At 45.1% G+C, this 57,671-nt stretch carries 54 protein-coding genes, 1 tRNA gene, 1 other RNA gene, 1 riboswitch and 1 other annotated feature (2 of these 58 running past the window's edge); of the genes, 43 read left to right on the forward strand and 13 right to left on the reverse strand.

The window, feature by feature from the left end:
• The 18 genes from Q7J41_RS09350 to Q7J41_RS09435 form a co-directional block, all read left to right on the forward strand.
• Positions 1-156, forward strand: the end of a protein-coding gene (locus tag Q7J41_RS09350) for a response regulator (protein WP_304887420.1). It extends 2,847 nt beyond the left edge of the window; only the last 156 of its 3,003 coding nucleotides appear in the window; its start codon lies beyond the left edge, outside the window; its stop codon occupies positions 154-156.
• Positions 149-2,047 (forward strand): HD domain-containing protein, encoded by a 1,899-nt coding sequence (locus Q7J41_RS09355; protein ID WP_304887422.1) that lies wholly within the window; start codon positions 149-151, stop codon positions 2,045-2,047. The genes Q7J41_RS09350 and Q7J41_RS09355 overlap by 8 nt, the downstream gene beginning before the upstream one ends.
• A gap of 70 nt (positions 2,048-2,117) precedes the next feature.
• Positions 2,118-2,687 (forward strand): carbonic anhydrase, encoded by a 570-nt coding sequence (locus Q7J41_RS09360; protein WP_304887424.1) that lies wholly within the window; start codon positions 2,118-2,120, stop codon positions 2,685-2,687.
• 84 nt (positions 2,688-2,771) lie between these two features.
• Complete coding sequence (locus Q7J41_RS09365) at positions 2,772-4,028, forward strand: serpin family protein (protein ID WP_304887426.1); 1,257 nt, start codon at positions 2,772-2,774, stop codon at positions 4,026-4,028.
• A 200-nt stretch (positions 4,029-4,228) separates the two neighbouring features.
• On the forward strand, positions 4,229-4,777 hold the full coding sequence (locus Q7J41_RS09370) for a TetR/AcrR family transcriptional regulator (RefSeq protein WP_304887428.1): 549 nt from the start codon (positions 4,229-4,231) through the stop codon (positions 4,775-4,777).
• An 11-nt stretch (positions 4,778-4,788) separates the two neighbouring features.
• Entirely contained in the window at positions 4,789-6,849 is a 2,061-nt protein-coding gene (locus Q7J41_RS09375) for a proton-conducting transporter membrane subunit (protein WP_304887430.1), read from the forward strand.
• A 14-nt stretch (positions 6,850-6,863) separates the two neighbouring features.
• Positions 6,864-7,814, forward strand: a complete 951-nt coding sequence (locus Q7J41_RS09380) for a respiratory chain complex I subunit 1 family protein (RefSeq protein ID WP_304887432.1) — start codon at positions 6,864-6,866, stop codon at positions 7,812-7,814.
• A gap of 2 nt (positions 7,815-7,816) precedes the next feature.
• Entirely contained in the window at positions 7,817-8,473 is a 657-nt protein-coding gene (locus tag Q7J41_RS09385; RefSeq protein ID WP_304887434.1) for a hydrogenase, read from the forward strand.
• A 4-nt stretch (positions 8,474-8,477) separates the two neighbouring features.
• Positions 8,478-9,950, forward strand: coding sequence for a hydrogenase 4 subunit F (locus tag Q7J41_RS09390; RefSeq protein WP_304887435.1), 1,473 nt, complete (start codon positions 8,478-8,480; stop codon positions 9,948-9,950).
• A gap of 4 nt (positions 9,951-9,954) precedes the next feature.
• Positions 9,955-11,538 carry an NADH-quinone oxidoreductase subunit C gene (locus tag Q7J41_RS09395; RefSeq protein ID WP_304887437.1) on the forward strand — a complete coding sequence of 528 codons (1,584 nt, stop codon included), beginning with the start codon at positions 9,955-9,957 and terminating at the stop codon, positions 11,536-11,538.
• A gap of 9 nt (positions 11,539-11,547) precedes the next feature.
• Positions 11,548-12,336, forward strand: coding sequence for an NADH-quinone oxidoreductase subunit NuoB (nuoB, locus tag Q7J41_RS09400; RefSeq protein WP_304887439.1), 789 nt, complete (start codon positions 11,548-11,550; stop codon positions 12,334-12,336).
• A gap of 188 nt (positions 12,337-12,524) precedes the next feature.
• Positions 12,525-13,355 carry an undecaprenyl-diphosphate phosphatase gene (locus Q7J41_RS09405; RefSeq protein ID WP_304887440.1) on the forward strand — a complete coding sequence of 277 codons (831 nt, stop codon included), beginning with the start codon at positions 12,525-12,527 and terminating at the stop codon, positions 13,353-13,355.
• A 39-nt stretch (positions 13,356-13,394) separates the two neighbouring features.
• Positions 13,395-14,216, forward strand: a complete 822-nt coding sequence (locus Q7J41_RS09410) for a nitroreductase family protein (RefSeq protein ID WP_304887442.1) — start codon at positions 13,395-13,397, stop codon at positions 14,214-14,216.
• 43 nt (positions 14,217-14,259) lie between these two features.
• Entirely contained in the window at positions 14,260-14,877 is a 618-nt protein-coding gene (locus tag Q7J41_RS09415) for an ATP-binding cassette domain-containing protein (protein ID WP_304887443.1), read from the forward strand.
• A gap of 41 nt (positions 14,878-14,918) precedes the next feature.
• Positions 14,919-15,650 carry an ABC transporter permease gene (locus Q7J41_RS09420; protein ID WP_304887560.1) on the forward strand — a complete coding sequence of 244 codons (732 nt, stop codon included), beginning with the start codon at positions 14,919-14,921 and terminating at the stop codon, positions 15,648-15,650.
• Between the two features lie 120 nt (positions 15,651-15,770).
• Positions 15,771-17,051: an S-methyl-5-thioribose kinase gene (gene mtnK, locus Q7J41_RS09425; protein WP_304887444.1), complete on the forward strand. Its 1,281-nt coding sequence runs from the start codon at positions 15,771-15,773 to the stop codon at positions 17,049-17,051.
• A 332-nt stretch (positions 17,052-17,383) separates the two neighbouring features.
• The gene (locus Q7J41_RS09430) at positions 17,384-17,803 is read left to right on the forward strand and encodes a hypothetical protein (protein WP_304887446.1); all 420 of its coding nucleotides are present in this window, start codon (positions 17,384-17,386) and stop codon (positions 17,801-17,803) included.
• Positions 17,804-17,833: 30 nt separating this feature from the next.
• Positions 17,834-18,262: a hypothetical protein gene (locus Q7J41_RS09435; protein WP_304887448.1), complete on the forward strand. Its 429-nt coding sequence runs from the start codon at positions 17,834-17,836 to the stop codon at positions 18,260-18,262.
• Positions 18,263-18,317: 55 nt separating this feature from the next.
• Here Q7J41_RS09435 and metA read toward each other — a convergent pair whose 3' ends face one another.
• Positions 18,318-19,238 (reverse strand): homoserine O-succinyltransferase, encoded by a 921-nt coding sequence (metA, locus tag Q7J41_RS09440; protein ID WP_304887450.1) that lies wholly within the window; start codon positions 19,236-19,238, stop codon positions 18,318-18,320.
• A gap of 29 nt (positions 19,239-19,267) precedes the next feature.
• On the reverse strand, positions 19,268-20,551 hold the full coding sequence (locus Q7J41_RS09445) for an O-acetylhomoserine aminocarboxypropyltransferase/cysteine synthase family protein (protein ID WP_304887452.1): 1,284 nt from the start codon (positions 20,549-20,551) through the stop codon (positions 19,268-19,270).
• A 591-nt stretch (positions 20,552-21,142) separates the two neighbouring features.
• Between Q7J41_RS09445 and aroF the strand changes: the two genes are divergently transcribed.
• From aroF to Q7J41_RS09460, 3 genes are all read left to right on the forward strand, one after another.
• The gene (gene aroF / locus Q7J41_RS09450; RefSeq protein ID WP_304887454.1) at positions 21,143-22,153 is read left to right on the forward strand and encodes a 3-deoxy-7-phosphoheptulonate synthase; all 1,011 of its coding nucleotides are present in this window, start codon (positions 21,143-21,145) and stop codon (positions 22,151-22,153) included.
• The gene (locus Q7J41_RS09455; RefSeq protein ID WP_304887456.1) at positions 22,153-23,046 is read left to right on the forward strand and encodes a prephenate dehydrogenase; all 894 of its coding nucleotides are present in this window, start codon (positions 22,153-22,155) and stop codon (positions 23,044-23,046) included. The genes aroF and Q7J41_RS09455 overlap by 1 nt, the downstream gene beginning before the upstream one ends.
• Before the next feature lie 175 nt (positions 23,047-23,221).
• Positions 23,222-23,833, forward strand: a complete 612-nt coding sequence (locus Q7J41_RS09460; RefSeq protein ID WP_304887457.1) for an aromatic acid exporter family protein — start codon at positions 23,222-23,224, stop codon at positions 23,831-23,833.
• Positions 23,834-23,948: 115 nt separating this feature from the next.
• On the opposite strand, the gene Q7J41_RS09465 is transcribed toward Q7J41_RS09460, so the two are convergent.
• Both Q7J41_RS09465 and Q7J41_RS09470 read right to left on the reverse strand, forming a co-directional pair.
• The gene (locus tag Q7J41_RS09465) at positions 23,949-24,680 is read right to left on the reverse strand and encodes an alpha-ribazole-5-phosphate synthase (protein WP_304887459.1); all 732 of its coding nucleotides are present in this window, start codon (positions 24,678-24,680) and stop codon (positions 23,949-23,951) included.
• Between the two features lie 85 nt (positions 24,681-24,765).
• Positions 24,766-25,314 (reverse strand): ECF transporter S component, encoded by a 549-nt coding sequence (locus tag Q7J41_RS09470; protein WP_304887461.1) that lies wholly within the window; start codon positions 25,312-25,314, stop codon positions 24,766-24,768.
• 115 nt (positions 25,315-25,429) lie between these two features.
• A riboswitch (cobalamin riboswitch) is annotated at positions 25,430-25,598 on the reverse strand.
• Between the two features lie 255 nt (positions 25,599-25,853).
• Between Q7J41_RS09470 and Q7J41_RS09475 the strand changes: the two genes are divergently transcribed.
• The 14 genes from Q7J41_RS09475 (at position 25,854) to Q7J41_RS09540 (ending at position 38,254) form a co-directional block, all read left to right on the forward strand.
• On the forward strand, positions 25,854-26,441 hold the full coding sequence (locus Q7J41_RS09475; RefSeq protein ID WP_304887463.1) for an aminodeoxychorismate/anthranilate synthase component II: 588 nt from the start codon (positions 25,854-25,856) through the stop codon (positions 26,439-26,441).
• Complete coding sequence (gene pabB, locus Q7J41_RS09480) at positions 26,435-27,805, forward strand: aminodeoxychorismate synthase component I (RefSeq protein WP_304887465.1); 1,371 nt, start codon at positions 26,435-26,437, stop codon at positions 27,803-27,805. Before Q7J41_RS09475 ends, pabB begins: the two co-directional genes overlap by 7 nt.
• A gap of 47 nt (positions 27,806-27,852) precedes the next feature.
• Positions 27,853-28,617, forward strand: a complete 765-nt coding sequence (locus tag Q7J41_RS09485; RefSeq protein ID WP_304887466.1) for an aminotransferase class IV — start codon at positions 27,853-27,855, stop codon at positions 28,615-28,617.
• 184 nt (positions 28,618-28,801) lie between these two features.
• Complete coding sequence (locus Q7J41_RS09490) at positions 28,802-29,380, forward strand: HDIG domain-containing metalloprotein (RefSeq protein WP_304887468.1); 579 nt, start codon at positions 28,802-28,804, stop codon at positions 29,378-29,380.
• The gene (locus tag Q7J41_RS09495) at positions 29,370-30,704 is read left to right on the forward strand and encodes a CCA tRNA nucleotidyltransferase (RefSeq protein ID WP_304887470.1); all 1,335 of its coding nucleotides are present in this window, start codon (positions 29,370-29,372) and stop codon (positions 30,702-30,704) included. The genes Q7J41_RS09490 and Q7J41_RS09495 overlap by 11 nt, the downstream gene beginning before the upstream one ends.
• Positions 30,698-31,486 (forward strand): TatD family hydrolase, encoded by a 789-nt coding sequence (locus Q7J41_RS09500; RefSeq protein ID WP_304887472.1) that lies wholly within the window; start codon positions 30,698-30,700, stop codon positions 31,484-31,486. The genes Q7J41_RS09495 and Q7J41_RS09500 overlap by 7 nt, the downstream gene beginning before the upstream one ends.
• Before the next feature lie 98 nt (positions 31,487-31,584).
• Positions 31,585-31,659 (forward strand) — tRNA-Gln (locus tag Q7J41_RS09505).
• Between the two features lie 105 nt (positions 31,660-31,764).
• Positions 31,765-31,974 carry a (Fe-S)-binding protein gene (locus tag Q7J41_RS09510; protein ID WP_304887474.1) on the forward strand — a complete coding sequence of 70 codons (210 nt, stop codon included), beginning with the start codon at positions 31,765-31,767 and terminating at the stop codon, positions 31,972-31,974.
• A 136-nt stretch (positions 31,975-32,110) separates the two neighbouring features.
• Positions 32,111-32,797, forward strand: coding sequence for a 4'-phosphopantetheinyl transferase superfamily protein (locus tag Q7J41_RS09515; RefSeq protein ID WP_304887475.1), 687 nt, complete (start codon positions 32,111-32,113; stop codon positions 32,795-32,797).
• A gap of 10 nt (positions 32,798-32,807) precedes the next feature.
• Entirely contained in the window at positions 32,808-33,401 is a 594-nt protein-coding gene (locus tag Q7J41_RS09520; RefSeq protein WP_304887476.1) for a chromate transporter, read from the forward strand.
• Positions 33,401-33,982 (forward strand): chromate transporter, encoded by a 582-nt coding sequence (locus tag Q7J41_RS09525; RefSeq protein WP_370651003.1) that lies wholly within the window; start codon positions 33,401-33,403, stop codon positions 33,980-33,982. The genes Q7J41_RS09520 and Q7J41_RS09525 overlap by 1 nt, the downstream gene beginning before the upstream one ends.
• Positions 33,983-34,190: 208 nt before the next feature.
• Entirely contained in the window at positions 34,191-35,099 is a 909-nt protein-coding gene (locus Q7J41_RS09530; RefSeq protein WP_304887478.1) for an FMN-binding protein, read from the forward strand.
• 258 nt (positions 35,100-35,357) lie between these two features.
• Positions 35,358-37,583: a PTS transporter subunit IIABC gene (locus Q7J41_RS09535; protein WP_304887480.1), complete on the forward strand. Its 2,226-nt coding sequence runs from the start codon at positions 35,358-35,360 to the stop codon at positions 37,581-37,583.
• A gap of 167 nt (positions 37,584-37,750) precedes the next feature.
• Complete coding sequence (locus Q7J41_RS09540) at positions 37,751-38,254, forward strand: GNAT family N-acetyltransferase (protein WP_304887481.1); 504 nt, start codon at positions 37,751-37,753, stop codon at positions 38,252-38,254.
• An 80-nt stretch (positions 38,255-38,334) separates the two neighbouring features.
• Here the strand turns inward: Q7J41_RS09540 and Q7J41_RS09545 are convergent, their stop codons facing one another.
• The 7 genes from Q7J41_RS09545 to Q7J41_RS09575 all read right to left on the reverse strand — a co-directional run bounded on the left by Q7J41_RS09545 (position 38,335) and on the right by Q7J41_RS09575 (position 45,539).
• A complete protein-coding gene (locus Q7J41_RS09545) occupies positions 38,335-38,547 on the reverse strand; it encodes a 4Fe-4S binding protein (protein ID WP_304887482.1) in 213 nt (70 codons plus the stop codon).
• Positions 38,540-40,540, reverse strand: a complete 2,001-nt coding sequence (locus tag Q7J41_RS09550; protein WP_304887483.1) for an aldehyde ferredoxin oxidoreductase family protein — start codon at positions 40,538-40,540, stop codon at positions 38,540-38,542. The genes Q7J41_RS09545 and Q7J41_RS09550 overlap by 8 nt, the downstream gene beginning before the upstream one ends.
• Before the next feature lie 11 nt (positions 40,541-40,551).
• Entirely contained in the window at positions 40,552-40,785 is a 234-nt protein-coding gene (locus Q7J41_RS09555) for a MoaD/ThiS family protein (protein ID WP_304887485.1), read from the reverse strand.
• Positions 40,785-42,020, reverse strand: coding sequence for an iron-containing alcohol dehydrogenase (locus Q7J41_RS09560; protein ID WP_304887487.1), 1,236 nt, complete (start codon positions 42,018-42,020; stop codon positions 40,785-40,787). The genes Q7J41_RS09555 and Q7J41_RS09560 overlap by 1 nt, the downstream gene beginning before the upstream one ends.
• A 76-nt stretch (positions 42,021-42,096) precedes the next feature.
• Positions 42,097-42,864 carry a tetratricopeptide repeat protein gene (locus tag Q7J41_RS09565; RefSeq protein ID WP_304887489.1) on the reverse strand — a complete coding sequence of 256 codons (768 nt, stop codon included), beginning with the start codon at positions 42,862-42,864 and terminating at the stop codon, positions 42,097-42,099.
• A 145-nt stretch (positions 42,865-43,009) separates the two neighbouring features.
• Positions 43,010-43,861 (reverse strand): 2-oxoacid:ferredoxin oxidoreductase subunit beta, encoded by an 852-nt coding sequence (locus Q7J41_RS09570; protein ID WP_304887491.1) that lies wholly within the window; start codon positions 43,859-43,861, stop codon positions 43,010-43,012.
• A gap of 1 nt (position 43,862) precedes the next feature.
• Positions 43,863-45,539 carry a 2-oxoacid:acceptor oxidoreductase subunit alpha gene (locus tag Q7J41_RS09575; RefSeq protein WP_304887492.1) on the reverse strand — a complete coding sequence of 559 codons (1,677 nt, stop codon included), beginning with the start codon at positions 45,537-45,539 and terminating at the stop codon, positions 43,863-43,865.
• Positions 45,540-45,679: 140 nt separating this feature from the next.
• Here Q7J41_RS09575 and ffs point away from each other — a divergent pair.
• Positions 45,680-45,945: signal recognition particle sRNA large type (ffs, locus tag Q7J41_RS09580), an RNA gene on the forward strand.
• A 212-nt stretch (positions 45,946-46,157) separates the two neighbouring features.
• On the forward strand, positions 46,158-47,297 hold the full coding sequence (locus tag Q7J41_RS09585; protein ID WP_304887494.1) for a 1-propanol dehydrogenase PduQ: 1,140 nt from the start codon (positions 46,158-46,160) through the stop codon (positions 47,295-47,297).
• Between the two features lie 105 nt (positions 47,298-47,402).
• Here Q7J41_RS09585 and Q7J41_RS09590 read toward each other — a convergent pair whose 3' ends face one another.
• A complete protein-coding gene (locus tag Q7J41_RS09590) occupies positions 47,403-48,263 on the reverse strand; it encodes a LysR family transcriptional regulator (protein ID WP_304887496.1) in 861 nt (286 codons plus the stop codon).
• Between the two features lie 122 nt (positions 48,264-48,385).
• Between Q7J41_RS09590 and Q7J41_RS09595 the strand changes: the two genes are divergently transcribed.
• From Q7J41_RS09595 to Q7J41_RS09605, 3 genes are all read left to right on the forward strand, one after another.
• Positions 48,386-49,156, forward strand: coding sequence for a methyltransferase domain-containing protein (locus Q7J41_RS09595; RefSeq protein ID WP_304887498.1), 771 nt, complete (start codon positions 48,386-48,388; stop codon positions 49,154-49,156).
• A gap of 143 nt (positions 49,157-49,299) precedes the next feature.
• Entirely contained in the window at positions 49,300-49,776 is a 477-nt protein-coding gene (locus tag Q7J41_RS09600; RefSeq protein WP_370651006.1) for a permease, read from the forward strand.
• Entirely contained in the window at positions 49,773-50,327 is a 555-nt protein-coding gene (locus Q7J41_RS09605; protein ID WP_370651004.1) for a permease, read from the forward strand. Before Q7J41_RS09600 ends, Q7J41_RS09605 begins: the two co-directional genes overlap by 4 nt.
• Positions 50,328-50,420: 93 nt before the next feature.
• On the opposite strand, the gene Q7J41_RS09610 is transcribed toward Q7J41_RS09605, so the two are convergent.
• Positions 50,421-50,726: a hypothetical protein gene (locus tag Q7J41_RS09610; protein WP_304887502.1), complete on the reverse strand. Its 306-nt coding sequence runs from the start codon at positions 50,724-50,726 to the stop codon at positions 50,421-50,423.
• Positions 50,727-50,838: 112 nt separating this feature from the next.
• Here Q7J41_RS09610 and Q7J41_RS09615 point away from each other — a divergent pair, with 112 nt between their 5' ends.
• From Q7J41_RS09615 to adhE, 3 genes are all read left to right on the forward strand, one after another.
• Positions 50,839-53,115 carry an ATP-dependent helicase gene (locus Q7J41_RS09615; RefSeq protein ID WP_304887503.1) on the forward strand — a complete coding sequence of 759 codons (2,277 nt, stop codon included), beginning with the start codon at positions 50,839-50,841 and terminating at the stop codon, positions 53,113-53,115.
• A 167-nt stretch (positions 53,116-53,282) separates the two neighbouring features.
• Positions 53,283-54,218, forward strand: a complete 936-nt coding sequence (locus Q7J41_RS09620) for a LysR family transcriptional regulator (RefSeq protein ID WP_304887504.1) — start codon at positions 53,283-53,285, stop codon at positions 54,216-54,218.
• A gap of 480 nt (positions 54,219-54,698) precedes the next feature.
• Positions 54,699-57,350, forward strand: coding sequence for a bifunctional acetaldehyde-CoA/alcohol dehydrogenase (adhE, locus tag Q7J41_RS09625; RefSeq protein WP_304887506.1), 2,652 nt, complete (start codon positions 54,699-54,701; stop codon positions 57,348-57,350).
• Positions 57,351-57,491: 141 nt separating this feature from the next.
• Positions 57,492-57,671, forward strand: a binding site (T-box leader) (it continues 73 nt past the right edge of the window).

Here is a 57,671-nt window from a genome sequence, read left to right on the forward strand (position 1 = left end):
CCGGGGTTGGAAAATATCCCCGTCATCGCATTAACAGCCAGCGCTATGACCCAGGACCGTGAAGGAATTTTGGCTCAGGGGTTTGATGCCTTTATCCCCAAACCGATCATTGAAAGGGAATTCTTAAAAGTAATACGAGAGGTGCTCTATGATTGATAGACGATTGAAATTTTTAGCAATTGATGATAATCAGGACAATCTGATCACCATGCGAGCACTGATCCGGGAAGCCTTTCCAGCCGCCCAGGTGCTGACTGCCACCACTGGGATGAAGGGAATTGCGATTGCCAGCGAAGAAGATCCGGATGTAATTCTGCTGGATATTGTGATGCCGGGAATGGATGGCTTTGAGGTCTGTCAAAAATTGAAGACTGAACAGCGCACCAAAGAAATCCCGGTTGTCTTTGTAACCGCCATTAAAGGGGATCGGGAGCATCGCATCCTGGCGCTTGAATCGGGAGCTGAGGCATTTTTAGCCAAGCCCATCGACGAATCCGAACTCACTGCCCAGATTAGGGCGATGGTAAAGATAAAAACAGCCAACCGGCTAAAGCAAGATGAACAAGGCCGGCTGGCGCAGATGGTGGAAGAAAAAACAGCCGCCTTGAAAGCGGCTCATACCCAAACAATGGAGCTGCTGGAAAGCTTAAAAGAAAGCGAAGAAAAAAACCGCCGGCTGATCACCCAGATGGAACAGGGATTAGCGGTGCATGAGGTTCTGGTTGACAGTGATGGAAAACCCGAGGACTGTAACTTTTTATATGTGAATGCCAGCTTTGAACGGCTTACCGGCTTTAAAAGCCAGGATATTCTTGGCAAAACCCTGACTGAAATGATGCCGGATTCAAAAGATTTTCTGGTTGAAAAATACGCACAATTAATAAAAACAAGAGAATCGATCCGCTATGAAAAGTACTTTCCGCAATTTGAAAAATTCTTTGAAGTGGTGGCTTATTCCCTTGAATCGCAGCAGGTGGCGGTGATTATTTCTGACATTACCGAACGAAAACGGACCGAAGAAAAGATTCGCTATTTAAGCAATCACGATTACCTCACCGGCGTTTATAATCGGCGCTATTACGAAGAAGCCTTGGCCAGTATTGATACGGAAGAAAACCTGCCCTTGAGCCTGGTTATTTCCGATGTGAATGGGTTAAAACTGATTAATGAATCATTTGGTCATGGACTAGGTGATGAACTGCTTAAAAAGGTGGCCGATGTGATCCTGAAAGAGTGTCGGGATCAGGATGTGGTGGCTCGGCTCAGCGGCGATGAATTCATTATTCTGTTGCCGAACACAGATGAAAGTCAGACCTCAAAAATAGTCAAACGGATGAGAGCTGCCGCCCAGGAACAATCAGTTGGCGCCATCAATTTCTCTATTTCTTTTGGATATGAAACCAAAACCAATGGCGATCAAAACATCCAGGAAATATTGAAGAATGCTGAAGACAATATGTACCGTCATAAGCTTTACGAAAGCGCCAGCATCAAAAACAAGACCATCGATTTAATCATGAGCACTCTTTATGAAAAAAGTAGCCGGGAAATGCTACACTCACAACGGGTCAGTGAAATCTGCGAGAAGATTGCTTTGAAAATGAATTTCGACCAGGACGATATCAGTCAGGTCAAGGCCGCCGGGTTAATTCATGATATCGGAAAAATGGGCATCGATGAAAAAATACTCAATAAGCCGGGTGGATTGGATCTGGATGAATGGAAAAAGATTCAGCGGCATCCGGAGATTGGGTACCGGATTTTAAGCTCGTCCAGTGAATTTTCGGAATTGGCCAGATATGTGCTGGAGCATCAGGAACGATGGGATGGAAAAGGCTACCCGAAACAGCTGGTTGGCGAAGAAATATCAATCCAGGCCCGTATCATTGGAGTGGCGGATGCCTTCGATGCGATGACCTGTGATCGGGCATATCGCAAAGGACTGAGTGTGGCTGAGGCAGTGGCTGAAATAAAAAAATGCGCCGGCACCCAGTTTGATCCGGAGGTAGCAATCGTGTTTATTGAAAAAGTGCTGACAACGGACTGATGAATAATAAAAAACCATGAGGAAAATCTTTTTTCTGAATTAATAGTTTGATGGGAGAGTAAGCTTAAATATGCGTAAAATAGCGATCAATACGATAGAAGAGGCTTTACAGGCCTTGATTCAGGGAAACAAAGCTTTTGTAGCGGCTCAAAAAAGCGGCAGTGTTTTAAAAGAAATAAAACCAATCTTTGCAGTAGACGGACAGCAGCCTTATGCGGTGGTGGTAACCTGTTCCGATTCCCGAGTACCGGCTGAGTACATATTTTCCGCCGGAATTGGGGATCTATTTGTGATTCGGACAGCAGGCCATGTGATTGGTGAATTTGAATTGGGAAGCATTGAGTACGGGGTAAAATACCTTGGCGCAAAAGTTGTACTGGTGCTTGGTCATAATCATTGCGGAGCGGTCAGAGCCGCCATGGGTAGCCATGGACATGATTATGTAAAAAAAATATTGGACGAGATCATTCCGGTTATTACCGGTGAAGAGGATGTCGAAATATGCGAAAAGCTGAACATTGAAAACAGCGTCCGTCGCATCATGGCTAGCGATCTGATTAAGAATGAGGCTGATGCCGGCCGCTTACACATTGCGGCGGCAAAATATGATATAGAAAGCGGCACGGTGGAATTTTTTTAAGAAAACAGCATGCATAATGACTGGCGCGACCGTAAGGTGGGTATCAAAACAATAGAATTAGAATCAATTCAAAGGGGGTTCGATATGAAATTGAAACGAACAATTCTGGCGGGATTATTAATTTCATCGTTAACACTGACGGGATGTCAATATTTGGGTAATCAGGGAAAGACCTTACCCAAGCCTGATGACAGCATTTTAGAGGCGTTTCAGGTTTCCATTGTCGAGCAGGGTAATGATTTTGGATTCCAGACATATAAGATGTTGGCAAATAACCAGGAAAACATGATGATTTCGCCAGTGAGTATTGGGATGGCACTGGATATGACCTACAACGGTGCAATCGGAGAAACCCAGGAGGCGATGGCTGAGGCGCTAAAAATTCAGGGGATCGAACTCAAAACGCTGAATCAGAATAATCAAGCCTTGTTATACATGTTAAGTAATGCAGATTCTAAAGTGACTCTGGACATTGCTAATTCGCTTTGGTTGCAGAAGGGTTTTGAATTGAACCCGGATTTCAGTGACCGGATTGAAGTCCATTATCTGGCAACGCTTCAGAGCCTTAATTTCAGTGATCCGAAGTCATCAGTGGTGATCAACAATTGGGTAGCAGAAAATACCCAGGGGATGATCAAAGAGATCGTTACGCCGCCGATTGATCCGGCAACCGTAATGTTTCTGATCAATGCGGTGTCCTTTAAAGGCGAGTGGACCAGTCCTTTCGATAAGGATCAGACCAGCGATCAGAGTTTTAAAATCGCCGATGATCAGATGGTGTCGGTGCCGATGATGTTTCAGAGCGGCTCCTTTGATTATTTAAAAACCGCTGACTTTCAAGCATTGCGGATGCCCTATGGAGAAAAAGACCGGCTTGCGATGTACCTGTTCCTGCCGAATGCCGACACGAATCTTGAACAATTTCAGATGCAGTTAAATCAAGCCAACTGGAAAAACTGGTTGACGCTTTTTGAAACCGGTGAAGGTAGCGTGATGCTACCCCGTTTTACCATGGAATATGAAAAATCGCTGAATCAGGTATTGTCTGATTTGGGGATGGGCATTGCTTTTGAAGCCGGTAAGGCTGATTTTTCTGATCTGGCGGCGGCTGAATCCGTTGGTCACGAACTCTATATCAGTGAGGTGAAACATAAGACCTATATTCAGGTCGACGAGGTGGGCACCGAAGCCGCCGCCGCAACCTCGGTGGAAATCGGGCTGACAAGTATGCCGGTTAATGATTTTGAATTAAAATTTGATCGTCCGTTTTTCTATGCCATTTCGGATAAAGAGACGGGAGCGATCCTTTTCATGGGTTCGGTCTGGGATCCGAGTAAATAGAAAAGCCGAAAAATTTGGCTGACAAGCACCAACAGGATTAAGATTAATTTCTTGATTCTGTTTTTTTTATGGTCGCAATTGTAATTTCTGTAATCGTATAAACAACGAAATTTGGCCAGATGCCTTGACAAAAAATATAATTGAACTATGATAAATAGGGACTACCTAACGATAGGTAGGTAAAAGAAGGAGTTAGCGAAATGGAAACAAAGCAAAAAATTATGAACTCAGCCTTCAGACTGTTTGCTGAAAAAGGAAATGAATTTTCACTGACGGAGGTGGCCAATGAAGTTGGTATCAAAAAAGCATCGATCTATGCTCACTTTGCCAGCAAAGAGGTGCTGCTTTATGAAGTGATCGATCAGGAGATTTATGAGTATTTTTTTGAGATCGACGAGAAGCGCCGAGATCTGAAAAGTACCTTTGATATGATATTGAATTATTACAGCCGCTCCAAAACGAAGCGATATTTTTGGAAACGGCTGCTGCTTTTTCCGCCAGCAGCTTTTGAAAAAACATTGATGCAAAAAATAAACAAGCTGACCGAGCGACGTTATGAAATTATCAGAAATCTGATCGAAGCGGACATGGAAGATGGAATCATCCGGCATCAGGCCACGGAAACCATTTTATATTCGTTTCTGGCAATGATTCATGGTTTGGTATCCATTACGATTATTTATGAATCTGAGGATCTGAAAATCAATCAGGATGAGATCTGGCAAAACTTTTGGAATGGGATTAAATAAGGAGACACAACATGTTAATTGCACTGCAAAATATCGGGGAACACAATAATTTATTTCTGGCGGCGGTGCTTCTTTATTTGATCGCCGCTGTCATCGCTCTGGCACTGACGAATCAACATAAACTATGCAACCTCGTGACCAACAGCATCTGTATGGTAGCGGCACTGATCGGGATCACAGCCGCAATCATAAGGCTTTCAACAGATGCTATTCTGGCACCGGTCACAATTCTTAAGTCCCAGATTCCCTTCTTGTTGCTGGAAATCAAAATTGATCATCTCTCAGCTTTTTTTGTTCTTTGTCTATCAGTTCTGGCGCTATGCGTTTCTATCTATTCCATCGGGTATAATGCCCACTACTATCAAAAAAGAAATGTTGGCTTTTTTAATTTTCTTTACGCCGCATTTATTATGTCCATGTTGATGGTGATCATTTCCGGAAATGCCATCTTTTTTTATTTGTCCTGGGAGGCGATGTCGCTGATTTCTTATTTCCTGGTTATTTTCGAGTCAGAACACGAAGAAAACCGGAGAGCCGGCCGATTATACATCATTATGACACATCTGGGCACCGCCTTTTTACTGATTGGCTTTATGATCATGTTTGCTTATACGCATTCCTTTGATATGTTTGGCAGTTCCGAACTGATCCCCGAAACGGCCAAAAATCTGATGTTTACTTGTTTCCTGATTGGCTTTGGGACTAAGGCCGGGGTTATTCCGCTCCATATCTGGCTGCCTTATGCCCATCCGGCGGCACCTAGCAATGTCTCCGCACTGATGTCGGGCTTTATGATTAAAACGGCGATCTACGGTTTGATCCGTTTTGTGCTTTGCTATCTGCAGGTTGAACAGCTGTGGTGGGGAGCAGTCATTCTGTGTATCGGTGTCATTTCGGCAGTGCTGGGGGTTGCCTACACCCTGATGGAGCATAATATCAAAAAACTTCTGGCTTTTTGCAGTGTTGAGAATATTGGCATCATTCTAATTGGCCTGGGGGTATCTTTTATTGCGGCGGCTCAAAACAACGATTTTCTGAGTAGTCTGGCGCTGGTGGCAACACTCCTACATACCTTCAATCATGCACTATTCAAAGGCGGGCTGTTTTTGGGGGCGGGATCCCTGCAATATGCAACCCACACCAAAGACATTGAAAAGCTGGGTGGATTGATTCACAAAATGCCCGTTACCGCCGTGCTGGTATTGTGCTTCTCCCTGGCAATTTCGGCCATTGTTCCCTTCAACGGCTTCATCAGTGAATGGCTGATTTATCAGGCCTTGTTTTTAAACATTAATATGGGTACGGCAGGACTGAATATTCTATCAATTTTATCGATCGCCGCATTGGCACTGTCCGGAGCTTTAGCGGCGGCCGCTTTTGTCAAACTGTTCGGAATTTCCTTTTTAGGGCTTCCCCGAAGTGACCATGCCGCCCAGGCAAAAGAGGTGCCGATAGTCATGAATATCGGCATGGGAATCCTCGCAGCGTTTTGTTTGATCATTGGGATTTTCCCAGCGTCTTTTGTGAAACTTGCCGATCGGGTTGCAGACAGCATTTTGGGGTCGTCCGTCGCCGAAACCCTGCAGCCTGGTTTTTTGTCAGCGACAGTGCCGCTCACCGTTTCAGGAAACAGCATTGCCCCGGGCGAAGTTCTAATTGCTTTGACGGTAGTGATTCTGGTGGTACTTCTGATGCTGCGGTTATTTTGGGGTAAATATCAAGCTCGGAAATACGGAACCTGGGATTGCGGATTTGAAAGCATCAATGCCCGAATGCAGTATACCGCCACCGGATTCTCTAAACCAATTCGGATCGTTTTGAGCATCTTGTACCGTCCCGGCAGAAAAGTTGTCATTGAAGAAGGGGAGTCGGATTATTTTCCTAAATCGGTTAAGTATAAAGTATGGACTGAATCGATTTTTGAGAAGTACTTGTACAGTCCGGTTATCCGGGTGTTAAAAAGCGGATCAGAAAAAATGATCTATCTGGTTCAGACGGGCAGCGTCCATGTTTACTTGTTGTATATTTTTATATCAATCCTGGCATTGATGTTTTATAACCGCGTGGTATAGGAAGGGATTCATCTATGAGTGATATGATATTATTTTTCATCGTTCAAACCGGTTTTGTTATTTTAGCGGCGCCGCTGGTCAACGGAATCATCAAAAAGATCAAAGCCTTGACCCAAAAAAGAACGGGTGCACCGCTACTGCAGATGTATTATGATTTATTTAAACTTTTCAAAAAAACAAGTGTGGTATCAGATGTGTCTTCCTGGATTTTTCGGGTCACACCCTACATTGTCTTAGCTACGGCGGTGGCGGCGGCGCTAATTGTTCCGGTCACGACCCTGATCAAACCGGTGTGGAATAGCGGTGATGTAATTCTGCTGGTCTACATTCTGGCGCTGGGCAGATTTTTTATGATGCTGGCGGCACTGGATACCGGAAGCACTTTCGGGGGAATGGGTGCCAGCCGAGAGGCGATGATTTCGGCACTGATTGAACCCTCGATTATGGTATCACTTCTTACCATCGGCTTGATTGCGAAATCAACATCGGTGTTTGAGATGATGACCTTTATGCAGACGGTTCACAATCCGTTGATTCATCCCGTTTATCTGATGATATTTTTTGCCCTGGTGATTATCATTATGGCAGAAACCGCCAGAATACCAGTGGATGATCCATCAACCCATCTTGAACTCACAATGGTTCATGAGGCGATGTTGCTGGAGTATTCAGGGAGAAGTCTGGCGTTAATGGAACTGGGAGCCGCCATCAAGCAGTTGGTTTTTATTACGTTGCTGGTTAATCTGTTTCTCCCCCATGATCAGCTTCTGGGAATCTCCGGCATTACTGCCATTGGGATATCACTGCTGATCTATTTGGGCAAGGTGGTTGCAACGGCAGTCCTGATCGCTATCGTGGAAGTCAGCACGGTTAAACTCAGACTGTTCAGTATTCCCAATCTGGCGGCCTTATCATTTATCCTGTCCTTTATCGGATTTCTGCAGTTTTTTGTGTTTGGAGGTTGACAATGACAAACTATCTTGATGCACTATCGGTATTATTATTGGTATCGGCCTTTATTCTGATGGGGAATAAAAGAACGGGATCTTACATCAAAACCTTTCAGTTTCAATCAGCACTGGTTGCTTTGTTAACCGGTATTATCGGAATAAACAGCTTTGCTGAAGAGGGACGTGTCGATGTTTTGATCATTGGCGCAATTGTCGTTGGCATTAAGGTGCTGTTTATTCCTTATCTATTGAAAAAAACCTACGCCAAGGTTGCCTACCGGGTTGAAAAAGACTTTTTTTTGAATATCCCACTGCTCATTATTATCTGCTGTTTCATTGTTGTTTTCTGCTATTATGTGCTTTCTGAAACAGCGGGAATCAACACGGGAATCATCAATAACCAGATGGTTAACTCCGTCTCACTGATCCTGATCGGCTTGTTTTTTATGATTAGCCGAAAAAAAGCGATTGGACAAATTGTCGGTTTTCTAGTGATCGAAAACGGTATTTTCGTGACCGCCTTGTTTGCCATTCAGGGGATGCCATTTATCGTGGATATCGGAATCCTGATGGATATTCTGGTGGCCGTGATCATTATGGGAATGATGGTATTTAGAATTGATGAAAAGTTTGGATCCATTAACGTTGACAAGATTAAAGATTTGAGAGGATAGAATAATGGGATATGTTTTACTCACGGTACCAATCCTGGCGGTTGTGCTGTTTTTTGCTTCAAAAACCAAGCAGCATCAGCATGTCATCAGTGTGGCCGCTTCCGTGATCATGGTGATTGCAGCCGGGGTTTTAACCGGTGAAATCCTCCAAGGCGATTTCGTTGAATACGTCGCCTGGGGTTGGTTTTTTCGAATGGATGCGTTAAGTGTCATCGTGATGGATATTGTCGTCATCATTGGTCTGATGACCAGCGTTTTTTCGGTCGGTTATCTGGAAAACGAAATCAGGCATGGTAAACTAACAACCGACAGAATGAGGGTTTATTATAGTTTAATGTATGCGTTCATCTTCACCATGCTACTGGCTTTGACGGTAAAGAACATCGGTATCATGTGGATTGCCATTGAGGCGACCACGCTGGCATCAGCCTTTCTGGTGGGTTTTTACAACGGCAAGGAAGCCATTGAAGCAGCCTGGAAATATATTATTATCTGTTCGGTGGGGATTGCCATTGCGCTGTTGGGGATCATTTTTCTGCAATTTTCATCACTTACCGTACTTGATAGTTCGCAGTTTCTCGATTGGCCAGCAATGATTGACCATGCGACGGAATTACAAGGGCCAACTTTAAGGCTGGCATTTATCTTTATTCTAGTTGGCTTTGGGACAAAAGCCGGTTTGGCACCGATGCATACATGGCTTCCCGATGCTCATAGTCAGGCGCCATCGCCAATCAGTACGCTGATGTCAGGGGTATTGCTAAATGGCGCCATGTATGGAATCATCCGGATTGTGGCAATTGTTAACCGCAGTTTTGGAAACAGCGAGTTTGTCGGCCGGATTCTGATCGCGGTGGGAATTTTATCGGTGGTGACGGCAGCGGTTTTTATTTTTTCCCAGAAAGACTACAAAAGGCTGCTGGCTTATTCAAGTATTGAGCACATGGGGATTATTGCCATCGCGATTGGATTTTTTACCCCGCTTTCAGTTTTCGGCGGGCTACTGCACATGATCAATCACTCGTTTACCAAGTCGATGCTGTTCCTGGCTACCGGAAATATCCTGCAAAAATACAATACCAGAGAGATTTCAAAAATCAGCGGACTGTTCAAAATGCTCCCGGTTACCGGTGTGGTTTTTCTGTTGGGCTTGTTTGCAATTGGCGGAACTCCACCTTTTAGTGTTTTTGCCAGTGAGATCGTGGTGATTTCGGCAATTTTCCAGGAACAGAATTTTTTTGTGGGAGGGTTGTTGATTCTACTGTTGGCGATCATTTTTACCGGCCTTGTCGTAACGCTGTTTAAAATGTTTTACGGAAAGGACATACCCAAAGAAATAGTGCCAGGAGAACAAAATATTCCCGGGGTGGTGGTGATCGCCGGACTGCTGGGAATGATCACCGTGATGGGGTTATTCATTCCCGACGAATTAAGAACATTGATCGATCAGGCGGTTAAAATTGTAATTGGAGGATAGACTATTGACAGTTATTGAAATAAATAAACAACTCATAAAAAAGTTTCCGGATGAGATGATCAAGACGATAAAAGACGATGGCAATGAACTGTACGTTGAAATTAATTCGGATAAAATTAGGGAGTTCAGTGGATACATCAATCAGGAAATGGGATATTCGTTGATTGCGATGTTTGCCAATGATGAAACGCCATTGATTGGCAAGTATGCCATCTATTATGTCTTTGCCGATCGTGTTTCAGGAGTCTTGCTGACTGTTAAAACGGCGATTGAACCGCAGCAAATGACGTTTAAATCGATTGCTCGCAAGGTTCATGCAGCAGCGCGATACGAACGCGAAATCAAGGATTTGTTTGGATTGAATCCGGTCGGACATCCAAACCCGAAGCGGTTGGTCTTTCACAGCAACTGGCCCCGGGATACTTTTCCCTTGCGCAAAGCCTATGATTTAAAACAACAGCCAGAATTTGCCAACGAAAAAATTAATTTCACTAAAGTGATCAGTGAGGGTGTCTATGAGATTCCGGTTGGTCCAGTTCATGCCGGTATCATCGAACCCGGCCACTTCAGATTCAGCGTCGCCGGCGAACCAATTATTAATCTGGAGGCACAATTATATTTTGTTCATAAAGGCATCGAAAAAATGTGTGAGGGCGAGAGTATTGAAAAAGGCCTCTTTGTGGCCGAGCGCATTTCAGGAGATGAGAGTTTTACCAATTCCTATAGCTATTGTCAGGCGATTGAAAAGATTGCGGGGGTAAAAATCCCGGAACGGGCGGAGTATATCCGGGTTATTTTTGCCGAGTTGGAACGACTGACCAGCCATCTGGGCGATCTGGGCGGGATTTGTCTGGATGTAGCCTATGGGTTTGCCGCCTATCAGTTCAGAATGATGCGCGGCTGGGTCTATGCCATCGCCGACGAACTCTGTGGGATGCGCTTTTTAAGAGGGGTGAACCGGCTTGGCGGGGTTAGAAAAGACTTCGTGGCAGGGAAAGAGGCGTCTCTGATTGGGCAGCTTAAAAAAATCCGCTCGGAACTTGAAGAGACGGAAACGATCATAAAATCCAACAGTCTTTTTATTGATCGAGTCGAAAATACCGGTATCCTCAGTGCCCGCATTGCGGCGGACTTAAATGCAGTAGGGCCACCGGCTCGGGCGGTTGGCATCGGATGGGATGTGCGAAAGAGTTTTCCCAACAGTGCGTATAACCAACTTATATTTGCGATTCCGGAGCATTATAATGGCGACGTCAACTGCCGGATGAATGTAAAAATCGAGGAATGTTATCAGGCCATTGATTTAATGCTGGCAGCCATTGACAGCATGCCAGGCGGTTCGATCAGGGAAGCGATTATAACGGTAAAACCCTATCAGTTTGCCTTTGGCATCACAGAGGCGCCTCGGGGAGAAAATATCCACTGGGTGATGACCGGGGAAAACAATACCATTTATCGCTATAAAATTAGAACCCCTTCATTTTGCAACTGGCCGGTGCTCTGTCATGCGGTCAAAGGCAATCTGGTGCCAGATTTTCCGCTGATCAACAAGAGTTTTAATTTGTCCTATGCAGGCAATGATTTATAAGGAGAGACAATGTTCAATACCATTAAAAAGATAATCAAGTATCCGAATCTGACCCAGAATTATCCCAGGATACCCCTTCCGGTTCTGCCGAAAACCGGTAAACCTGTCATTGACATGGAAAAATGCACCGGCTGCGGCGAGTGTCTGAGACGATGCCCGTCTCAGGCCATCGTCAGGGATGAAAAAACGGACGCTTTGGGAATAAATCTCGATACCTGTGTATTTTGCACCCTCTGTGAAGAAATCTGCCCCGCGGGAGCAATTGAAATGACCAATCAGATTGAACTGGCGGAGAACCTGCGAACGGAGCTTAGAAGCAGCACCCTCGTCGTCAAAGAAGATCAGGAAATTGCCATGCCCTATGAGGCAATCTGTGACAAACTTGTCAAGCAGATCGGAAAGACATTTGGCAGAAGCTTAAATATTAGAGAGGTAGACGCCGGATCCTGCAATGGCTGTGATTACGAAATTAACGCCCTGAACAACCCCTTTAATGATGTGGAAAGATTGGGAATGCATTTTGTCGCTTCGCCCCGGCATGCCGATATGCTGTTGGTGACGGGAACGGCCAGCAGAAATATGCAACTGGCATTGATTAAGACCTATAATGCCACCCCGGATCCCAAATTGGTTGTTGCCGTTGGCGCCTGCGCCTGTAGCGGCGGCATCTTCAGAGATTCATATGCTACCAGCAACGGGATTGATGGCATTGTCCCGGTTGATGTCTATATACCAGGATGTCCCCCCCGCCCCCAGGCAATCCTTTACGGTATTTTGAAGGCGATTGAAAAGGGCTAAAAGATAACGGTTGGTGAGTAAAGCAACACGGTTAAGTCAGAAGAAAACCTTAATTCTGTGAAAAAAAGTTGTAATTTATCTGGATTAAAAGTAAGATAAACAGTGAATGTGATCCCGACGGTGCAGCAGGACAAGTTATCATCAAAGGATCACGTGAGACATTACTTTTATGCAAAAGAGAGGGAAAAATGGGATTTTTGGAAATTTTAAAAGCAATCCTGCTGGGGATTGTGGAAGGTGTAACCGAGTGGTTGCCAATTAGCAGTACCGGACACATGATCTTGGTGGATGACGTTATTAAACTCAATATGTCGGAGCCATTCATCGAAATGTTTTTGTATGTGATTCAATTAGGGGCAATTTTAGCAGTTGTTTATATCAATTGGCATAAGCTGGTGCCGTTTTCCTTTAAAGATAAAAAAATAATGATCAGGAAAAACACCGTCATTCTCTGGTCAAAAATTGCGGTGGCCTGCATCCCGGGAATCTTAGCCTATTTACTGTTGGATAGCCTTTTCGATACCTACTTTATGAATTCAATCACCGTTGCGGCGATGCTGATTCTGTATGGGATTCTTTTTATCGTTGTTGAAAATTACAACAAAATGCGCCAACCGGAAATCGTCAAATTATCGCAGCTGACCTATAAGAAAGCCTTGCAGATTGGCGCCTTTCAGGCGCTGTCGATTGTACCGGGGACATCCCGTTCCGGGGTAACCATCCTGGGGGGGATGATTTTGGGAACATCCCGAACCGTGGCCGCCGAATTTACCTTCTTTATGGCCGTCCCAGTGATGTTTGGGATCAGTCTCTTAAAACTGATTAAATTCGGCTTTACCTTTACCGGCTGGGAAGTAGTTATTTTATTGGTGGGGATGATCGCCGCCTTTATTACCTCCATATTGGCAATTAAATTTTTAATGACCTATATCAAAAAGCATGACTTTAAAATCTTTGGCTGGTACCGCATCGTCTTGGGTGTGATCGTCCTGCTGTATTTCTTTATCACCGGCAATTAGTCCGATTTAAAATTTCACCTATATTGAAAGGAAGAAAAAATGATTAAGATTGATCAGGAAAAATGTATTGGCTGTGGCGCCTGTGTTGATGATTGTTTCCCCAATGATATTGTTTTAAAAGAGGATAAGGCGGCACCACTAAATCGAACATGCATAAAGTGCGGACACTGCATTGCTATCTGCCCGGTTGATGCGGTGACTCTAAGCGATTATGATATGGCTGAGGTTAAAGAATATCAGGCGGACTGCTTTGATATCACACCAGATAACCTGCTGAATTATATTAAGTTCAGACGTTCGGTACGTCAGTTTACAGATCAACCCATTGAGAAGGATAAAATTGAACAGATTATTGAAGCAGGACGCTTTACCCCAACCGGTAGCAATAGTCAGAATGTTTCATATATTGTGGTTCAGGATGAGATACAGAAGCTGACCGGACTGGGACTTGAAGGCCTGAATAAAATGGGGAAAAATATTTTAGCAGATAAACAAAACAAAAATACATTATTTAAGTATTATGCAAAACGCTGGATGAAAATGTATGAAGATTATTTGGCCGATCCCGAATTACCGACAAGTCTTTTTTTCAAAGCCAAGGGCTTGATTTTAGTGGTTTCTGATGCGCCAATAAATGGTGGATTAGCGGCCAACTCGATGGAATTGATGACCCATGCCCAGGGATTGGGCATGTTTTATAGTGGTTTCTTTGTCAGGGCAGCTTATGGCAATCCCAAAATCAAAGCCTTCTTGGGTATTGATGAAAGCAAAGAAGTGATCGCCTGTCTGGTAATGGGATACCCCGATGTTAAATACCAAAGAACCGTGCCCCGAAAAAAACCGGAAGTATCCTGGCGCTAAGACCATCAGTCTACGGTAACAGAGTTTAAACGCGAGGTGAAAGATGGCTTATCTGGAATTCCGAAATATTCATTTGAAATTTGATGAGCGACTGATTTTTTCAGGCTTTAATCTGGCCATCGAGCAATCTGAAAAAGTCCTTTTTTGTGCCCCTTCGGGTCGCGGAAAGACCAGCCTGGTTAAAATGCTGCTGGGCTTTGTGGTGCCGGATCAGGGTGAAATTTCGGTGGCGGGGGTTACCCTGACCGGTGAAACAGTGAATAGTATTCGCAGCAAGATTACCTATGTGAGCCAGGATGCTGATATTCCCAAAGGGATTGTCAGCGAAGTTTTTGCAGCTGTTTTTAAATTTCAGGTGAACCGTCGTTTGAACTATCAGGAAACGGTTTTGAGCGACTGGCTGGAAACCATGTCGCTGCCGCAAGATACGCTGGGAAAAAATGTCGACGCTCTGTCCGGGGGTGAACGGCAGCGGCTGGCCTTGATTTTAGGGATTCTGCTGGATCGCGACATCTGGATTCTAGATGAAATCACCACCGGACTGGATCATACCCTGAAGATACAAATTGTAGAACTTCTCTTGGGCTATGACAAAACCATTTTAGTGGTTTCCCACGATGATATTTATCTGAATCGGGGATTAAGAGAGGTGTCCTGGTAATGGCCGCACAGGAAATAAGTTCATATGCCCTCCTTTAGTTGTTGGTTTTTATCATTCCGATTGTGATTATTAATTATAAAATGGGGATTGGGCTGAATAAACGTCTTATTTACGCCTTGTTTCGAATGACGATCCAATTGATTTTAGTGGGTTTGTTTTTGCAATATATTTTTATCTTAAACAATCCGTGGATAAATTCAGCCTATATCTTTTTTATGATTGGAGCAGCGGGGATATCCACGGTTAAAACTTGTGGATTAACCATGAAAAATCAGTTGATCCCGATTGCCCTGGGTTTTGGGGTTCCGAATTTTATTATGATTCTCTTTATCAATCAATTTATTATTGGTTTGGATAATGTCTTTAATGCTCAATATTATATCCCCCTGATGGGAATGCTTTTGGGGAACAGCTTAAGTGGTAATATTATTGGTATCAACACCTTCTACAGCGGATTAAAACAAAATGAACGGGAGTACCACTACCGGCTGGCATTATCTGCCAATCAGTGGGAGTCAACCCTGCCCTGGTATAAGGAAGCCATTACCGCCTGTATGAATCCGATGATCGCATCAGTTGAAACCATTGGTTTAGTATCCCTGCCGGGAATGATGACGGGGCAGATTTTGAGTGGCTCGATGCCGATGACCACGATTGCCTATCAAATCGTAATCATGGCAGGAATTTTGATTACCCGGTATTTCGGGATTCATTTTTCGATCATCTTAACAAGAAGAAAGGCATTCGATGCCTATGATCGTTTAAAAATATAGGTTTTTCCGGCTGTTGCGCAAAATATTCCCGTTAGTCAAATAATTAGTTCATTTATTTCCACCGTTCTTCGTGATAGAATGTAAAAACATTGAATCCGTTTAAAAATCGCGAGGTAGCAGATGTCCTATAGAGATTTAACACCCAGTACCGTCATTGAATATATCAAAACAGCCACGGATATTTTTCCAGCTGAAGCCAGGCTTGAGGTTTATGAGGTTGGTGGCGGGGAAGACGATGGGGATGGCTTTGTCAACCACATTTACCGGGTCTGGGATGAAACCGGAAAGTCGGTTATTCTCAAACAGGCCAAACCCTACCTAAAACTATTTGGTGAAGGGGTACCACTGACTGCCAAGCGTAACCAGCTGGAATCCGAAATCATCAAGTTGAGATCCGCCATTACACCAGAGTATCTGCCGGAAATGTATCACCTCGATCCCGACAACAATCTTTTTATTTATGAGGATTGCGGACGGCTGAAGATTATGCGTTTTGAATTGACCAAGGGCAAACGGTTTCCTAAATTTCCCGAACAGATGGGCGAATTTCTGGCTAAATCGAATTTCTATACATCCGAGATATATTTGGATCAGATGGCCCATAAGATGCTGGAATGCAAATTTATGAATCCCGAGATGCGGGTGATTATGGAAACGATCCTGTTTTTGCGGGAGTCTTTTATTGAAGGCGAAGTCGATTTACCGGCAGGGGATCCCAATCATCTGGCCATGAGCGATCTGCTTTGGGAAAAACGGGAACTGCGGGTTGAACTGCTGAAGCTGCGGGGCATTTTCATGAAGAAAAGCGAATGTCTGGTTCATGGCGACCTGCATACCTCCAACATTATGATCGCCGAAAACGAGATGAAAATTATCGATATGGAATATCCGTTTATGGGGCCATCCTCATCCGATACCGGCTATCTGGTCGGAAATCTGGTTTATGAGTATATTGCCTGGTTCCACCATGAAGAAGGCACCAAAGCGTCCCGGAAAGCCTATCGTCAGGAAATGCTGGGCTATATCAGCGGTTTGATCACCGAATATCAGCGAGTATATACCGCCTGCTGGGATCAGGATGCCAAGCCGATGTATCGCGAGTATACCGAGTATCGGGATGATTTGCTGCGAACCTATATTAAAGAGGTCTGCGGCTTCACCGGTTGCCAGATTGTTAGTCGGGTGGGTGGAATTGTACCACTGCCGGATTTTGATGTACTCAAGAATCCGGTTAGCCGGAACTGTGCCCGGCGGCTGTCGTTGCTAATTGCAGATGCGCTGATTATGAAGCGGGAAGAAATGGAATCGGTAGAAGACATTATTTCGTTAATTGAAACCATTACCTATCGCTATTTTGACGTGATGAAAGCGTTAAAAAACCGGAGTATGAGCAGTGAATAAAACCTGAATACAAAAAACTCAAGTGATTTTCTCGCTTGAGTTTTTTGTTTGCGGAAATGTCGGTAGCGGGAATGTTTATTTCTACAGAAATGTGGTAGAATAATAGTACGAAAATAGGTTGGAACGAACACAGAAATCTTTTTTTTAAAAAAAAGGAGGGCTAAGCGAAACACAGGGGTTAATTAAAAGACCGGACGGGTAAGTGAAAGCATGACTGAAATCGGTTGCAAAATAAATCAACCGGTCAAGCTGCGGTTAAGTATTTAGGATAACATGCAGAAATGGGATTCCATCTATTCGCGTAAAAAATTATCATTCAGGAGGAAAAAGTCATGAAAAAAAATAAATTAACGCTATATCTTTTGGCCATAACCATTATGTTGGTTTCAGTACTTTTTATGGGGGCAAGCTGCAGTTCAACCACGGCCAATGTCAGCAATGCCGTGATGACAACGGGAGTGGATGACAGTTCCATGCCGATTGACAAGGTCACCGCATTTCCGGTAAATACTGATGTCTATGTAGCTGCCGAATTACACAACGCCCCAGATGACACGGATATTACCTTTATCTGGTATTTAGAAGGACAGGAAGTAGATTCCGTTACCATCAATAATGGTGATGTCAGCGATGCTCCGCTATGGGGAATTCTTCCGGCCGAGTTGGTCACCACACCGGGTAATTATGCCGTCGAAATTTATATTGATGACCGCGAAAAACCAGATACCGTCACCGAATTCATCGTTAAATAAAGCTGTAGCGAAGGAGGAGTTAATCGAACGATGGAAAAAAATAAAATAATCGCCAGTATCGCCAGACAATATGAAGAGATTGGAATTCTTCACAAAATTGGTGGGGAAACGGATATATCAGTGGATCAGGAATTACTGGATGCCAAACACCCGACTGGAAAAGTGAAAATCCATTATGAAAATCTGATTCTATTGAGCGAAAAAGATAAAACCATCTATTTTTGGGAGCTGACCAAAGAAATCAAAAGTGGCTTCTCATTCGGATTCAGCAGTGAAAGCTTTTCTCAAAGCGGAGCAACTCTGTCCCGGAAAGTTAAGGCAGTTCAATATACCGTTAATGGAAAAGCCTATGAATATGAATTTGATCTGGGGCAACTGAACAAGATTGTTAAGACGGCTGCCAAAGAAAACGGTTGGAAATTCAAGGTGGTTCTGTCGAAGAAAAAAGCATTATATTAAGAGCATTATATTAAAATAAAAGAAGCGCAGGGCAACCTGCGCTTTTATGATGTTCTTAAAATGCGGCATCAGACAATTCATACGGTGTTTCCTGATAAACGTAGTAATTCAGCCAGTTACTGAATAACAGGTTGGCATGGCCCCGCCAGCGTACCACCGGGGGTTGGGTGGGGTCATCATTGGGGTAGTAGTTGATCGGGACATTAATCGGTTTGCCCTGAGAAACATCCCGGTCATATTCGCCTTTTAATGTTTCCGGGTCATATTCACTATGGCCGGTGACAAAAATCTGCCGGCCGTTGTGAGCCATGGCGATATAGACACCGGCATCGTTGGACGCGGCCATGACTTCCAGATCCGGGTGGGCATCAATGAGTTCCCGGTGAATCCCGGTGTGACGGGAATGGGGAACATAGAAGGTGTCATCAAAGCCCCTAAAGAGTTTGACATAGCTGTGTTCCAGATGGTGTTCAAAAACACCAAAGGCTTTTTCCGGTAATAAATATTTTTGGATCCCATAATGATAATAAAGACCAGCTTGAGCACCCCAGCAGATATGCAGGGTGGAAAAGACGTTAGTTTGGCTCCAGTCCATAATCTCGGTGAGCTCATCCCAGTAGTCCACTTCTTCAAATTCCAGGGTTTCAATGGGGGCTCCGGTGATAATGAGTCCATCAAAACGTTGTTCCTTAACATCTTCAAAATAGCAATAAAAAGAGCCCAGGTGTTCGGACGAGGTATTTTTACTTTCATAGGTTTTGGTTTGCAGCAGGGTCACTTCAATTTGCAGTGGCGTATTTCCCAACAACCGCAAAAGCTGGGTTTCGGTCGAAATTTTGGTCGGCATCAGGTTGAGGATGGCGATTTTTAAAGGGCGGATGTCCTGATGACTGGCGCGGTCGGCATCCATCACAAAGATGTTTTCATTGGTCAGAATTTGACTGGCGGGTAGGCTATTGGGTATTTTGATTGGCATGTGTTCACCTCCGGGTGATTGCTTAAAAACTAAAGGGCTTTGGTTAAGGCCTGATCCAGATCAGCCAGGATATCGTCGCTGTGTTCTAGACCGATCGATAAACGGATCATATCTTCGGTAATGCCGGCGGCAATCAGATCGTCTCCGGAAAGTTGCTGATGGGTGGTGGTGGCCGGATGGATTACCAGCGATTTGGCATCGGCGACGTTGGCCAGATGGGTAAACAGGGTCAGGCTGTCAATGAATTTCCGGGCGGCTGCGATGCCCCCCTTGATGCCAAAGGTGAAAATTGAGCCAGGCCCTTTTTTAAAATACGCTTCGGAAAGCGCCTTGTAAGGGTTGTCAGGCAGAGTGGGGTAGTTCACCCAGGTAACTTGAGGATGATCGCTTAAAAAAGTGACCACTTTCTGGGTGTTTTCGAGATGTCGATCCAGTCGCAACGAGAGGGTTTCCAGACCCTGTAACAGCAGGAAGGCATTAAAGGGGCTGATGCAGGCGCCGGTATCCCGCAGCAATTGAACCCGGGCTTTGACAATGAAGGCCGCTGCGCCGATATCGGTGGCGTAGGTAATGCCGTGATAGCTGGCGTCCGGAGTGGTGAACACCGGGAAGCGGCCGCTGCCAGCCCAGTCAAAGGTGCCGCCGTCAACGATAATGCCGCCGATGGTGGTGCCGTGTCCGCCAATAAATTTGGTGGCTGAATAAACGACGATGTCGGCACCAAAATCCAGCGGTCTGAATAAGTAGGGGGTGGCAAAGGTATTGTCGACGATCAGCGGCACACCGTTGTCATGGGCGATTTGGGCCACTGCTTTGACATCGACAATATTAATGGCGGGATTCCCTAAGGATTCGATATAAATGGCCTTGGTATTTTCGTTGATAGCAGTTCGAAAATTTTCAGGGTCATCCGGGTTAACGAAGGTTGTTTTAATGCCGAGCCGGGGCAGTGTAGCACTTAAGAGATTATAGGTGCCGCCATAAAGGGTGGATGCGGCAACCAGTTCATCACCAGTGCCGGCTATATTTAGAATCGTTGCGGTAATGGCGGCCGAGCCGGAAGCAAAGGCCAGGGCGCCAACGCCGCCTTCTAAAAGAGCCATCCGTTCTTCCAGAACACTGGTGGTGGGGTTCATAATTCGGGTATAAATATTGCCTGGTTCTTCCAAGCCAAAAAGCCGTTGGGCATGTTCGCTGTTGTCAAAAACATAAGAGGTGGTCTGATAAATGGGGACAGCAACCGCATGGGTGGTGGGATCAGGGGTTTGACCGCCATGGAGTTGAAGGGTTTCAAATTTTCGGGTATCTTTCATAATCGTATCTCCTTGCAACGTTATTGATAAATTACATATCATTCCAGTAGGAATTATAAGCAATATAACATAGACGACCGGATTTTGTCAATACGTAAAGTAAAGAATAAAAAATTAACAATTAATCAAAACTATTTGTTTGACATTAATAAAAATTAAGTCTATAATAAACCAAAATACACGTTGCCGTTCAACTAGGTTGTGGAGAAATTTATTTTCTTGTGTTAATGTGTCCTGAGAGGAATATCATGGAAGAGTTAAGAAGAAACTTAAATGAATATTATTACGTTAACACCCAAAGCTATTGGTTCTTTAGCTTTGGTTACTTTGCGTGCAATAAATTAAGTTCCTTTGAGAATCCCAACCCATGATAAATTTTTAGCGATACAAGTGTATTGAATAAAAGTTGATTTTTAGGAGGCTTCTTAGGAAGCCTCCTTTTTTTTTCGCAAGGCAAAGGCCAAAGATCATGCTAGCAATTTGGTGGCAGCTTGCGAATTACCGGAAATCAATAGACCGGTTTCCGGTGGTCTTCGGTGCACAGAAGATAAAAAACTGCGTGGTCAGTGAGTAAAAATAATGGAGGAAGAAATGATAATAGTAGTTAAACCCAACACCAAAGAAGAAGATATTCAGAGATTAATCAAGATGATTGAAACTCAGGGATTAAACATTCATTATTCAAAAGGTGTGGATCACACCATTCTAGGAATAGTAGGGGATACAACCTTGGCTGATGTGGAAAAAATTCGTTCGAATCGTATTGTGGAGAATGTACTCAGAGTTCAGGAACCTTATAAAAAGGCTAATCGTCTATTTCATCCCGATGACACCATAATTAATGTCAAAGGCCGAAAAGTCGGCGAAGGAACCATCACTGTGATCGCCGGGCCCTGTTCGGTAGAAAGTGAAGAACAGATTGTCTCGATTGCCAAAAGTGTCAAAGAATCCGGAGCTACTTTTTTGCGGGGCGGGGCCTTCAAACCACGAACCTCGCCATATGCTTTCCAGGGCTTAGGATACGAAGGACTGGAGCTGTTGAAAATAGCCAGAAAAGAAACTGGACTGCCGATTGTCAGCGAGCTGATGTCACTGGAACATCTGGCGGCCTTTGAAGATGTGGATGTTATCCAGGTAGGCGCCAGAAATATGCAAAACTTTGATTTGCTCCGGGAATTGGGTAAAATTGACAAACCGATCCTGCTAAAACGGGGGATGTCATCGACGATGCAGGAATTTCTGATGTCGGCCGAATACATCATGAAAGAAGGAAATGATAAGGTCATCTTGTGTGAGCGAGGGATCCGAACCTTTGAAACTGCCACCCGTAATACCCTGGATATCAGCTGTATTCCAGTACTCAAACAGAAAAGTCATTTACCCATTATTATTGACCCCAGCCATGCTACCGGGCTGTCCTGGACGGTTGAAGCATTGACGAAGGCTGCCATTGCCGCCGGTGCCGATGGCGTGATGATTGAGGTTCATAATAATCCCGAAGAAGCTCTTTGCGATGGCGAACAGTCGATTACCCCGGAACAATTCCACAAAATCATGATTACCGTCAAAAAATACGCCGAATTTGAGAACAAGGTGATGTAATGAAAAAACGAGAAGATTCCATCGTTGGCTTTATCGGCCTGGGTCTGATGGGCGGTGCGCTGGCCATGGGACTCAGGAAGCAGGGGCCTCGGGAAATCTGGGGCTATGATTTAAAGCCGACGGTAATCGAAACCGCCCTGGCTCAGGGCGTAATTGATGAAGGCGTCTGGGATTCGGCGGGGCTTCAAAAAATGCTGCCCCAGTGCGATCTGGTTTTTATCTGTCTGACCCCGATGGATACCCTGGCTTTTTTAGCCCTTTATATGGAAGACTTTAAACCGGGAGCGATTGTCACAGATATTATCGGGGTTAAAGAAGTGGTCTTTAAAAACCTCGGGAATCTGTTGCGCAAAGATATTGATTATATTCCCGGACATCCGATGGCCGGCAGTGAAAAAGAAGGGTTCGGCGGGGCTGATGATCGCATTTTTAAAAATCGGAATTATATTCTGACCCCCTTACCCTCCAATCAACCGGAAAACATTCAATTGATCCGGGACATTGTTACCGATTTGGGATTTAATCATATTGTCGAAACCACCACTGAAATCCACGACGAAAAAATAGCCTTTACATCCCAGCTCTGTCATGTAATTGCGGCAGCCTTAGTGGATTGCGAGGATGATCTCTCGATTACCGATTTTGAGGGTGGTAGTTTTGGCGATCTGACCCGGATTGCCATGATTAATGCGCCGATGTGGACCGAGCTGTTTATGTGCAATCGCAAAAATCTGCTCGATCAGATCGAGAAATTTGAGGCCAGTCTGGAAGCGATGAAAGAAATGATCCGCTTGGATGAAAAGGAAGAATTGATCACCCGGCTTAAATCGGTTCGCAAAAAACGAGTTGCCATGGGGGAGATTCGGGAGGCAAAGAACTTAAAAAACCTGTGAGTTTGCTTAAGAGATGCGCTGTGAAAACAGTTACATCAGTCTGAAAATGATTACTCTATTGACATAATATAATATGGGAGTATACTCTAGATAAAGAAACATTTTAAACCACGATTTTTAGTGGGAACAAAATGACGAGGGTAAAAGTTAAATAAAAACTTGGAGCAAAAATATCATGAAGTTATGTCATCTACCATCTATTGGTATGAGAAACATAAAAACGATGCTGGCTGTATTCATCTGTGTGGTCGTATTTGCGATCATGGGACCGGGGTTTAATCCACTGGTTGCAGCAATTGCAGCGGTGATTACGATGGGACCGAGCATTGAAAATTCCATTGAAACGGGTTGGAATCGAATATTGGGAACCGCCTTTGGAGGAGCAGCAGGGATGTTGGGCATTTTTGCCGCTAATTTAATCCCATATGAATTTGCTTATGTTTTCATCATTCCTTTGGGAATTATGGGATTGATTTATCTATGTAATAATATCAATAAGTCTGGAGCCATCGTTATTACCTGTGTGGTGTTTCTCATTCTGATGACCACCTATCCCCGTGATGCGGGTATCTATATGCTGGCAATTTTAAGACTTCTGGAAACATCGTTTGGGATCATTGTGGCGTTCTTGATCAATCGCTTTATCAAAGTGCCGGAATGCGATGAAAAGTCAGCCGATGCGGAATCAGAAACGAAAAAAGAGCTGATCACCGTGGCAGAGAAGCCAGGTAGCAGCCGTAAAAAATTTAAAGTATCAAATATTCTGTATATGATATTCAAACCCTAGGTTTTACGTTTATTCTGGATTTTTGTGACGTCTGGACAAACTAAAATATAATTACCCCTCCCCTTAAAAAAGAGACCACCCTAATACCAGGAGGTCTTTTTTTAGTTGCATAAATTTATTTGAGATGGCCGATAACCGTCAGTTTATCGGTGAAGACGGTCGCCAGTCCGGGTAAGCCCGAAGGCTTGATGCTGGCAATTATGGTGGTTGCCGGGCCGGCAGAAGCCACTACATTCAGATCATTGGGGGCGGTTTGAAATTGGCGATGATAAATGGCAGCAAGATTGGTGGCCTCGTATAAAATCCCCTTGGAGCCGCAGGGGACGATCTCGTTAACAGCAGGATTTTTGGTTAAGGTTCGGAGATCCTGATAATCAGCGATTTCCGGATCGCCATCGACAACAAGGGCAGCACCGTATTTGGGTTTGCCGATGCAGATCACCACATCCCCAGATACTGATGGGGTAATGCGTAACCGCTTTGCCATACCCATCACAAAAATGCCAAAGCCGGTCATACAGGTTTTAAAATTTTCTTCAGTGGATCCATTAATCGGCAGATCCCCGATCCCGGCTCGCTCCAGTTCTTCCCGAATACCTTGGATCAAGGCTTCGCCGGTGGGGTGCATCTCCCCGACGATGGTGTTGGAAAGACCGATAATCTGGGCGCCACAGGCCAGCAATTCAAAAAGACACACCCGGGCGGCAAAAATGGAGATATATTTGGTCGGAACACATAACTCATCGCCAGGCTTTTCCCCGACGCCGCCGCTGCTGTCACAGGCAGTGACCAGGAGCGAATCGGGAAGTTCAATGACCGACAAGTCACGATACTGATAAGTTTTCATAAGATCCTCCTTTCGGGGCTGGGCGTTTAGTAATAGTCAAAGTGCCGTGGACTTGGCGCACTGTTTGGATATCGCCAAGCGGTTTTTAGCGGTAGTCCGTAGATGCCTGGGCTGAGGTTGCCGAAGACACCTGATTTTTAACCGACAGCGGTAACGCTTTAAAGACGAGGGCGGCGATCAGGGCATTGATTCCACCTACCAGCGCCAGGGGAAACATCATGGCAATGAGGCCGGGCCAGGTTAACATCGGAACTAACAGTGGCGAACAAAGTAACAGCAGGATCGGGCCGTTGCAGATGGCGGCAACGATAACGCTGACAATCAGGCCAACGATTTCATTAGCTGCCTTTTTAACAAAAGCATAAGTATACCAGGTGGCCACCATGATCAGTCCCATTCCCAGGCCAATGGCCAGGTGAACGGGCACGGTCATGGGGAATCCTGAGGTGAGTGCGGTTAAGAGATGACCGATAATAGCAATAATTGCGCCAGCCACAGGGCCCATCAGCAGGGTGCCTAAAAAAGCCGGAAGTGAATCGAAGGCAATCGTGCCAAAAACTTTTAACTGCGCACCTACAAAAGAGAGGGCAATTAAAAGCGCCATAAAGACGAGTTGTCGGGTGTTAATTTTCATTGGTTACTCCTTGTGATTTTATTATAAAGCATTTTATGGCGATAGAAAAGGTGAACTGATTCCAGTTTTAAACAAAAAAAGTTCACATCTTAAAAGATGTGAACTTTACCGTCGTCCAAATGGAATCATTTCTGGCAGGTCTCCTGAGTCAGCTTCAGCGCAGTTTGTCCCTTCCCGTGAGGTGGTGATGACAAGTGCTCAACTATACAGTGGTGGGTCCCTACAGGATTTTAACCTGTTTCCCTATTCTCCTTTTACAAGGCACCAAAAAAGCTTTATTTACTTGGGAGAATAATAGCACATCAGGGATCAATTTGTCAAATTGAATTTGACTGAGGCTAATAAGTATTGCTAAGGAAAAAGCGAAGTGGGAATTAACTAGCTTTGAATTGGGGGTAATTTCTGGTGGGGCTCAACCCCGAAAATAACAAGACAGATCGAAAATTCATGCCAAATATTCCAGCTATAATTCATTGTATTGAACCCGTGGAGTGTGATACAATACTGCACAAAATGATTAATACTAAGAGGTATAAAAATTGATTCTAATGATCGACAACTATGATTCTTTCACCTACAATTTAGTCCAGTATCTGGAAGGACTCAATGAAACGGTGATTGTAAAAAGAAATGATAAAATTACTCTGGACGAGATTGCCGAGATGGCACCGTCGATGATCGTTTTATCACCGGGGCCATGTACCCCCAACGAATCCGGCATCTGTCTGGATGTCGTGCATCGCTTTAAGGGCGAAATCCCGATCCTGGGTATTTGTCTGGGCCATCAGATCATCGGTCAGGCCTTTGGCTGTAAGATTACCAAAGCCCTGGAGCCGGTTCATGGTAAAGTTCATGCCATCGCCCACGACAATGCCGGCGTGTTTGATGGTCTTAATAATCCCCTGAAGGTGACGCGATACCATTCATTGGTGGTGGAAAATCACGAAATTCCCGAGTTTTTTGAAATTACTGCCCGAACTAATCAAAATGAAATCATGGGTCTGCGACATAAGGACTACCCTATTGAAGGCGTGCAGTTTCATCCCGAAGCGATTCTCACCGAAATGGGCATGGAATTATTGGACAACTTTTTTCAATCGACAAAAGAAAATGGTGCAAGATGCTAATACAAGAAATAAAAACCGACTTAACGAGTTTTGAAAGCTATCTTTTATTCAAAGATGAGCCCTACAGTTTCTTTCTGGACAGCGGCAGAGACCCGGACAGCCTGGGACGCTATTCATTTATCGGCGGGAATCCTTTTCTGGTCTTTACCAGTAAAGCGGATACCATTACCACTAAAACAAAAACCGCAACGAAAACGGTTACCGGAAATCCTTTTGATGAGCTGCAAAAATTATTAAAACAATATCAGATGGATTATCCATCACCGTTTCCTTTTATCGGCGGGGCAGTGGGTTATTTTTCCTATGACCTTTGTCATCATCTGGAAGAGTTTCCCCGCAGTGCTGTCGATGATGTGGGTATCCCCGATTGTTTTATGGGTTTCTACGATGGGATTGTGATAATCGATCATAAAGAAAATAAAACCTATGTCGCCGCCCTGGGAATTGAAGAAAATGAAGCGGATATTGTCAGCCGCTTAACCGCAAAATTTGTTGGCGATCCCAAGGTCGCCATCCGTTCGGATTTTAAGATCAATGAAAATGTCGAATTCCGGGGTAATTTCACCAAGCCGGAATATATGAAGGCACTGGATGCGGTTCACGAGTACATTTTAGCTGGGGATATTTATCAGACCAATCTGACCCAACGGTTTAACGCTGATTTACAGTTAAGCCCGTTGGAATTATACAGCGAACTGCGAAAAATCAACCCAGCTCCTTTTGCCAGCTATATCGATTTTGGCGAAGGACAGATTGTCTCCAGTTCACCAGAGCGTTTTATTCTGGTTCAGGGCCGCAATATTGAAACCCGACCGATTAAGGGCACCATGCCCCGGGGCAAAACTGCCGTGGAAGATGCCGCCAACTGCGAGACCCTGGTCAACAGCGAAAAGGATAAGGCGGAGCTGTTGATGATTGTCGATTTGGAGCGGAATGATCTCGGAAAAATCGCCAAAACCGGCACCGTCAAAGTACCGGAATTGTTTAAGCTGGAAACGTATCAGACCGTTTTTCATCTGGTCTCAACCGTTACGGCCGAATTAAAAGACAATCTCGATGCCATCGATTGTGTCAAAGCGACCTTCCCTGGCGGCTCGATTACCGGTGCACCGAAGATCCGGGCGATGGAGATTATTGACGAACTGGAGCCCACCCAACGAAATATTTATACCGGTTCGATTGGCTATATTGGTTTCAACGGCGATCTGGATCTCAATATCGTCATCCGCACGATTGTCTGCAAGGACGGCAAAGGCTATTTTCAGGTCGGCGGCGGGATCGTCTGGGATTCCGACAACGAGTCTGAGTATCAGGAAACCTTCGATAAGGGTCGCGCCCTGATGGATGCGTTGAAACGATATTAAAAATGGACTACGTCAGTTATAACGGAGAAATTTCAAAGGAGTGCCAGATGCCTCTGGATCAGGGCTTTCTTTATGGTTATGGGGTGTTTGAAACCATCAACATAGCTCAGGGGAAACTGATTTTCTTTGCGGATCACATGGAACGATTGAAGCAAAGTGCCCTGGTGATGGGACTTAATCTGACCAGCCATCCGGATCAGATCCAGAGCGACTGTCAGAAGATCATCAAAAAAAATGAGATCAAGCGGGGCGGCCTGCGGGTTACCCTTAGCAAGGGGCTAAAAGTGGATAACCTGTTGATCACGGCTCGGGAAAATCATTACGACCGCCAGATGTTTGAGCAGGGTGTGAAAATTTGCACCAATAATGCGGTGCGCAATGAAAAATCCCGGCTGGTGACGATCAAGTCCAACAATTATCTGGAGAATCTGCTGATTTTAAATGAGGCCAAGGCTCGCGGTTTTTCCGAAGCGATTTTTTATAACACCCAGGGCTACCTGGCCGAAGGCTGCATGACCAATCTCTTTTTGATCAAAAACGGAACCGTCTACACCCCGGCAAGAGATTGCGGGCTGCTGGCCGGAATTGTCAGAAACCGGGTGATCCAGCTGCTAAAAGCTAATCACATCGCGATCGAAGAAGGCCATTATACCAGCGATCAATTGCTGGCTGCCGACGAGGTCTTTATCACCAATTCGCTGATGGAAATCATGCCGGTGAATCAGGTCGATGAAGGGCGCTATGGGATCGGCCCCGAAACGCTGACCGCTCGGATCGAGGCGCTATTTCAACAAACCTGGGGCCTGAAATAAAAACCTGAATTAAAAGAATTAAGAATAACCGAAAATTCAAACAATCAGCCTTGCCATGGAGACAAAAATCCGTGGCAGGGCTTTTTGTGAGTCGCCAAAAGCTTAATAATTTAAAACAGGCTTTGTCAGTAAACGGCAAACTGTGTTAGAATAATCTTAATTAAAAGAAGAACGAGGAGATATAATGAGTACACAAATGGATCGAGAAAAAGCATTGGCATTGTTGAAGGAATATAATGAAAGTGAATCCCTGGTCAATCATGGCCTGGCGGTTTCTGGCGTGATGGAGCATTTTGCCAAACTGGAAGGGGAAGACCCGGACTACTGGGGCATTGTCGGGCTGCTGCACGATCTGGATTATGAAAAATACCCGGATCAACACTGCGTTAAGGTGGTCGAAATACTGGAAGCCAACGATTATGAGAAAGCCTTTATTAACAGCGTTGTCAGTCATGGCTTTGGTCTCTGCGCGGATGTCGAGCCTACCCATCAGATGGAAAAAATTCTCTATGCCACTGATGAACTGGCCGGGTTGATCACTGCCTGCGCCTATATGCGGCCCTCCAAAAGCGTCAACGATCTGGAGCTGAAATCGGTGAAAAAGAAATTCAAAACCGCCAGTTTTGCCGCAGGGGTCAATCGTGAGGTTGTTACCAAAGGGGCGGAGATGGCTGGTTATTCGCTGGATGAGCTGATGCAGGAAACGATTTTGGGAATGCGGGCCGTTGCCGATGACATCGGGCTGGGAAGTAATGAAGCTTAATCTCCCGGTTCCGGTAGAAAAGGCCTTTAAACAACTGGAAAGCTGTGGATTCTGTGGATATCTGGTGGGCGGCTGTGTCCGGGATTATCTACTTGCTACCCCGCCAACAGACTTTGATATGACCACCGACGCCACCCCGGCGGAAATTCTCGATTGTTTCGCCGACTATCGGGTCGTTGAAACCGGCATCCGCCACGGCACCGTGACCGTCATTCTTGATGGGATGGCGATCGAAATAACGACGCACCGGATCGAAGGTGGTTATTCGGACCGCCGTCATCCGGATGCGGTGAAGTTCACCAGAAACCTGTCAGATGACCTGGCCAGGCGGGATTTTACCATCAATGCGATGGCCTACCATCCGCAAAAAGGTCTGATTGATTGCTTTGGCGGAGCAGCTGATCTCAAAAAAGAGATCATCCGTGGGGTCGGTAATCCGCACAAACGAATGGCCGAGGATGCCCTGCGAATGCTTCGGGGTCTGCGTTTTGCCGCCGTTTTGGGCTTTGCTCTAGAAGCGGAAACTCGCACGGCGATCCGGCAGAATTGTGGACAACTTCGCCACATTTCAGCGGAGCGGATTGCCGCCGAACTAAGTAAACTGATCTGTGGAAAAAACGCCAAAGCGATCATCCTGGCCGAAACGGCGGTGCTGGGGGTGGTGATCCCTGAGCTGCTGCCGGCAAAAAACTTTGATCAGATGAATCCCCATCACTGCTATGATGTGTTGACTCATACGGCAGTGGCGATGGAAACCCTGGCCCCAGTGCCAAGGCTGCGGTGGACGATGCTTTTTCACGACCTGGGGAAACCCCAGACCTTTAGCGTAGATGATGCCGGCGTGGGTCATTTTAAAGGCCACAGCAAGTTATCGGAAGCGATGGCCCGGGAGCGCCTAACCGCCTTGCGGATCAGTAAAAATACCGTTGATCAGATCTGTCTGCTGGTAAAATACCACGATACCCTGATCGATGAAGATAAAACCAGCATCAAGCGCTGGCTGAACCGCCTGTCAGAGCCGCTATTTCGTGATCTGATTGCGATTAAGCGGGGCGATAACCTGGCTCAGGCGCCTGAGTATCATAGCCGGTTGGCGTCACTGCAAAGACTGGAAGCGTTGCTGGATCAGGTGATCGCCGAAAAGGCCTGCTTTTCGCTGAAAGATCTGGCCATCAACGGTAACGATCTAATTGGCCTGGGGATAGAAAACGGGGTCGAAATTGGCCGGATTCTCAAGTTGCTGCTGGAAGGCGTCATCGAGGAAGCCTATCAAAACGAAAAAGATAGTTTAATTGAAAAAGCAAAGGAGATGCGAATATGTTAATTGACAGCCATGCCCATATCGACGATCAAAAATTTAACGAGGACCGCGAAGCGGTACTGGAAAACGCCCGGGCTGCCGGGGTAGAGCTGATAATCAATCCCGGCGCTGATGAGGACTCCAGCTTCCGAGCCGTGGCAATGAGTGAAAAATACCCGATGGTTTATGCCACTGTAGGGATTCATCCCCATGATGCCAAAGATTACGTTGCCCAAAAACACGATGCGTTGTTAACGGAATGGGCAAAAAAAGAAAAGGTAGTGGCGATCGGCGAAATCGGTCTGGATTATCACTATGACTATTCCCCCCGGGATGTGCAGCAGGAGGTGTTTATCCGCCAGCTGATCATTGCTAAAGCGGTGGCGCTGCCAATTGTGATCCATAATCGGGAATCGATGGAAGATATGGTTCGGATCTTAAAAGAATACTTCGCGCCGGAATACGGCGGAATCATGCACAGCTACAGCGGTTCGGTGGAAATGGCTAAAGTTTTTCTGGACATGGGCTTTCATCTGTCGATTTCCGGGCCGCTGACCTTCAGCAATGCCCGGAAACTGCCGGAAGTCGTCGCAATGATGCCGTTAGACCGCTTGCTGATCGAAACGGACAGTCCTTATCTGACGCCCACCCCCCATCGGGGCAAACGCAACGAGCCGGCCTATGTGCGTTTCGTGGCCGCCGAAATTGCCCGGATCCGCGGGATCACAATAGAAGAGGTGGCGGAGATTACGACTGCGAATGCCAAAAGAGTATTTGGCATCGGTGAAAAGACAAAGGAAATATAAAAACAATAAAAAATGCAAATCAACCGTTCATTTTCCTTGACAAACGAGATTAATTTAGATAGAATGTTTAGCGTACCTTCGGGACAGAAAATGAATAAAGGGGTATAGCCAAGCGGTAAGGCAATGGACTCTGACTCCATCATTCGCAGGTTCAAATCCTGCTACCTCTGCCAAAATGAAATTTAACCTGCTCTTTAAGCTTACTTAAAAAGCAGGTTTTGTCATATCCGTTTGGATGATAAGATCAATCATCATGGAGTAAAAAAGGGGAGTTAATTATGTCGGATCAAAAAATCAGTGTTTTTGATATTTATGAATACCTGCCTCAAACTAGCTGCAAGAACTGCGGTGAAAATAACTGTATGGCCTTTGCTGAAAAATTATTGCAGCGAAAAAAAAGCATCGGTGGATGCTCAGCTCTTAGAATAGCAATCAATGAAGAAAACCGCCAGGAAATTCAGAAATTAATTGATGAAAATAGGGATTAAAGAGCAGGTAGACAATAAGCATTGTTTGCCTGCTCTTATCTTTTTTATAGTATAATGTAATCAAACGGACAAAAAGGCAAACTTGTTACAATGATGGAATGGCAAAGCCCGGAACAGTCTATAAATGGAGCGCAAAATGGAAATCATAAAAACCCGAATTTTTATCGCCGATGTTTGCAAATTGAATGAGCCCTGCCGCTTAGCCGCAGCAATGCAAGAGGTATCGCAAGCGCGACGGGAAAAAGCCGCACGGCTTAAAACAGCAGGAGCGAAAGCTCTGTCAGTGGGAGCTGAAATGCTGCTTCAACAAGCGGTGGAGCGCATCCACGGCATCAGTGGATCACTGAGGATGACACAAGGAGAAGATGGCAAGCCGATATTGTCAGATTATCCAGACATTCATTTTAATCTGTCTCATTCGGGCCATTATGTGGTCTGTAGTCTCGGATCCCAGCCAGTGGGGGTGGATATTCAAAAAATGGAGCTTCCGAATTTAAAACTGGCCCGGCGTTTTTTTGCCCAGTCAGAGGCTGACTGGCTCTTCTCACTATCGGCCGAAAATCAGACCCAGGGTTTTTATGATCTCTGGGCGCTTAAAGAAGCCTATATGAAGTACACTGGCAAGGGTTTTAATCTGCCAATGCATGCATTTCGGGTAGATTGTCAAAATGAACGGCCAATCAATCCGGGGACTGCCATCGTAGCAGATGAAAAAAAAATCCCGGTGGTGATTAAAAATTTCCCCGATCTGGAAAACTATGTTTTATGGAGTGTCACCGATACGATTGATTTTCAGGAGAAAATAGAATGGATCGGGTTATAGGAGGTAAGTATTGGAATCGACAACGAGTCAAAAGGAAAAACTGTTAACTGTGTTTATAACTTTTTTTAAAATCGGCCTGTTCACCTTTGGCGGCGGCTATGCGATGATCCCGCTGATTGAATATGAAACCGTGGAACGGCATCACTGGATTGAAAGCAAGGATATTTTAGATATCTTTGCCATTGCCGAAGCGACCCCCGGAGTTATTGCCATCAATACGGCGACCTTTGTGGGATATAGGGTAGCGGGATTTTGGGGCTCACTGATGGCAACTCTGGGGGTGGTGATCCCCTCCTTTACGATTATCAGTTTGATTGCCCTGTTTTTTGAGGAATTTCAGAGCCTGGAGTGGGTCGGTTATGCTTTTAAAGGAGTGCGGGCTGGGGTGATTGTTTTAATCCTGGGAGCGGTGGTTAAAATGGGCAAAAAGGGAGAATACACGCCACTGACGGTATTGATTTTAATCCTGGCCTTTGGGCTGGCTTCATTTACCGATATCAATGTCATTTATCTGTTGCTGGGCGGCGCGGTGACGGGGCTTTTTTATCAGCTCTGGCTGAATCGGAAAATTTCGAATGGGAAAAAAACCGGGGAGGATAAATAATGTATCTGGATCTATTTATCACTTTTTTTAAAATTGGCTTATTCACCATCGGCGGTGGCTACGCCATGATTCCGCTGATCCAGCAGGAAGTAGTGGCTCATGGCTGGCTGACCTTATTGGAACTGACTGATTTTATTGCGGTGGCTGAGTCCACTCCCGGGCCATTTGCGGTGAATATTGCCACCTTTGTCGGCATGGAGATGGGTGGACTCCCGGGAGCGTTGGTGACAACCGCTGCCGTGGTGCTGCCTTCGTTTATCATTATCCTCTTCATTGCCAAAGCGTTTACCAATTTTCAGCAGAATAAATGGGTTCAGGGCGCTCTTTATGGCATGCGGCCGGTGGTGATTGGTCTGATTGCCTCGGCGGTGGTATTGCTGATGTCGACCGGGTTTATTGGCGAGGGGGTCAAAATCCACTCGGTGGGTGATTTTTTTGCCAGCCTCCAATATCTGGAAATCATTATTTTTATAATTGGCAGCTTTGTCTATTTCCGGTTTAAATTGCATCCGATCAAGTTAATTCTAATTTCAGCTGGTTTAGGGATGTTGTTTTTTGGCGTATTGCCGATGTTTTATTAATTGATAGGATCTATTTTTCAATAGATCTTATTTTTTTTATTTTTGAGAGAGATGTAAAACGCAAAGACTTCTTTTTAGGAATCAACTTAAATAATAATTAAGTCGGTGGTCTCGTCACATGATCATCACAAAAGGATGATAAACTAATAAAAATTGACATAAAGATGTCATGATTATCTGCTATGATAAGAAAAAAGGAGGAATTGAAATGACCGTTATTATTAATGTTTTAACTGCCTGGTTAAGCGTTATATTTGTCGTTTTACTAACAATCATCTACTTATTAAGAATCGTCAATAAAGGCAAAAGAAAAAATATATTCATTGCCAAGATTAACCGAAATCTGAGAAATTCACATAAAACAATGGGAATTGCTTTTGTGATTACTGCTTGTATCCATGGGTTCTTTTCATCGGGAGCCATTCTGTCATTCAATTATGGAACCCTGAGCATGGTAATAGGGGTGCTATTAGGATTAACTTATATGCTCAGAAAATTATTGCCCGGAAAGTGTACCTGGATCAAGCCGCATCGCTGGTTAACCGTGGTGCTGATTGTATTTCTGGGGATTCATCTTTGGGAAGTTGGCGGAATCATGGGACCAGAAGTTTTTTTTAACAGTTCATTAAAAGAAGTGGAGACTTCAGTGGCAAAATTGTATGGTACCCAAACGGCAGCGGCAACAACAGTGAATGATCAAAGCGATCCGGTAACGGCTGAAAACTCCAGCACCGCCGGGGCTGAAAGCAAACCAGCAACAACCACAGATTCGACAGTGAACGATACGGTGGTTGCCAAAGCCAATCTGTTTTTGGGAAGCGTCGATTTGAAGGACGGCACCTATACCGGTGTGGCTGAAGGTTACGGACCGGAACTGACGGTCAGTGTAACAGTGGCCGGAAATGTGATTACCGATGTATTAGTGGTCTCACACAACGAAAAAAATGTAAAATATTATGGCAAGGCCATCGATGCGGTGCCGGCAGCCATTATCGCTGCACAGACGCCGTTGGTTGACACGATTTCGGGAGCAACCTATACATCAAACGGAATCATGCAGGCAGTCATCAATGCCTTGGCACCAGCGGTGATTTCCGGAACGCTGCCCAGCCTGTAAAATTTCCGGTAGCTTTATTAAATTAGTGCCTTAACAAATGTGTAAATCAGGATATCATTCTTCATACAATTGAAGTATTTTCAATTATGTTACTGAATAATTGGACGCTCATACTCTAAATTTGCCTGTGAAGTCAAATTTGAAGGGTTGGGTGTCTTTTTTTATGAAAAAAAAACTTCTTCAATATTTATGAAAAAAAGGGGTAATAATATCTAAGAAGTAAAAATAGATAATAGAACGGAGAAAGAGGCGATCATTGTGAAAGATAAGATTTTTGGTGTTTTACAGCGGGTGGGACGTTCTTTTATGTTGCCCATTGCTTTGTTGCCAGTGGCCGGTCTGCTTTTGGGGATTGGTGGCTCATTTACCAATGAAACGATGCTGAAATCCTACAATCTGATGGGGGTTATGGGTCCGGGAACCATTGCAAATGACATCCTCAGTATCATGCTTGCCGCCGGTAATATTATCTTTGCCAATCTGCCCATTATTTTTGCCATGGGTGTAGCCATTGGGATGGCTAAACAAGAAAAGGCAGTAGCCGCACTGGCTGGCGTTATTGGTTTTTTGGTCATGCATGCGGTCATCGCTGCGCTTATTACAATTACCGGAACCTATACGCCGGAAACCTTGCAAACCGTCAATGATCTGGGGAAGATGGCGGCCGAGAACAGCGGCAGTGCGTTTGTCCCGATCATAGCGAACAGAATGTTGCCAAGTGGTTCAATTTCTGACATTGTGGGAATTACATCGCTGCAAATGGGTGTGTTTGGGGGGATTCTGGTTGGGCTGGTAACATCGGCGCTGCATAACCGGTTTTATAAGGTCGAGTTTCCACCAGTGGTATCATTTTTCGGCGGCACCCGATTTGTCCCCATTATTACTGCCCTGGTCTTTTTATTTATTGGCGGACTCATGTTCTTTTTATGGCCATTTATTCAAAACGGTATTTATGCCATCGGCGGTTTGGTTATTGCCTCGGGGTATTTTGGCACCTTCATTTATGGATTTATCGAACGGGCATTAATTCCCTTTGGCTTGCATCATGTTTTTTATCTTCCTTTCTGGCAAACCGGACTGGGAGGATCAATGGTCGTCGATGGCGTTTTGGTTGAAGGGGCTCAAAACATCTTCTTTGCACAATTGGCAAGCCCAGATGTCACCCATTTTTCAGTGGAAGCCACGCGTTTTATGTCGGGTAAATTCCCGTTTATGATTTTTGGCTTACCAGGAGCGGCATTGGCCATGTATAAATGTGCCAAAACCAATAAACAGAAAGCGGTTGGGGGTTTATTGATATCGGCGGCGCTAACGGCCATGATCACGGGAATCACCGAACCGATTGAATTTACATTCTTATTTGTCGCCCCATTTTTATATGTCATCCATTGTGTCCTTGCCGGCTTGTCCTATATGTTTATGCATATGCTGAATGTCGGGGTTGGAATGACCTTTTCAGGTGGGATTATTGACCTCACCCTATTTGGTATTCTCCAGGGAAACGCCAAGACCAACTGGATCTATATTGTCATTGTCGGGGTCGGTTACTTTATTCTCTATTACTTTTTATTTAAGATTTTGATTAATAAATTTAATCTCAAAACCCCAGGTCAGGAGGAAGAGGACGAAGAAACAAAACTTTATACCCGGGCAGATTATGACAAAGAAAAAAATAAAGGCAAGAATCAGCGAGTGGAATCCAGTGATCCCGGATCGGCAATGATTGTTGACGGGTTAGGTGGGAAGATGAACATCAGTGATCTGGATTCATGCGCAACCCGGCTTCGAGTAACAGTACTGGATGGCGAAAAGGTTGATGAAAAAATCCTTAAGCTTTCTGGAGCTATGGGGGTTATCCAACAAGGAAATGGGGTTCAGGTTATTTTCGGGCCTAAGGTTACCGTGATTAAATCCAAATTGGATGAATATCTGGAAAGTCCCGAAAGTGATCAGGAAACCGTGATCCCGATGGTTGATAAATTACCTGACAAAGAGGAAATAACTGAAACGAAAGACGAAAATACCAAAACTCGGGAAATTTTTGCCGCACCCATTGATGGTGATTTGCAGAGCATTACCGCAGCACCGGATGAGGGCTTCAGCAGCAAAATGGTGGGGGATGGGATTGTGATATTCCCGACTGGTGATACCATCTATGCTCCCTGTGATGCCGATGTTACGCTAGTTTTCCCAACCAAACATGCGATCGGACTGACCAGTCAGAGTGGCACAGAAATACTTATCCATGTCGGGATTGATACGGTTAAACTGGAAGGAAAGGGATTTGATGTTTTTGTTAAAACCGGAGACAAGGTCAAAAAAGGAGATCTGTTAATGAAGGTGGATATGGAATATCTGGCGGATCATGCCCCTTCAACGGCCATCCCGATTGTCGTGACTAATTTAGATGAGGATCAAAAGATCATCCTGATCAAGACGGGTGCCATTAACAGCAATGAAGAGGCATTTGCCATTGAATCATGAAACGGCAGCAGTCAGATCAATGAGTGCCGTCAAATTTGTTCGAAACATTGGACAGGGTACCGCCAAATAAATGTGTCAGCCCGCATGTTGCCGTTAGGCCAAAAGCCAGCATACGCTAGGCATTTGGTATGACATAACATGACTTATATCATACAGGAGGAAGAAAGATGAAATTTGAATTAAGAGATTGGAAACTGGATGATGCGGAAAATATTGTGCGTTATGCCAATAACCCCAAGGTTGCCTGCTTTTTGAGAAATGCTTTTCCATCACCTTACACCTTGGACGATGCCCATTTTTTTATTGACCAGTGTATGCACAGAGATCAGACAAAACAATCGATCAAAGCCATTGTCGTTGACAATGAGGCCATTGGTTCGGTGGGATTGATGCTACAGGACGATGTCAGTTGTAAGACGGCCGAGTTGGGATACTGGCTGGGCGAACCATTCTGGGGAAAAGGGATTATGACCAAAGCGATTATTCAAACCTGTGAGTACGGATTCGCTAATTTTGATATTTTCAGAATTTATGCCCGACCCTTTGTGGATAATATTGGCTCTCGAACGGCTCTGGAAAATGCTGGATTCCAGTTGGAAGGAATCTGCAAGAAAGCCATTTATAAAAATGGCAAGATCACCGATTATTGTATGTATGCCTTGATTAAATGAAAGTGAATTAAGTGAAATAGAATAATGAAAAAGAAAAAAGATGCTGGATGATATAAAAATCATGCAGCATCTTTTTGATATTACATCATCCCGATCGCTTCCATCGGGCAGGCTTTAGCGCAACGAGTACAGCCGGTACAGCGATAGTATTCATCAAGCACGGGGTAGGCTTTTTGGTAGCGGTCGATATTGGTTTTGCGTAAAACGATGCAGCTTAATGGGCAATCGCCCGAGCAGATACCGCAAGCCATGCAGAGCTCATAATCGATGACGGGTTTTTTCTTATCAGCCATGGGTAAAGCCCTCCATTTCCAGATCGCAGAAGCCCAGATCCTCAAGGGCGGTTTTGGTGGGGATTCCGGTTTTTTTATCCCAGCCCATAAACTGGTAGTGAACACTCATCATTTCATCCATATTAAAATGTTTCCCTTTAAGGGGGCCTTCTTTTAAGGGCGGGTTCCCGCTGAGACGTTCATTCATTTTAAAATCCCGAGGGTTGATCCCTTCCCGGACATTAAAGGCCTGGCGCAGGGTTTGCATCCGCAGACCAATGGTCATGTATTCGTTGGGAGTTTTCTGCCAGCCGGTGGCGGCGTTGAGATAATCAAAAATCTTAAAGTGATTCAGTCCGCTGACGAGGGCAAAAAAACAGCCGCCGGAGCCATCAAGAATCTGTTTGATACAAGCATTGATCATGGATTTTAGGCCGACCTGATTGGTCGCTTCGTATTCGTTGCTTTTATCTTCCCCCAGTTTTACCTTGGGAGCCCAGGTCACATCCTCCCAAATCCGCATATAGGTGTAATAACTGCCGGCGCCGATGGTGTGGCGGCCGGGGGTAGGATCGCAGGAATAGTGGATGCCGAGGATCGGATCCAGACGGGGGTCATGCATGCCCGGTTCTTGTCCGCCGGCGTGGATCGCTAGAGGCGCGGATTCAATGCCCAGGATGGCGCTGGCTATTTTAACGCCATTCTGCAGAATGGCACCAAAGCCGACCCCGGCAATCATTTGTTCGACCAGGGTGATGATCGCTTCGGCATTGCCCCAGGAGAGATCCAGTCCGCCGGTGACTTCCTGGCTTAACCAACCTTTTTCGTAACACTCCATGGCAAAGGCGATGGTATTTCCCGCTGAAATACTGTCCATCCCACCGCGGTTGAGGAGTTCATTGATCATAAAAATAGAGTCGCGATCTTTATTCAAAAGCAGTGCCCCAAAAGCGGCGACGGTTTCGTATTCCGGTTTGTGGGTGTGTGGAAAACGGCCATTAGTTAGTTTGTCAATATCACACAATCCACCGCAGCCAATCACGCAGGAATAACAGTGATACTTTTGGGTTTCATGCTTTTGGATCCGGTCGGGATTCATGTGACGATACTTGCGATAGGGAAAATCCGCTACCGAACCCTTCCAGTTTTTGACCGGAGTGTCGCCCATGGTCATACCCATCGTATTGGTAAAGCCAGTGCCCCATTTTTTCATAATGGCAGTGGATAACATACCGTCAATGGGAATGGCTTTATCGGTAGCGACCATCGATTTTCCCATCATCGGCAGCATCGCTCCAGTGGCCAGCGGGGGAAGATTTGAAGTCTTAACCTTTTTTGCATAGTCCTGGCTGATAGCTTTGATGGCCTGAGGATCTTGGGAACGGATCATTTTTGAACCGGCCAGAACCACGGCCTTCAGTTTTTTTGACCCCATCACAGTGCCGACTCCTGATCGCGCCGCCATCCGGCCGCCATCGTTGGAAATGCCAGCGATCAGCGATTGGTGCTCGCCGGCCGGGCCGATGGTGGCAATGGACAGTTTTTTATTAGCGGTGATTTTCTGATTGATGGCGGCTTCGGTTTCCACCGTGTCCAGTCCCCAGAGATCAGTGGCATCGATAAGTTGAGGGCCGGTATTATCGATAAAGAGCATTTTGGGTGTTGGCGCCTGACCCTTAAAAAAGATGCCGTCATAACCGCTTTGCTTGATTGCCGGAGAAAAGGTGCCGCCGCAATTGGCGTCGCCAAAGCCGCCGGTGAGAGGCGATTTGCAGACGGCCAGCCAGCGTCCGGTCATAAAACTGCCGGTACCGGTGAGGAGCCCACTGACAAAGCCGAGGATATTATCCGGCCCCAAGGGATCGGCTCCCTGGGGAAGATATTTATATAGGATATAGGCACCCAGGCCCACTCCAGAAAGAAAATGTTCATAAATCATGTCGGGGATTTCGATTTCGCAAAAAGTGGCATCCGAAAGATCCACCATCAGTATTTTTCCGCAATAACCTTTCAAAAAATTACCTCTCATCCTCCAGCAAGGGGGAGCATAAAACTGATCACATCTCCGTCTTTTAACTGGGTATTTAATTTCACCCGCTGGTAGTTCACCTGGCAGATCACCAGCGGCTGTAAAACTCGGGGGATTTTCAGCCGTCGGTAAATGGTGGACAGCCGGGCTCCGGGTGGCAGTACCATCATGCCATCTTCATCCAGAGCGGTGAGGCTGGCAAAGGGTGGGGGATAGACTTGAACCTTCATTAAGTCTCGGGAGTCGTTTCTGGACAAAGCTTTGTCAGAATCTCACAGCATTCCTGATAATGCATAATTCGGGGTACTGGGTAGGTGGGGTTTCCTTCTTTGAGGATCCGTTTGGCCAGTTCAGGAATATCCTGTTCCTTCAGGGCGTAAATGGTGGTAGGAATGCCCATGTTGACATTCATCGATTTTATTTTTTCGATCAACAGCTCTGCCAGGGTTTCATCGTCATTCATGGCTTCTCCCAGCCCGGCAAAAAAAGCCAATTCAGCCAGTTTTTTCGTGGCCGCTTTTTTTGAAAATTCGAGAATATAAGGCAGGATAATGGCATTGGCTAAACCGTGGGGAACTCCGTAAAAACCACCCATGGCATGGGCAATGGCATGGACATAACCAACATAGGCCCGGGTGAAGGCCAACCCGCCGTCAAAAGAGGCCTGCGCCATTTTCAGCCGGAGCTCAAGATCCTGGCCGTTATGATAGGTATCTTCGAGGTTATTGATAATAATTTCGGTAGCATTCAGAGCTTTTTCTTTGACAAAAGCGGTATCGTATTTTCCGATATAGGCTTCCACCGCATGGGTCAGGGCATCCATGCCGGTGGTGGCAGTCAGGGAAGGCGGTAGTCCTGCTGTGAGTTCCGGATCGAAAACAGTGGCCAGGGGCACCAGTTTGGGATCATTAATGGCAAATTTTTGATGGTTTTTAACGTCGGTGATCACGGCACAGATCGTTGCCTCAGAACCGGTTCCGGAAGTGGTGGGGATGGCGAAAAAGGGCGGTAGACGGCGGGTCAGTTTAAAAAGTCCCCGCATTTTTTCGATGCTTTTGCGATTAGTGACTTTGGCTGCAATGATTTTTGCACAGTCGATCGGAGAGCCGCCGCCAAAGGCCACCACGCCCTGGCAGTTGGTACTGTAATACATGGCCAGACCGTCTTCGACATTTTCAAAGGTGGGGTTGGGCTGAACCTTGTCAAAAATAACGGCATCGATGCCGTTGGTTTCCAGGGCGCATAAAAAAGAATCCAGCAAACCGAGTGAATAAAGGGGCTTGTCGGTGACAACCAGAACTTTGGTTACTCCGGAAATCTTGATGACTTCCGGAAAACGCCGAACCATGCCAGGTCCCTGAAGAACTGGGGGAATGGGCAGGGGCAGCACCTGGGCGACTTGCTTCATCACTAACTGGGAACTGCGGTAAGGAACGTCTTGAAAAATATTAAGTACTCTTTGCATCAGGTAACCTCCATTTTGTTACGGTAGCATTGGATTAAATTGTTTATCGGATCAGGGTTGCTTAGGACAATCATGATCAAGGGGTATTCAACGGATTATGACGCCCCAGATCGGCGTGATGATATGAATCTTCGTCACCCAGCTGATGGCGTAAAAGCTCCAGATCCTCATGAACTCGGATCAGGGTAAGACCAGCATAGGCATCGCCGTTGTGGGTTAACTGGTAGCAACCCAATTCGGCTTTGTGAAGCCAGGAAAGAGCCAGCAATAAATCTTGGGAAACGCCTTGGCCGAGCAGCAAGCAGTGGCCGATGCGGTAAGCAATGTTTGGATACTCCGGGCTACTTTCATCAATAGCCTGCTCGGCCTCGTTGAACCAAAAAAAAGCAATCGCCGGGTCTTTTGCCACAAAGTGGCCATTATAGTGCATATCACCAAGCTTATACATGCCATTGTGATGACCCATTTGGGCGGCTCTGGCAAAATAAGAATAGGCCGTCTCATAATCGATGGGGATATCCCGGCCATAATAATGGCAGTAACCCAGATAATTGATGGCCAGCAGATTGTTTTGTGCCGCAGCTTTTTCAAACCAGCGTTTAGCCTGCTTGAAATCCTGGGGCAGATTAACCCCTTCATAGTACAGACAGCCCAGAGTTGCCATGGCGTGGCTATTGCCCTGTTCGGCCAAGCGGCAATAACAGTCTTTAACCAGCGCAAATACTTCTGGAGATAGATCCTGTTTGTTGGTTTTAAAATAATAGTAATCAGCCAATTCCAGCATGGCATTTTGATCGCCATTCCGGGCGAGAAAGTGCAATAAGTCAAGTTTATTATCGTTCATGAATCATCCTTTTGCATAAATGTTTTATTCATTATATCACAACTGAAAACAAAGAAATTAAAAGGCTGAATTTTAAGTTTTTATAAAGATTCTGGTGAGAACTTTAGTGAAAAATTCTCCGATGATAGCCTAGGCCGGAAGCAGATTAAATATAACTGTTGATTAAAGCCTGGATATCGCTTAAGGGAACGTGTTTATCGATCAGGGGAACGGTATCAAACAGTTCCGGCCGTTTTTCGGCGTAGGTTGGTGCCTGTTCCTGATAGAGGATGCCGATCGGGATGGTGTCGCCGAATGCCATGGCTTTTTCAATGGCGGCCAGTTTATTGGTGGGATCATAGGCATCATCCAGGGGTTTAACCCGCTGTTTGTAATAGGCAAAAGTGTTAGTTTTGTTAAAGCTGACGCAGGGCTGAAGGATATCCACCAGAGCATAGCCCGGATGCCGGATGGCGGCAGTCATGATCTGGGCCAGATGAGTTTTGTCACCGGAAAAGGAACGAGCCACGAAGGTGGCACCGGCGGCAATGGCAATCAGCAGCGGATTAAAAGCAGCGCCCATATTGCAGGTGCTGGTTTTATGGGCCAGGTCGCAGGGATCAGAGGTGGGCGAGGGTTGACCCTTGGTCAGGCCATAGATCTGGTTGTCGTGGACAAAATGGGTGATATCCACATTACGACGGATATTGTGGAGAAAGTGATTCCCCCCTTCCCCATAGGAATCGCCATCGCCGGTATTGACAATCACCGTCAGGTCATCGTTGGCAATTTTAATGGCAACTGCGGCTGGTAGGGAACGGCCATGGAGACCGCTGAAGCCGTTGGCGGTGAGATACTGGTTCGTTTTAGCGGCCTGACCAATGCCACCGACCAGGACAACCTGATGGGGAGGCGTTTCCAGCTGGTTCAGAACTTCGGTGAGGGTTTCAAGAATGGAGAAATTACCGCAGCCAGGGCACCAGGCCGTTTCATAGGTGGTGAATGCTGGTTTGTTCATATTAGAAACCTCCTTTAAGATTTTTGATGCCGGTTAGAATATCATCCACTGATAACTGGCGACCATCATATTTGAGAATGCTGTGTTTACAACAGATCAGGGTTTCCTCCCGGATCAGTGCAGCCAGCTGGCCAGTGGCATTTTGTTCGACATTGATTATATCCACCACCTGATCGGCAAAATGCTGGAGTCGTTCAGTGGGCAGGGGGTAGATATCCCCGAAAATCAGGGCACCGTAATTTTGTTGTTCCTGATTGAGGATGTCAACTGCTTCTTTTATGGCGCCGCTGGTGGAGCCGAAGCCGATCAGTAAGGACTGACAGTGATCAGCGCCCCAGAACTCCGGCTCAAGCAGTTCTGCTTTCAGTCCTTCGAGTTTGTTCATCCGCTTTTCGACCATCTGATTGCGGAGGCTGGCGGATTCAGTAATCTGCCCCCATTCATCATGCTCGTCGCTGTCGACCCGCACCAAGGCTTGGGATTTGCCCGGGATGCTCAGCGGCGAGATGCCGTTTTCGGTGAGGGCGTAGCGTTGATAGGGCTGATCCGGAGTTGTTGCCGGTGGCTCTGGTTCGTTGAAGTGGACAATTTCACTGGCATCAAGAATCGGGATGGTGGTGGTGGAATCAGCCAGATATTGATCACTTAAAAGGATCACCGGGAGCTGGTATTTTTTTGCCAGAGCCAGGCTCCTGGCTGTCTGGTAGAAACAATCAGCATGATCCCGTAGGGCAATGACCATCCGCGGAAATTCCCCCTGAGATGCGGAAATGACAAATTTCAGATCACTTTGTTCAGTCCGGGTAGGAAAGCCGGTGGCTGGTCCGGGGCGTTGGACGTCCACGGTGACCAGCGGAATTTCGGCAATACCGGTAAAGCCCAGGGCTTCCACCATCAGTGAAAAGCCCCCGCCAGAAGTACCGGTCATGGCGGGGGCTCCGGCATACGAAGCTCCAATGGCCATGTTAATGGCGGCAATTTCGTCCTCGGCCTGCTCCACAGCAATGGCCATGGTGCGGCTGTGGGCGTTAAAAAAGTCCAACAGGCTGGTTGATGGGGACATCGGATAGGCTGAATAAAAACGTAGGCCGGCAGCAACGGCCCCTAAGCCAATGGCAGTATTTCCTGATACCAGCAGGTGTTCGGAAGTTTGAGTAAGGGGAAAGTCGTAATTTGAGTCCACTAAATCGTAGCCCATTTTGAGGGCCGATATGTTGATCTCGGCTAGGTCAGCCCGGAGATCGGCCTTGATAATATCGGCAGTGTGATCAAGGGGGATATTAAAGAGTTTAAGCAGGGCTCCGGTAGCCACACTGCTGATCACTTTGGAGTTGCCAAGCTTGGTGGCGATCGCTTTAAGTGGCAATTTGATGGCCCGGAAATCGTCAATTGACAATGACTCATCACACAAAATAAAACCATCATAAGAAAGCTGGGGCTGGTGCTCTTGATAGGTTGTTTCATCGATGGCAAAAATACCATCCAGGGTATCCCGATGGGCGTGAAGGGGTTGATTACCAAATCGTATTTGGGTAAAATTATGGCCACCTCGAACCCGGGACATAAAATCACGGATTGTAAAAAGATGACAACCCGATTGTTTCAGCATTTTTTCTAGAAGACCGGACATTGTTTCAATACCGTCTCCGGCGGCTCCGCCTAAAAGTAGGTTATACAAAGTGTACCCTCCAATCAAATATAATAGCCAATGACAAACATGGCTTAGTTAATATTTACCCAAATTATTGCAATTCTCATCTTTCTTAAAGAAATTATTTTTTCTTGTCAATTATAAATTAATAAGCTATAATAACTAGGTCGTGCTAGACGGAGAGTTAGCGGTGCTTTGTAACCTGCAATCCGCTGTAGCAGGGTTGAATTCCCCATCGAGGCGCCAAGGTTTGAGGTCAGCCAGAGGAAAGTGGCGTTGAGAGTTGGACCCTTCGCAATAGAAACTTATGAACCCCGTCAGGTCAGGAATGAAGCAGCGGTAAGTAAGACCTTCTATGTGCCGGAGGATCATCTGATTTGAGCTAACTGCCTGTGTAACGCTTGGAAGTTGGTAGTCGAAATGGGGTGCACGACAAAAAAAGTCTATTTAATGCCAGACGGAGTTTGGCATTAAATAGACTTTTTGCATTGGTGTAAAATTATGATACTTAATGGTCATCATGGAATAAAAATTAGGGATAACCTATATTTCAATAATTATTATTGCTATAATAAAACGAAAGCGTTTATGAGCGTGTTTCCGTATCGACGGATCGAATAAAATTTAGAATGTGAGGAAAAACCCATGCGATTTTTTCAAGTGAAGCCAGCAATTTATTATGGGGAAGGTTCCCTGAAACAAATTGAGAAACATAATTTCAAAAATGTCTGTATAGCCACCGACCAGGGGATGGTCAAGTTTGGCTTGTTAAAAAAATTAACCGATGAACTGGATGCTAAAGGCGTTACCTATCACGTTTTTGCCGATATTGAGTCCGATCCGTCCACCGAAATTGTGGAAAAAGGGTTGATGCATATTATTATGAACAAGCCGGATGCCCTGATTGCCATCGGCGGCGGTTCGGTAATTGATGCGGCTAAGGCGATAATTTTCTATTGCGTCAATTTCAAACGGATTTTCTTTGAAGATCGCTATGTTCATAAGCCAATGTTTATTGCCATTCCGACGACCGCTGGAACCGGCTCTGAGGTAACTGAATATGCGGTTATCACGGATAAACAAAAGAATACCAAAATTCCTTTAACCGATATCCTGATGATGCCGGATGAAGCCATCCTTGATCCCCAACTGATTGAAAGTGTCCCAGCCGGCGCTACAGCAGCCACCGGAATGGATGTTATGACCCATGCCATCGAAGCCTTTATTTCCACTCAGAACAATCCTTTTGCCCGGTGTTATGCCAACAAGGCGGTAGAGCTGGTATTTCGCAGCCTTTACCCCAGTTATGTCAATGGCTCGGATCTGGAAGCCAAGGGCAGCATGCAGATTGCCTCCTGTATGGCCGGGATCGCTTTTAACAGTGCCGGTCTGGGAATTACCCACAGTATTGCCCATGCCTTCGGAGCGATTTTCCACCTGCCCCACGGACTGGCCAATGCCATTGTCTTGCCCTATGTGATTAAATTTAACGGTCAGGACGACAAGGTTCAGCATCAGTATGCCCGACTGTTAAGCGGTTCTGGCATTTTGAACGTCTCCGGCAATGCGACCGAAACCCTATACAACAGTGTAGTCGCCCTTAGTGCGTCATTAAATATCCCGGTTTCGCTAAAGGTTTTCGGGGTTTCCGAGGCAGATTATCTGGGCGCCCGGGATGAAATGCTGGACAAAGCCATGAATGATATCTGTACCACCACCAACCCGGTGGCCGTAACCCGCGAAAAGCTTAAAGGTGTGATGGATCAGGCCTACTACGGCGTCTAAATAAACAGTTTCAATTAAATTAAGAACAAAGAATTACACCCGATAGAAGACCATAAAAGTCTTCAACCGGGTGTTTTTTTTGATTGCGGCTATTTCGATAACGCATCAAGCCTCAATCAGGGGGATGATTTTACTCAAAACAAAGGAATCGTCATCTTTATAGGTGTAATAGCTTTTGATGGTGGGGGTGTTAAAATCCAATAATGGAATTGAGATTAGCGAGTGATCCTCAAGATATTGATAAATCAGACTTTTGGGCAAAAAACTGTAGCCGATACCGTCTAATAAAAAGGGGATCAGTTTACTGCTGTTATCAATTTCAAATTTAAATTGATGATGGGGTGGGAATAATTCGCGGATGAACAGCCCGACTTTCTGAAGGGCAAAATTGCAGAAAAGATAATCAAGTGCGATCAGATCTTTCTGCGCAATGCCACCGGCAAAAGCGGGATTGTTTTTGCTCGTCACCAGAATCAATTCATCTTCTTTAAAGGGCATACAGATATAGCCGTTTTTAGTAAAAGGAATATAGGTAAAGGCGATGTCGATTAAACCGTCCTGAAGAAATGAAAGCACCTCGAAGGAATGATTGATGACGATTCTGGTGGCGGTATTTAAATCATTGGATAACACCGAACGGATAATCGGATATAGATAATTTTCATAAATGGAATTGGTCGTCCCAAAACGAATCAGCTTGCGGCTGAAATCAGGGGTATTGATTTGTTCGATGGCACTTTCCTCGAGTTCCAGGAGACGTTTGGCGTAGCCTAAAAATAATTGCCCCTCGGCGGTTAAGGCAACCTTTTTTTTATCGCGGACAAACAACTGTTTGCCAAGCTCTTTTTCCAACTCATTGATCCGGTTGGTGACGGTGGATTGGGCCACAAAAAGCAGTTTTGCGGTCTGGGTAAAATTTTTAGTGGATGATAGCTGAATGAATGTTTTTAAGTACTGGGTATCCATGAGAACTCCTGTAATCATAATTTCGAATTGATAAGATCAATAAGATCTATTTCACAAATTATATAGTATCCGCTATAATAAAACAATCAATTAAAAAAAAGAATTTTCGGGAGGACAAAAAGATGGAAGACTGGAATGTAACGCTGTATCGTCAATTTGAAAAAGAACGAGCACAACCTTCAGTGGATCTGGTAAACAGAATCGAAGGGGATTCATTTAAACGGATAATCGATATTGGCTGTGGATCGGGAATGAGTACCCTGCCTTTACGAAATCGATTCAAAGAAGCGGAAATTCTGGGTGCCGATTCGTCGCCATCAATGTTAATACAAGCAAGAGAAACCCTTAAGGAGGTAACCTGGCTGGAACGAGATTGCAGCAAACCGCTGAAAGATTTAGGGAAATTTGATCTGGTTTTTTCGAATGCGGCCCTGCAATGGTTTGAAGATCAGGCAAAAGTGATCAGGAATTTAAGTGAAATTCTGATGCCGGCAGGAATATTGGCGGTTCAGATACCCTATTTCTCGGCCATGACCATTGCCGGATGCATTGCCGAAGCAGTAAAGACCTATGATGGGGAGATTTTCAAGGGCATTGAAAAAGATTTGTTTAGATCTTATTCTCCAGGATTTTATTACAATGAATTGACAAATCATTTTTCAAGGATTGAATTGTGGCAAACAAATTATTTTCATATTATGAATACGCATGAAGACATTTTGCAATTCTGTATGAGTACGGGGCTAAGACCCTATGCAAATCGATTTGCGGCGTCGCAGAAGGCGGAATTCTATAAAAAAGTATTGCAGGAAATTAAAAAAGGGTATAATGTTCAAAAAAACGGTAAGATTCTATTTGAGTTCAAGCGGATTTTTTTCATTTCGACAAAATAGTGCAATGATGGTGAACGGATACGAAAGTTAAAAATAAAAAGTGTTTTAACATCAAGATCGGTCGGGGCTTGGCACAATCAAGAAGAATGAACTAAAGTTTGGCGTTGCCGAAAAAGACAACTGGAAATGAGGAAAAAGAGATGATAATGACATTAGTTTTTTATGGACTGGCAGCCATCGGATTAATATTTTCCTTTGTGAAAAGCAGGGAAAATACCATCCTGGCATTGAAAAAGGCGTGGAAAGCCTTCGCCAATATAATGCCTCAATTTTTGGGGATCATTCTTTTTATCGGGATCCTGCTCAACATTCTTTCAGCACAGCAGATTTCCCAGCTGATTGGAGCGGATTCCGGCTGGGTTGGGGTTTTGATTGCCGCTGTTATCGGTTCGGTTACCCTGATCCCGGGTTTTGTCGCATTCCCGTTGGCGGCTGCGCTTTTGGAAAATGGTGCCGGAATGATGCAGATTGGGGCTTTTGTATCGAGCCTGATGATGGTGGGGGTTGTGACCATGCCCATGGAGTTTCTTTATTTCGGTAAAAAAGCAACAATTTTAAGAAATGGAATGGGCTTTGTTTTTTCAATTTTGGTTGCGATTGTGATGGGGGTGTTGCTATGATGAACAAGAAAAGCATCGAAATGTTGAAACGCTACCGTTTTCTCAGTGTGATGATTCTTGTCACACTGATTATCTTGGTAGTTAAACCAGCTTTGGGGATAAAGATTTATGGAGCTGCGCTGGAAAACATTTTAGGGATGTTAGGCGTGCTGCCACCAATCTTTATTTTAATTGGATTATTGGATGTCTGGGTTAAAAAGGAAACGATGGTAAAATATATGGGAAAAGACTCCGGATTAGTAGGCATACTGTTAGGCTTTTTTCTCGGATCAGCCGCAGCAGGTCCGCTTTACGGCGCTTTTCCGGTAGCGGGTGTGTTTCTTAATAAGGGCAGCCGACTGGCCAACGTATGGATTATTGTTGGAGCCTGGGCCTCAATGAAAATACCGCTATTATTATTTGAAGTATCGTCCTTAGGAATCAAATTTACCCTGATTCGTTTTATTATGGATGTTTTTGGGGTGCTGTTTATTGCTTTTGCGATGGAAAAAATCCTCACCGATGATGATGAGCATCAAATTTATGAACTGGCAAGAAAGATGAATCAATAAGCTACCGCTGCTCCGTGGCGTAAAAAAGACACCGTTCATTGATGAACGGTGTCTTTCAATTTAGTGGTAAATATTGCGTAAAAATTAATAAAATTACATTGCTGCGGCTAAGCCAATCAGTGCAATAAATGCGATGATTGCCAGAACGGTAAAGACGATGTTGATAATAATCAGAACTAGACCGATTGTTTTTCCGGTCTTTGCTTTTTTATTATCCGGATCAGCAGCGAATTCTTTTTTGCCGTAAATAAAAGCCATGATCGCAGTAACTAGACCGGCCAGGCTGACAATTCCGGCGATGGTACCCAGACCAACCGCACTTAAAATGATGTTGACGCCAATACAGATTAAAGAAATAATGCCAAAGGTGAACCCCTTCATGCCATCTTCAAAACTCATAATAATAACTCCTTCCCTATTTCAAATTTTATAGCTTAATTATACCCGATTATTGAGAAGAATAACGATTATTTTTTTGAAGAATAGATAAATTTACGTAAAAAGGGATATTATGTCAAAAAAACAGTGGCATCATCGGGTGGAAAGGCCTGATTTCTTTAGTTCTGTTGGCCATTTTGATGGCTTCATAGCGTCTGGGCTGGATAAAAAAGAAGATTTCGGCTATAATATAGCCATGAAAAACTTTGAAACCTTTAAACAATCCTATCAAATAAAACTGAATCCTCAGCAGGAAGAAGCCGTGGCTCGCACTAAGGGTCAGAGTCTGTTGCTGGCCGTGCCAGGAAGCGGAAAAACCACAGTGATCATCTACCGGATTGCCTATATGCTAAAGGTTGAGCAAATCGATCCGGGGGAGATCCTGACCCTGACCTTTAGCCGGATGGGTGCCCGGGATCTTAAAGGGCGATATACCAAACTATTTGGGGAAGCTCAGGCCGAAACCCTCCATTTCAGCACCATCCACAGTTTTGCCCTGGGGGTGATCCGTCACTATGAGAGGAGTTACCGCCGCCGCGCCCACACTGTGCTGGGTAATACCACCCCGGTGATCCGGGAGCTATATCGGCAGCTGTTTCAGGAGCATCCTGGGGAAATCGAATTGAGCGAAATCTGTCAGCGGATTGGCTTCTGCAAAAACATGATGCTGACCGCGGCAGAAATCAAACTGCTGCCAACCCTGGAGGTCGATTTCCTGCAAATCTATGACGCTTATGAAAGCCATAAACTCAAAGAACAGCTGATGGATTTTGATGACATTTTAAAATACGCCTGGGGACTCTTGAAAAAATATCCAGAAATGTTGGCCTTTTTTCAGAACAAGTACCCCTATATCCATTTGGACGAAGCCCAGGACACCTCAAAGATTCAGTTTAAGATCATTGAACTATTAACTGGGGAAACAGGAAACCTGTTTATGGTGGGGGATGAGGATCAGAGTATTTACGGTTTTCGTGGAGCCTTTCCCGAATCCCTGCTGGCCTTTAAAGAGACCTGGCCTCAGGGCGAGGTGTTGTTAATGGAAACCAATTACCGAAGCACCCGGCAGATTGTCGATAAGGCCAATGCCTTTATTAAGCTGAACCATGAGCGCTATCAAAAAGAAATGGCGGTTCCCAATAGTAACGAGTTTACCGGGGTTCCGATTGCCCGGGAATGGGTGAAATCCAGCGAAGCGCAATACCAGTTGATTATCGAAGCGATCAAACGGGAGGGTAAAGAAATTGCGGTGCTCTACCGCAACAACGAGTCGGCCATTCCTCTGGTTGATCTGCTCGATGAGGCAGGGATTGCTTACCATATTAAGGAACATAGTCCCCAGTTTTTTGGCCATTTTTTGATCAAGGACATCCGCCTTTTTTATGAGTTTGCTGTTAATCCCGGAGATATGGATTTATTTACCCAGGTTTACTATAAGATGGATGCGGCGATCTCCCGAGAAACGATTAATCAGCTGGGTCAGCTGATTAAACCCAAAGCAAATGCCTTTGATGCCTTAATTACGATCAGCGGCGAACGAGCCTGGCAGGTTAAACGACTGAAAGATCTCAAAGCCGGGTTCAAAAAGCTAAAAAATGCTCCGCCCCAGAAAGGCATCTTGATGATTCTGGATGATCTGGGGTATCGATCCTATCTGAATTTCCGAATCAGTTCTGGGCAATCCGAAGAAAACATTGAGCAGAAGCTGGCGGTGCTGAAGATTCTCGGAGGCCGGGTTCCCAATTTTCCGGAATTTTTTGATAAACTGGAAGTTTTGGCCGAAAAGCTTCAGGAGCCCCAGGCAAGAAAGGCGAAGATGCCGAGAGTAACCTTGTCCACCCTCCATTCCAGTAAGGGTCTGGAATTTGAAAAGGTATTTATTATTGATGCTACCGAAGGGCAGATCCCCAATGTATCCAATACCTTGGAAGATGCCAAGGCCTATGCCGAAGAAGTTCGGCTTTTTTATGTGGGAGCCACCCGAGCCAAACAGGAACTGATTTTTCTGTGCGTCAAACACCGGGAAAAGGATATCAAACCATCCCCATTTATTTCCTATTTGATCGATGGCCTGCCCCGGAAAAAGTCCCCGGCAGAAAAAATGGCGCCGCGACTGCGGGAAAGTTTCGGCAGTCAGCATGTTAAATGGCAGGATTATCATGCCGGGCAAGTCGGCGGGTCCACCATGGATCTGAGCGCTTATCAGAACGGGACGGTTATTACCCATCAGCGCTTTGGGGCGGGCACTATTCTGACCCGCAACGGCGACATTGCCAGCATTCATTTTGATGCGGCCGGGGAAAAGAAAATGAATCTGGCCGTCTGTCTGGAAAACGGCGTGATCAAATAATGATCAGAAATAAGTGCCGGTTAAGGTCGATTAAATGACGATTCCAGTTGATGTTCAGTTTGTCTGAAAGTTTTTAATTCATTTTTTCATATCTTTTTTTTGGTAATTGTGTTAATTTGATAACGAAAATAGTTTGATAACTTACTGGATGGGAAGGTAAAGAGTAGATGAATTTTACGAATTTGCAGTATATCATAGAAATTGATAAGTTTGGATCCATCTCTTTGGCGGCTAAAAAGCTATTTGTGGCACAGTCGAATTTAAGCCGGGCCGTAAAAGAGATGGAAAAGGAGTTTGATATTACAATTTTTCAAAGAACCTCCAAAGGGGTGGTCACAACCCGGGAAGGACAGCGATTCTTAAATCACGCAAAAGAAATTCAGGATCAGGTCAATAATCTTAAAACTGAATACTCAGATCTGACAGATAAAGGGATGAATATAAAAATATCGGTTCCCCGGGCCTGTTACATTGCGGAAGTCTTTACGGAGTACATTAATTCACTCAGTGAAGAGAAAATGTTGCGGATTCACTATTATGAAACCAATACTATGAAAACAATCCGAAATATTCTGGATTATCAATATGATATTGGTATTATCCGGTTCAATTCTCTGCACGAAGGTTATTATCTATCGTTGTTGAAACTGAAAAAATTACAGCATCGACTGATTTTGGAATTTGACTATCTTTTGCTAACCTCGAAAAAGAGTATAATCGCCGATAAGCACATCCGCTCTTATGACGATTTAAAAGGCTGCACGGAGATCATCCATGGCGATGACCGCTTGCCGTCTGGTGATTATGTGGATTTGACAGAGGATGATCGGGAAGAACGCTCCCAGGATAAGGTGATTTACTTGTATGAACGGGGGAGTCAGTTTGAATTACTAAATACCATCCCCAATACCTTTATGTGGGTTTCACCAATGCCCCAGGAAGTTTTGGATAAATATGGACTGGTTCAAATGCGCTGTGGTGCCTTTGCAAAGTATATGAAGGACGTAATGATCTTTAAAGAGGATCATATCCAGAAAAAATGTGAAAAAGAGTTTCTCGACTTACTGAGAGAAAAAACAAGAGAATACGGGTGCTATTTTTAAGAGTGCCGGGATAAAAAGAGCCACTGATGAAAATCGGTGGCTCTTTTTATCGGCAATCGTGATGATGGAAAATAGTAAAAAGCTAAAAATCCCAGTTCCAAGGGATTTGTCGAGCAATATATCATTTTTGATATGTTGCGTCAACTAAATGCATATGCGACTATGATGCGGTTTTCGTTGTAAAAGTGAAAAGATGATGGTAGTATTAGCCCCAAGCGAAGAGAGAAATTTGCTGAAATCAGTTTAATTATAAAAAAATACACGTGTAATCGGTTGTCAAACCTGAAAGAAAGAGGTGATTATAAAAAAAACATGGATATTCTGGAGTGGCCATCCAAAATATGCATGGCGAATAAGAATACTTGCAAGAAATGCAAGCATTCTTATGAGATGGTAAATTTCAGATAAGGCGAAGCTCGAAAAAGGATTATGGAAATTATTGTGAGAATATAACTTAATTGTGAGAATAAGGGGATAAAAATGTTAGATAAGAAAAAAGCGAAAATAGAGATCCAAAGACCGGATAGCGTGAACAATGTTGAGAGTCTAAATCATCGACTGGAAGAGGTAAAAGCGGCCCAGCGATTATTTGCTACCTATACCCAGGAACAGGTGGATGCTATTTTTCTGGCGGCAGCCACAGCAGCTACTAAAAAGCGAATCCATTTGGCAAAGATGGCAGTTGAAGAAACAAAGATGGGTGTTGTCGAGGATAAGGTGATTAAAAACCATTATGCATCGGAATATATCTATAATGCTTATAAAAACACCCAAACCTGTGGTGTGCTGGAAGAATCCCATGCCTTTGGATACAAAACAATCATTGCCCCGCTGGGTGTCATTGCAGCGGTTATACCGACAACAAACCCGACATCAACAGCGATCTTCAAATCACTGATTGCACTGAAGACCCGAAACGGGATTATCTTTTCACCGCATCCAGGAGCCAGAAGATGTACCATTGAGGCGGCCAGAATTGTTTTAGAAGCAGCAGTGGCAGCAGGAGCGCCAGCCGGGATCATCGCCTGGATTGATGAACCATCGGTTGAACTGTCGATGGAAATAATGAAAGCGGCTGATGTGGTATTGGCTACCGGTGGCCCGGGAATGGTTAAATCGGCGTATTCATCTGGCAAACCGGCAATTGGAGTTGGAAACGGAAACACGCCTGCCATTATTGACAGTTCCGCAGATGTATTGATGGCAGTCAACTCAATTATCCTGTCAAAAACCTTCGACAACGGAACCATCTGTGCTTCGGAACAGTCGGTGGTCATTGATGCGAAAATCTATGAGAAATGTATCCTGGAGTTTAGAAAACGCGGCTGTTATCTTTTAGATGAAAATGAAAAAGATATGGTCAGAAAAATTATCCTTAATGCAGCAGGAAACATCAACGCCCAGATTGTTGGCCGGTCGGCGTATCAAATTGCCAAATTGGCGGGCTTTGAGTGTCCTGAGGATGCCAAAGTGCTGTTAGGTGAAGTGACCGAATTAGATGTCACCAAGGAACCTTTTGCCCATGAAAAACTATCGCCAATTCTAGCCGTGTACAAGAGCGCTGATTTTGAAGATGGCGTGAACATCGCTGATCGACTGGTTGTTGATGGTGGGGTGGGACACACATCCGTATTATATGTTGACACCGTAAAGGCACCGGATAAGTTAAAAGTCTTTGAAGAAAGAATGAAAACAAGTCGTATTTTAGTGAACACACCATCATCACATGGTGGCATCGGGGATCTCTTTAACTTTAAACTACTGCCTTCCTTAACTCTGGGTTGTGGTAGCTGGGCAGGAAACTCCGTTTCTGGTAATGTGGGCGTTAAAGAATTGATGAATGTAAAAACAGTGGCTGAAAGGCGGGAAAATATGCTTTGGTTTAGAACCCCAGAAAAGGTTTATTTTAAAAAGGGTTGCACAAGTGTGGCACTACAGGAATTACAGTGTGTTTATAAAAGGAAGAAAGCGTTTATTGTAACAGATTCGTTTTTGTATAAAAGTGGCTTTACAAAAGACATCACGACGCAGTTGGATGAAATGGGGATTTCGCATTTTACCTATTTTGATGTGACCCCAGATCCTACCCTGGAATGCGCCAAAGCGGGAGCAGAAGCAATGACCGCTTTTGAACCAGATGTTATTATTGCCATAGGTGGCGGTTCGGCCATGGATGCCGCCAAGATCATGTGGATCATGTACGAACATCCAGAGGCGGATTTTGCCGATCTGGCCATGCGTTTTATGGATATCCGAAAAAGAGTCTACGGTTTTCCGGAAATGGGCAAAAAAGCCATTATGGTCTGTATCGCAACAACCGCCGGGACAGGGTCGGAAGTGACACCGTTTGCCATTATTACCGATGAGAAAACCCAGACAAAATACTCTATTGCTGATTATTCCTTATTGCCAACGATGGCCATCAGTGATGCGAATATGATGATGGATCAACCGAAAGGGCTGACGGCGACATCGGGAATTGACGTGCTGACCCATGCCTTGGAATCTTATGTGTCAATGCTGGCAACGGATTATACCGAACCTTTGTCATTAAAAGCCACCCGGCTGGTATTTGATTATCTGCCCCGAGCCTATCAGTATGGCCGGGATGATGTCGAGGCTCGGGAAAAAATGGCCAATGCATCAACGATTGCGGGGATGGCCTTTGCCAATGCCTTTTTAGGTGTTTGTCACTCCATGGCTCATAAGCTGGGGGCCCATCATCATGTTGCCCATGGCTTTGCCAATGCGTTGCTAATTACCGAAGTAATGAAATATAATGCTTCTGAAGCACCTAAAAAAATGGGAACCTTTTCCCAATATCAATATCCTCGGGCGATGCAGCGATATGCCGAAATTGCCTCCTATCTGGGGCTTCCCGGTAAAAACGATCAGGAGAAGTTCGAAAGTCTGATTGCTAAAGTGGAAGAACTGAAAGCTTGCATCGGCGTACCCAAATCGATTAAAGAATTTGGTGTTGATGAGCAGGAGTTTTTGGATAACCTGGATCTCAAATGTGAAGAAGCCTTTGATGATCAATGTACTGGCGCCAACGCCAGATATCCACTCATGAGCGAAATTCGGGAAATGTACCTGAATGCTTATTATGGTAAAGAATCTAAATGGTATTGATACCACACTTGCTGTTTTAATATAAGATCAAACCGCTATCAGATACTCCCTCAGGTTGTCCAAATTTCCTGGGGGAGTTTTTATTTGCGGTTGTCCGGCTTGTCCTTGACAAAAATAAAAATAAAGGCTATACTCAGAAAAAACAAACCGGTGATGGTGGAGTAAAGTTAGCAGCGCATTAATAGCGAGTCGGGGGTGGTGGAAGCCTGATAGAAAGCGGACTGGCATAATGGGCACCTGAGGGTGTGAGGAAAGGGCAAGGCCTGAGTATTTCACAACGTTTCATCAACGTTAAGGGATGGCAGATGTGATAGCATTTGC

Source organism: Acetobacterium sp., from assembly GCF_030652775.1.
GTDB lineage: Bacteria > Bacillota > Clostridia > Eubacteriales > Eubacteriaceae > Acetobacterium.

What these genes read in the sequence shown, in the direction of transcription:
- Q7J41_RS09355 (WP_304887422.1), top strand. Translation starts at nt 149, where the DNA reads ATGATTGATAGACGATTGAAATTTTTAGCAATTGATGATAATCAGGAC.
- Q7J41_RS09360 (WP_304887424.1), top strand. Translation starts at nt 2,118, where the DNA reads ATGCGTAAAATAGCGATCAATACGATAGAAGAGGCTTTACAGGCCTTG.
- Q7J41_RS09365 (WP_304887426.1), top strand. Translation starts at nt 2,772, where the DNA reads ATGAAATTGAAACGAACAATTCTGGCGGGATTATTAATTTCATCGTTA.
- Q7J41_RS09370 (WP_304887428.1), top strand. Translation starts at nt 4,229, where the DNA reads ATGGAAACAAAGCAAAAAATTATGAACTCAGCCTTCAGACTGTTTGCT.
- Q7J41_RS09375 (WP_304887430.1), top strand. Translation starts at nt 4,789, where the DNA reads ATGTTAATTGCACTGCAAAATATCGGGGAACACAATAATTTATTTCTG.
- Q7J41_RS09380 (WP_304887432.1), top strand. Translation starts at nt 6,864, where the DNA reads ATGAGTGATATGATATTATTTTTCATCGTTCAAACCGGTTTTGTTATT.
- Q7J41_RS09385 (WP_304887434.1), top strand. Translation starts at nt 7,817, where the DNA reads ATGACAAACTATCTTGATGCACTATCGGTATTATTATTGGTATCGGCC.
- Q7J41_RS09390 (WP_304887435.1), top strand. Translation starts at nt 8,478, where the DNA reads ATGGGATATGTTTTACTCACGGTACCAATCCTGGCGGTTGTGCTGTTT.
- nuoB (WP_304887439.1), top strand. Translation starts at nt 11,548, where the DNA reads ATGTTCAATACCATTAAAAAGATAATCAAGTATCCGAATCTGACCCAG.
- Q7J41_RS09405 (WP_304887440.1), top strand. Translation starts at nt 12,525, where the DNA reads ATGGGATTTTTGGAAATTTTAAAAGCAATCCTGCTGGGGATTGTGGAA.
- Q7J41_RS09410 (WP_304887442.1), top strand. Translation starts at nt 13,395, where the DNA reads ATGATTAAGATTGATCAGGAAAAATGTATTGGCTGTGGCGCCTGTGTT.
- Q7J41_RS09415 (WP_304887443.1), top strand. Translation starts at nt 14,260, where the DNA reads ATGGCTTATCTGGAATTCCGAAATATTCATTTGAAATTTGATGAGCGA.
- mtnK (WP_304887444.1), top strand. Translation starts at nt 15,771, where the DNA reads ATGTCCTATAGAGATTTAACACCCAGTACCGTCATTGAATATATCAAA.
- Q7J41_RS09430 (WP_304887446.1), top strand. Translation starts at nt 17,384, where the DNA reads ATGAAAAAAAATAAATTAACGCTATATCTTTTGGCCATAACCATTATG.
- Q7J41_RS09435 (WP_304887448.1), top strand. Translation starts at nt 17,834, where the DNA reads ATGGAAAAAAATAAAATAATCGCCAGTATCGCCAGACAATATGAAGAG.
- metA (WP_304887450.1), bottom strand. Translation starts at nt 19,238, where the DNA reads ATGCCAATCAAAATACCCAATAGCCTACCCGCCAGTCAAATTCTGACC.
- Q7J41_RS09445 (WP_304887452.1), bottom strand. Translation starts at nt 20,551, where the DNA reads ATGAAAGATACCCGAAAATTTGAAACCCTTCAACTCCATGGCGGTCAA.
- aroF (WP_304887454.1), top strand. Translation starts at nt 21,143, where the DNA reads ATGATAATAGTAGTTAAACCCAACACCAAAGAAGAAGATATTCAGAGA.
- Q7J41_RS09455 (WP_304887456.1), top strand. Translation starts at nt 22,153, where the DNA reads ATGAAAAAACGAGAAGATTCCATCGTTGGCTTTATCGGCCTGGGTCTG.
- Q7J41_RS09460 (WP_304887457.1), top strand. Translation starts at nt 23,222, where the DNA reads ATGAAGTTATGTCATCTACCATCTATTGGTATGAGAAACATAAAAACG.
- Q7J41_RS09465 (WP_304887459.1), bottom strand. Translation starts at nt 24,680, where the DNA reads ATGAAAACTTATCAGTATCGTGACTTGTCGGTCATTGAACTTCCCGAT.
- Q7J41_RS09470 (WP_304887461.1), bottom strand. Translation starts at nt 25,314, where the DNA reads ATGAAAATTAACACCCGACAACTCGTCTTTATGGCGCTTTTAATTGCC.
- pabB (WP_304887465.1), top strand. Translation starts at nt 26,435, where the DNA reads ATGCTAATACAAGAAATAAAAACCGACTTAACGAGTTTTGAAAGCTAT.
- Q7J41_RS09485 (WP_304887466.1), top strand. Translation starts at nt 27,853, where the DNA reads ATGCCTCTGGATCAGGGCTTTCTTTATGGTTATGGGGTGTTTGAAACC.
- Q7J41_RS09490 (WP_304887468.1), top strand. Translation starts at nt 28,802, where the DNA reads ATGAGTACACAAATGGATCGAGAAAAAGCATTGGCATTGTTGAAGGAA.
- Q7J41_RS09495 (WP_304887470.1), top strand. Translation starts at nt 29,370, where the DNA reads ATGAAGCTTAATCTCCCGGTTCCGGTAGAAAAGGCCTTTAAACAACTG.
- Q7J41_RS09500 (WP_304887472.1), top strand. Translation starts at nt 30,698, where the DNA reads ATGTTAATTGACAGCCATGCCCATATCGACGATCAAAAATTTAACGAG.
- Q7J41_RS09510 (WP_304887474.1), top strand. Translation starts at nt 31,765, where the DNA reads ATGTCGGATCAAAAAATCAGTGTTTTTGATATTTATGAATACCTGCCT.
- Q7J41_RS09515 (WP_304887475.1), top strand. Translation starts at nt 32,111, where the DNA reads ATGGAAATCATAAAAACCCGAATTTTTATCGCCGATGTTTGCAAATTG.
- Q7J41_RS09525 (WP_370651003.1), top strand. Translation starts at nt 33,401, where the DNA reads ATGTATCTGGATCTATTTATCACTTTTTTTAAAATTGGCTTATTCACC.
- Q7J41_RS09530 (WP_304887478.1), top strand. Translation starts at nt 34,191, where the DNA reads ATGACCGTTATTATTAATGTTTTAACTGCCTGGTTAAGCGTTATATTT.
- Q7J41_RS09540 (WP_304887481.1), top strand. Translation starts at nt 37,751, where the DNA reads ATGAAATTTGAATTAAGAGATTGGAAACTGGATGATGCGGAAAATATT.
- Q7J41_RS09545 (WP_304887482.1), bottom strand. Translation starts at nt 38,547, where the DNA reads ATGGCTGATAAGAAAAAACCCGTCATCGATTATGAGCTCTGCATGGCT.
- Q7J41_RS09555 (WP_304887485.1), bottom strand. Translation starts at nt 40,785, where the DNA reads ATGAAGGTTCAAGTCTATCCCCCACCCTTTGCCAGCCTCACCGCTCTG.
- Q7J41_RS09560 (WP_304887487.1), bottom strand. Translation starts at nt 42,020, where the DNA reads ATGCAAAGAGTACTTAATATTTTTCAAGACGTTCCTTACCGCAGTTCC.
- Q7J41_RS09565 (WP_304887489.1), bottom strand. Translation starts at nt 42,864, where the DNA reads ATGAACGATAATAAACTTGACTTATTGCACTTTCTCGCCCGGAATGGC.
- Q7J41_RS09570 (WP_304887491.1), bottom strand. Translation starts at nt 43,861, where the DNA reads ATGAACAAACCAGCATTCACCACCTATGAAACGGCCTGGTGCCCTGGC.
- Q7J41_RS09585 (WP_304887494.1), top strand. Translation starts at nt 46,158, where the DNA reads ATGCGATTTTTTCAAGTGAAGCCAGCAATTTATTATGGGGAAGGTTCC.
- Q7J41_RS09590 (WP_304887496.1), bottom strand. Translation starts at nt 48,263, where the DNA reads ATGGATACCCAGTACTTAAAAACATTCATTCAGCTATCATCCACTAAA.
- Q7J41_RS09595 (WP_304887498.1), top strand. Translation starts at nt 48,386, where the DNA reads ATGGAAGACTGGAATGTAACGCTGTATCGTCAATTTGAAAAAGAACGA.
- Q7J41_RS09605 (WP_370651004.1), top strand. Translation starts at nt 49,773, where the DNA reads ATGATGAACAAGAAAAGCATCGAAATGTTGAAACGCTACCGTTTTCTC.
- Q7J41_RS09610 (WP_304887502.1), bottom strand. Translation starts at nt 50,726, where the DNA reads ATGAGTTTTGAAGATGGCATGAAGGGGTTCACCTTTGGCATTATTTCT.
- Q7J41_RS09615 (WP_304887503.1), top strand. Translation starts at nt 50,839, where the DNA reads ATGTCAAAAAAACAGTGGCATCATCGGGTGGAAAGGCCTGATTTCTTT.
- Q7J41_RS09620 (WP_304887504.1), top strand. Translation starts at nt 53,283, where the DNA reads ATGAATTTTACGAATTTGCAGTATATCATAGAAATTGATAAGTTTGGA.
- adhE (WP_304887506.1), top strand. Translation starts at nt 54,699, where the DNA reads ATGTTAGATAAGAAAAAAGCGAAAATAGAGATCCAAAGACCGGATAGC.